Genomic DNA, 56875 nt, shown 5'->3' with positions numbered 1-56875 from the left:
GAGGACGATGTTGAGCGTCTTCTTCTCTTCCTGGCCCATGCTTTCGAAGATGTTTTCCAGCTTGCCGGCGTGGGCGCGGGCCAGCTTGACCTCGCGGAACTTGCCTTGACGGAACAGGGCCACTTCACGGGCCTTCTTCTCGTCAGCCACCACGCTCATCTCGTCGCCAGCGTCCGGGGTTCCGTCCAGGCCGAGGATCTCGACCGGAATGGCCGGGCCCGCTTCCTTGATCGGCTTGCCGTTCTCGTCGAGCATGGCGCGCACGCGGCCATAGTTCGAACCAACCAGCACCATGTCGCCCTGACGCAGGGTACCGTCCTGAACCAGCACGGTAGCCACCGGACCACGACCCTTGTCGAGACGGGACTCGACCACTACGCCACGGCCAGGGGCCGAAGGCATTGCGGTGAGTTCCAATACCTCGGCTTGCAGCAGGACGGCTTCGAGCAGGTCGTCGACGCCAGTACCCATTTTCGCGGAGACCGGTACGAACGGAGTATCGCCACCCCAGTCTTCCGGAGTCACGCCGTGCGCTGCGAGCTCGCTGCGGATACGGTCCAGGTCAGCACCCGGCTTGTCGATCTTGTTCACCGCAACCACTAGCGGAACGCCAGCAGCCTGGGCGTGCTGGACAGCTTCGATGGTCTGCGGCATCACGCCGTCATCCGCCGCGACCACCAGGATCACGATGTCGGTCGCCTTGGCACCACGGGCACGCATTGCGGTAAACGCGGCGTGACCAGGAGTGTCGAGGAAGGTGACCATGCCACGCTCGGTTTCCACGTGGTAGGCACCGATGTGCTGGGTAATGCCACCGGCTTCGCCCGCAGCCACCTTGGCGCGGCGGATGTAGTCCAGCAGCGAGGTCTTACCGTGGTCAACGTGGCCCATTACGGTCACGACCGGCGCACGGGAAACCGCTTCACCTTCGAACTTCAGGGACTCGGCCAGGGAATCTTCCAGGGCGGTGTCGCTGATCAGGGTCACCTTGTGGCCCAGTTCCTCGGCAACCAGCTGGGCAGTTTCCTGGTCCAGTACCTGGTTGATGGTGGCTGGGGTACCCAGCTTGAACATGAACTTGATGACTTCAGCAGCCTTCACCGACATCTGCTGGGCCAGTTCGCCCACGGTGATGGTCTCGCCGATCTGCACGTCACGAATCACCGGCCCGGTAGGGTTCTGGAAACCGTGAGCGTTGCGTTTCTTCAGCTTGGCCTTGCCGCGGCCACCACGACGGAAGCCATCGCTTTCTTCGTCGGTGGTACGCGGGGCAACGCGTGGCGCAGGAGCCTTTTCCTTGACCGAGGCACGATGCGGAGCGTTCTTGCGCTCGCCATCGCCACCACGGCGGTTGTCGTCGTTGCGGGACTTGTCCGGACGACGCTGTTCATCCTTCTTGCGAGCATCCGCAACCGGAGCTGGAGCCGCCGCTGGCGCCTCCTGCACAGGCTCGACCGCCACCGGGGCTGGTTCCGCGACAGCTTCGACGACAGGCTCGGCAACCGGAGCAGGCTGACGACGCGCTTCTTCTTCGGCGCGGCGCTTGGCTTCTTCTTCAGCCTTTTGACGGGCAGCATTTTCTACTGCGCGACGTTCTTCCAGTTCACGCTGGCGCTCGGCTTCGATTTCTTCCGGGCTGCGCTGCACGAAGACTTTCTTCTTGCGCACTTCAACGCTGATGCTCTTGCTGCCAGCGACACGCAGGGTGCTGGTGGTCTTGCGCTGCAAAGTGATCTTGCGCGGTTCTTCCACTTTCGCCTTGTGGCTGCTTTTCAGGTGAGTCAGCAGCGATTGTTTCTCGCTGTCGCTCACATGTTCCTCGGCGGCGGTGTGCGGCAGACCTGCCTCACGCATCTGCTGCAGCAGGCGCTCTACCGGTGTTTTGACCTCATCGGCCAGTTGTTTCACCGTGACTTGCGTCATGCACTTCTCTCCTCAGGCCGCGCCTATTACTCGAACCAATGGGCTCGGGCGGCCATGATCAACTTGCCGGCACGATCATCGTCGATGCCGTCGATGTCGAGCAGGTCGTCAATAGACTGCTCGGCCAGGTCTTCGCGGGTAACTACGCCGCGCACCGCCAGTTCCATCGCCAAATCCTTGTCCATACCCTCAAGCGAGAGCAGGTCTTCGGCCGGATGGGCGTCTGCCAGCTTTTCCTCAGTAGCGATGGCTTTAGTCAACAAACGGTCCTTGGCGCGAGCGCGAAGCTCGTTGACGATGTCTTCGTCAAAGCCGTCGATGTTGAGCATTTCTTCCAACGGTACGTAGGCAATCTCTTCCAGGCTGGTGAAGCCTTCATCAACCAGAACCTGCGCCAGCTCTTCATCGACTTCCAGCTCGTCGATGAAATTGCGCAGGATGTCGCCGGTTTCTGCTTGCTGCTTGGCCTGGATGTCCGATTCGGTCATCACATTCAGGGTCCAGCCAGTCAACTGGCTAGCCAGGCGCACGTTCTGACCGCCGCGGCCAATGGCTTGGGCCAAGTTGTCAGCGCCAACGGCGATGTCCATGGCGTGGGCATCTTCGTCGACGATGATGGCCGCTACTTCGGCCGGCGACATGGCGTTGATCACGAACTGCGCCGGGTTCTCGTCCCACAGTACGATGTCTACGCGCTCACCGCCCAATTCGCCGGAAACGGCCTGGACGCGCGAACCGCGCATACCGATGCACGCGCCCTGCGGGTCGATGCGCTTGTCCTTGGAGCGAACGGCGATCTTGGCCCGCGAACCCGGATCACGGGAAGCGGCCATGACTTCGATCAGGCCCTCGGCGATTTCCGGCACTTCGATACGGAACAGCTCGATCAGCATTTCCGGAGCGGTACGCGACAGGATCAGCTGCGGGCCGCGGTTCTCGGTGCGGATTTCCTTGAGCAGCGCGCGCAGGCGCACGCCAACCCGGAAAGTCTCACGGGAGATGATGTCTTCACGAGCCAGCAACGCCTCGGCGTTGTTGCCCAGGTCGACGATCACGTTGTCCCGGGTCACCTTCTTGACGGTGCCGGAGATGATCTCGCCCAGGCGCTCGCGGTAGGCATCCACCACCTGTGCGCGCTCGGCTTCGCGAACCTTCTGCACGATGACCTGCTTGGCGGTCTGGGCAGCGATGCGGCCGAACTCGATGGATTCGATCTTTTCCTCGATCACATCACCGACCTTGGCATCGGGATGAGTCTCGTGGGCCTTGCTCGGCCAGATCTCCACCGCCGGATCATCCAGGTCGGCTTCTTCGACCACAGTCCAGCGACGGAAAGTTTCATAGGAACCGGTGTGGCGGTTGATATCCACACGCAGGTCCACTTCGTCTTCAAAACGCTTCTTGGTAGCAGTGGCCAGGGCCAGCTCCAGCGCTTCAAAAATCACGCTTGCCGGTACACCCTTTTCATTGGATACCGACTCAACAACCAGCAGTACTTCTTTGCTCATCGTACGCCTCGCCTTTCGCAAGCCATTGGATCCGCGGGATCCGCGTCTCAGTCAAAACTGGGAATAATGTTGGCCTTGTCGATCATATCGATCGGCAACAGGAACTCGTGGTTATCTACCTGCACCACGACATCCTGCTCCTCCACCCCGCGGAGAAGGCCCTGGAAATTACGCCGACCTTCGAAGGGCGAGCGCAGCTTGATCTTCACTTGCTCACCGACATACTTGGCAAACTGTTCAAGGGTGAACAGTGGGCGTTCCATGCCAGGAGAGGAAACTTCAAGGGTGTATTCAACGGAAATTGGATCTTCAACGTCCAGGACACCGCTGAGCTGGCGGCTGACGATGGCACAGTCGTCCACCAGCACACCGCCTTCTTTATCGATATAAACGCGCAACAATGAATGGCGGCCCTGAGCCGAAAACTCGATACCCCAGCATTCATAGCCAAGGGCCACGACCACCGGGGCCAACAAGGCCTGCAACTGTTCTAGCTTGCTCGACACCTGAACCCCCTCGTGCATGCTTGTGCAAATAAAAAATGGGCGAAACGCCCATCCCGGAAACGCCGTTGAACAGCGGCGCTATAAAGTGTCCAGCTAACAAAAAGCCCCTGAAAAGGGGCTCTGCTAAAACTGGTTGCGGGGGCCGGATTTGAACCGACGACCTTCGGGTTATGAGCCCGACGAGCTACCAGACTGCTCCACCCCGCGTCAAAGCTGGGGCGGAAGTATACGACTGATCCAATTTTGGGTCAATGTAACCTTCCGCCTACAAGAAAGCCCGCAACAGCGGGCTCTCCTGATAATTGGTACCGAGAAGGGGACTCGAACCCCTACACCCTATGGGCACAACCACCTCAAGGTTGCGTGTCTACCAATTCCACCACCTCGGCATAGACTACGTTACTGCTTGAAACTCTTCTTACTTCTGCTCTGGAGCTGGAGGTACGTCAGTCGCACTATTAGCCGACTTTTGCTCTTGAAGCACCGGGACATCATCAGAAGCCGGCTTTTGCTTTGGTACTTCTAGTACTGCTGGATCCGGTAGACCTGCTTGAGTCAGCTGGTGAGCTTTCTCTTTAGCAAAGTAACCTAACCCCAAGCTGGTTATGAAGAAACCGGCGGCAAGTATAGCAGTAAACTTACTAAGAAAGGTAGAGGAACCTTGGCTTCCGAACACAGTATTTGAAGCACCTGCACCGAAAGACGCGCCAGCTTCCGCACCTTTACCCTGCTGCAGCAAAACCAGAGCGACTACGCCCAAGGCGCCCAGCAGATGAAAAACGACTACGACTGTTTCCAGCATTTTTTCAGTTTCCCGCGGCGCGACAAATCGCACCGAACTCATCTGCATTCAGGGAAGCCCCACCAATGAGCCCCCCATCGATATCCGGCATGCCGAACAGTTCGACCGCATTGGCCGCTTTCACGCTGCCGCCGTATAGAAGCCGCACACCTCGTGCCACTTCAGAATTCTCTGCCGCCAGCTGCGCGCGGATGGCTGCATGCACATCCTGAGCTTGCTGCGGTGTTGCCGTCAGCCCGGTGCCAATGGCCCAGACCGGCTCGTAAGCGATAACAGCATTGGCAAACGCACCAACACCCAACTCTTCGATGATGCTGCCCAGCTGACGCCCGACAACCTCAAGAGTCTTCCCGGCTTCGCGCTGCTCCAGGGTCTCCCCTACACACAGAACCGGCTTCAAACCACAGGCCTGCGCTGCTGCGAACTTGCGATTGAGAGTCACATCACGCTCGCCCATCATCTGACGGCGCTCGGAGTGCCCAACCAATACCAGGGAACAACCTGCATCCACTAATTGACTCGGGGCGATCTCGCCCGTCAACGCACCCTGCATCGGCTCTACCGCGGAGTTCTGCGCGCCGACCATGATCGACTTGCCTTTCAAGCCATCAATCACCTGATTGATGTACAAGCAAGGCGGGAACACCGCAACATCAACACCGCTTGGCAAGGCCAGATGACGAAGGCCATTGATCAGCTCAGCGACGCTGGCGCGGGTACCGTGCATCTTCCAGTTACCAGCTACCATAGGGCGACGCATGCTTTACCTCGTCGGTCAAAGTGGGCGCAGATGTTACCCAACCAAAACACCACTGGCAAGCTGAAATCAGGCAGAAACTTCAGCAACCAGTTTTGCCAGCTCATCGGCATAGGCACGAACCTGGATTTCATCGTCACCTTCGACCATGACCCGCACCAGAGGCTCTGTTCCGGACTTGCGCAGAAGGACCCGTCCACGCCCCGCCATCGCGGCAGTCACTCGCTCACAAGCTTCCTTCACCGCAGGGTGTTCGACGGGGCTATCACCACCACCGAAACGTACGTTGACCAGAACCTGTGGACATTTGCGCAGCCCCTGCCGGCACTGAGCCAGGCTATCGCCACGGGCCTTGAGCGCCATCAGCACCTGCAGTGCAGCGATGATCGCATCGCCCGTGGTGGCATGACGGAAACACACGATGTGCCCGGAGTTCTCGCCACCCACCAGCCAGTTGCGCTCCAGCAACTCAGCAATCACATAGCGGTCACCGACATTGGCACGAACAAAAGGAATACCCAGGTCCGCCAGGGCCAACTCCAGGCCCAGGTTACTCATGAGGGTTCCGACCACCCCTCCATGCAGCTTGCCGCGCTCATGCAGGTCGCGAGCGATGATGAACAGCAATTCGTCGCCGTCGACGATCGCCCCCGTCTGGTCGACCATCAGCACTCGGTCACCGTCACCATCGAAGGCGATACCCAGGTCGGCATGCTCAGCCAGGACCGCAGCCTGCAACTGCGCCATATGGGTCGAGCCGCAGTTCTCGTTAATATTCAAACCATTGGGCTGTGCCGACAGCACGGTGACCTGGGCCCCCAGCTCGCGGAACACGCTCGGCGCGACCTTGTAGGTGGCACCATGGGCGCAGTCGAGAACGATCTTCAGGCCCGCAAAGCTGGTACTGGAGGGAACACTGCTCTTGCAAAATTCGATGTAGCGTCCCGAGGCATCATTGATTCGCGACACCTTGCCGAGCTTGCTGGACTCCACCACGGTCATGGGCGCCTCCAACAGTTCCTCGATCATCAGTTCGACTTCATCAGGCAGCTTGGTGCCCTCTCCCGAGAAGAACTTGATGCCATTGTCGTCGTGGGGGTTATGCGACGCACTGATGACGATGCCCGCTTCCGCGTGGAAAGTACGCGTCAGATAGGCAATCGCCGGGGTCGGCATAGGCCCGAGCAGCATGACATCAGCACCAGCCGCCGACAGCCCGGCCTCCAGAGCCGATTCGAACATGTAGCCGGAAATTCGCGTGTCCTTGCCCACCAGAACCCGGCAAGCGCCCATGCTGCGAAAAGCCATGCCGGCCGCCCATCCGAGCTTGAGCATGAAATCAGGAGTAATTGGGTATTCGCCCACACGGCCACGAATGCCGTCGGTGCCAAAGTATTTTTTAGTCATAGGTACTCCATCATTCTTATTCGGCGGATTCCACAGCCGTAATCATTCGCACTACATCCACGGTCTCGGCGACATCATGGACGCGGATAATTTTCGCTCCCTTGGCCACGGCCAGCGCAGCCAATGCCAGGCTGCCATGTAGCCGTTCGCCTACGGGACGCTCAAGGGCCTGGCCGATCATGCTCTTGCGCGAGACGCCCACCAATAGCGGCCGCCCCAGGGAGTGCAGGGCCTCCATGTGCTTGAACAGACTCAGATTGTGCTGCAGGGTCTTGGCGAAACCAAAACCAGGATCGAGGATGATCTGCTGCGCATCGATTCCTGCGGCCGCACAGGCGCCCATGCGCTCAGCCAGGAATGCTCCCACTTCACGGGTCACATCCTGATAGTGCGGACTGTCCTGCATATCCCCTGGCTCACCGAGCATATGCATCAGGCATACGGGCAAGCCACTGGCGGCGGCGGCATCCAGAGCGCCGTCACGACGAAGCGAGCGCACATCATTAATCAACCCAGCACCAAGCCGCGCGGTCTCCCGCATGACAGCTGGCGTCGAAGTATCAACAGAAATGATCACGTCCAGTTCGCGGCCTATTCGCTCGACCACTGGCGCCACTCGCTCCAACTCTTCCAGCGGCGATACCGCCCGCGCTCCTGGGCGAGTCGACTCTCCGCCTATATCGATCAGCGTAGCACCGGCCGCAACCATAGCTTCGGCATGACGCAAAGCCACATCCAGCTGGTTGAACCGGCCGCCGTCGGAAAAGGAATCGGGAGTGACATTCAAGATACCCATGACATGCGCACGGGCCAAATCAAGAACCCGGTTGCCGCAAGGCAACCGGGTGGAGGAAGAAACAGAAGTCATTTAGAACCTTAGTGATCGGCGGCAGGGCCACCGATAGGTGTTTCCGGACGCTCGTTCTGCACCACTGGAGGCGTAGTACCCGAGCCACCTTCCCAGTCACGAGGTTCACGCGGAGTGCGCCCGGCCATGATGTCGTCGATCTGGTCGGCATCGATGGTCTCGTACTTCATCAAGGCGTCTGCCATGGCATCGAGCTTGTCGCGGTTATCAGTAAGGATTTGCTTGGCAGTGCCATAGCACTGATCGATGATGCTGCGAACTTCGGAGTCGATCAGCTTCGCCGTTTCAGCAGACAGGCTGGCATGCTGGCTAGCCGCGCTACGACCCAGGAACACTTCGCCTTCTTCTTCCGCATACATCAGCGGCCCCAGCTTCTCGGAAAGCCCCCATTTGGTCACCATGTTCCGGGCAATCTGACTGGCCCGCATGATGTCGTTCGAGGCACCGGTGGTCACGCCATCAAAGCCCAGGGTCATCTCCTCGGCGATACGACCACCGTAGAGCGAGCAAATCTGGCTGATCAGGGCGCGCTTGGACAGGCTGTAGCGATCCTCTTCCGGCAGGAACATGGTGACGCCCAGAGCCCGACCACGAGGGATGATCGAGACCTTGTAGACCGGATCATGCTCAGGCACTACTCGACCGACGATGGCATGACCAGCTTCGTGGTAGGCGGTGTTCTGCTTTTCTTTCTCGGACATGACCATCGATTTGCGCTCGGCGCCCATCATGATCTTGTCCTTGGCCAGTTCGAACTCCTTCATCTCGACGATGCGCTTGCCACCACGCGCAGCGAACAACGAAGCCTCGTTGACCAGGTTGGCCAGGTCGGCACCGGAGAAGCCCGGGGTACCGCGCGCGATCACTGCAGGAGCAACGTCGTCACCCATCGGCACCTTGCGCATGTGAACCTTGAGGATCTGCTCACGGCCACGAATGTCCGGCAGGCCGACCACTACCTGGCGGTCGAAACGACCAGGACGCAACAGCGCAGGATCCAGTACATCAGGACGGTTGGTGGCGGCGATCACAATGATGCCGTCATTCATTTCGAAACCATCCATCTCCACCAGCAACTGGTTGAGAGTCTGCTCGCGCTCATCATGACCGCCACCCATGCCGGCACCACGGTGACGACCGACAGCATCGATCTCATCGATGAAGATGATGCAGGGAGCATGTTTCTTGGCCTGTTCGAACATATCGCGAACACGGCTGGCACCCACGCCGACGAACATCTCGACGAAATCGGAACCGGAAATAGTGAAGAACGGCACCTTCGCCTCACCGGCAATAGCCTTGGCCAGCAAAGTCTTACCAGTACCTGGCGGACCGACCATCAGCACGCCGCGAGGAATACGACCACCCAAGCGCTGGAACTTGCCCGGATCACGCAGGAATTCAACCAACTCACCAACTTCTTCCTTGGCCTCATCGCAACCGGCAACGTCAGCCAGGGTAGTTTTCACCTGATCCTCGGACAGCAGGCGAGCCTTGCTCTTGCCGAAGCTCATCGGCCCACCCTTGCCGCCGGCGCCACCTTGCATCTGGCGCATGAAGAACATGAAGACCGCGATGATCACCAGAATTGGGAAGCTGGCCACCAGCAACTGGGTCCAGATGCTCTGCTGCTCAGGCTGCTTGCCTTCGACCACTACATGGTTATCCACCAGGTCGCCGATCAGACCGTTGTCCTGGATCGCGGGACGGATGGTCTTGAAGCTGTCGCCATCGTTGCGCTTGCCGGTGATCACATAACCGTCAACGGCAACTCGCTCGACCTTGCCATCCTTAACTTGTTGAATAAAGTCGGAATAGTTGAGGGTCTGCGGCTCGTTAGGGCTGGAGAAGTTGTTCATCACCGTCACCAGGACAGCCGCGATGATCAACCAAAGGATCAGATTCTTTGCCATGTCGTTCAATTAACTACCCTCTGAAGCAAGCTCCGCTACTGGCGCGCGCTTCGCATGATATTCACCGGCCTAACTTACTACATTACCTACAGCTCTGGCAGGCGCCGTCTGTAACCCTATGTGAAACCTAGACTACACAATATTCGCTTAATCCAACGGGGCGAAATACGAAAATCCTATCACCCCGCCCAAAACCTTCATTTACTCGGCGCGCCCACGAAAGCCACGCCCCAGCAGGTACTGTTCCCTGGAGCGATCACGAGAAGATGTCGGCTTGCGCATCTGCACTTTCTCGAACATCTGCCGGACACTCTTGTGGAACTCATCGAAACCTTCTCCCTGGAAGATCTTGATCAGGAAATCGCCACCCGGACGCAGCACCCGACCGGCAAGATCCAATGCCAGCTCACACAGGAACATCGCTCGCGGCATATCTACGGCTGGTAATCCACTCATATTGGGGGCCATGTCGGAAATCACAAGGTCGACCTCAGAATTTCCTACAGCTTCAAGAATCCGCGCGAATACTTCGTCTTCAGTGAAGTCGCCCTGGATGAAGGTCACATCGGGGATACTGTCCATTTCCAGGATATCGGAAGCGATCAAGCGCCCCTGGCCACCAATCAGACGACTGGTCACCTGCGACCAGCCCCCAGGAGCCGCCCCCAGATCGATAACACTCATGCCCGGACGGATCAGGCGATCCTTTTCCTGGATTTCCAGCAACTTATAGCTGGCGCGGGAACGGTACCCATCTTTTTGCGCCATTTTGACGAATGGGTCGTTGAAATGTTCTTTCAGCCAGTTATGGCTAGTCTTGGAACGGGCCACGGGCCACCTCAAAAATAAAACGCGTCGTGATTAACTGGGCGGTCCCGGACTCGCTCGGGTAAACTGGCCGCCGCTTTTTTCAAGATCAGACGCAGGGGTCAGATTATGCCGCTCACTCAAGAGCAGAAGAAACAGTTCAAATCCATTGGCCACCATCTGAAACCAGTATTGACTGTGGCTGATAACGGTTTGACCGAAGGTGTGCTAGCCGAACTTGAACGCGCCTTGAGCGATCACGAGCTGATCAAGATCAAGCTCAACATCCTCGAGCGCGAGTCGCGCCAGGAAGCCATTACCGAACTGTGCAAGGCCGGCAAGGCGGACCTGGTGCAATCCATCGGTAAAATGGCGTTGATCTACCGCAAGAACGCCAAGGTAAACAAGCAACTGTCGAACGTCCATCGCTTCAACTGACGTCGACCCGGGTCAAGGGTGTGCTTGTCGCACCCTGCCACCCCACCCCGGCACCGGTTGCAAGACCAGCAGCAAACCGGAAAATCCCAGGATCAGATAGCTGAACAGCTGCCAGCGCTGAGACTCAGGCAACAGTATGTGCACAGCGAAATACATCGCACATGCATACGTCGCCATCAATAGCAGTTGCCCCCGAATGTCCCGCCACAAGCTCTGCAACCCCTCGGACTGGATCAACACCAACGTCTGAAGGACCAGGCATACCGCTGAAAAACCCACCAGCAGCGCACTAAGCAGCGTAGAGATCTCCTCGATCAACAACGGCGCAAGGCCAATCTGCCCGAGAACAGGCAGCAGCCCAAGATGCAGTAGCCACAAGCCGCCGACCCACAACATCTGGGTCAGCTGCCAAAGCATGGCGCCCGCATGCAGCGGGCGCCTTCTTTCAGATGTGACGAACTTCGACAATCTCATACTCGATAACGCCACCAGGCGTTGTGACCGCAACCACATCACCCTCTTCCTTGGCGATCAGGGCACGGGCGATTGGCGAAGCAACGGAGATCTTGCCGAGCTTGATATCAGCCTCGTCCTCACCAACGATCTGGTAGGTCACGCTTTCGTCGGTCTCGACGTTGGCGATCTCCACCGTGGTGCCAAAGATCACCTTGCCAGTATGAGCGATGGTCGTGACATCGATGACCACCGAGTTCTGCAGGCGGCCTTCGATATCGCGGATCCGCGCCTCGACCATACCCTGCTGCTCGCGCGCAGCATGGTATTCGGCGTTTTCCTTCAGGTCACCCAGCTCGCGGGCCGTGCCGATGTCCTGGCTAAGCTTCGGACGCACGACCTTGGTCAGGTGAGCATGCTCTTCTTCCAGGGCGCGAGCGCCCTGGACGGTCATAGGGTATTTGTTCATGCCTTCAATCCTGCGTGTAGATCCTGCAAGCGACGCACGGTTTTTTCAGGACCGAACTTCAACGCTTCGCAGATAGCTTCGCCAGCAGCGATCGTAGTGGTGCAGTAGATCTTGTGCTGCAAGGCGTTACGACGAATGGAGTAGGAGTCAGCGATCGATTGACGACCTTCAGTGGTGTTGATGATCAGAGTGACTTCGTCGTTCTTGATCATATCGACCACATGCGGACGACCTTCAGTCACCTTGTTCACACGACGCACTTTCAGACCGGCTGCCTCGATCACCTTGGCAGTGCCCGCAGTGGCCACTACTTCGAAGCCCAAGTTGATCAGATCACGAGCCACGCCTGCAACCAGGGGCTTGTCGTCATCCCGTACGCTGATGAACGCAGTACCGCCGGTAGGCAGAACCTCGCTGGCGCCCATCTGGGCCTTGGCGAAGGCTTCGCCGAAGGTATCGCCCACACCCATCACTTCGCCGGTGGACTTCATTTCCGGGCCGAGGATCGGGTCGACACCCGGGAACTTGGCAAACGGGAACACCGCTTCCTTGACGCTATAGAAGTTCGGAATGATTTCCTGAGTGAAGCCCAGCTCTTTCAGCGACTTACCAGCCATGACACGGGCCGCGATCATCGCCAGAGAGGTGCCGATGCACTTGGAAACGAACGGCACGGTACGCGAGGCGCGCGGGTTGACCTCGATCACGTAGATCTTGTCGCCCTGCAGTGCCAGCTGCACGTTCATCAGGCCGACCACGCCCAGCTCCAGGGCCATCTTCTTGACCTGTACGCGGACTTCGTCCTGCACTTCCTTGCTCAGCGAGTAAGGTGGCAACGAGCAGGCGGAGTCACCGGAGTGAACACCCGCTTGTTCGATGTGCTGCATGATCGCGCCGATTACCACGTCGGTGCCGTCGCAGACCGCATCCACGTCCATCTCGATGGCGCAGTTGAGGAAGTGGTCGAGCAGCACCGGGCTGTCGTTGGACACCTGTACCGCTTCACGCAGGTAGCGCTTGAGCTCGTCCAACTCGTAGACGATCTCCATGGCGCGACCGCCCAGCACGTAGGACGGACGAACCACCAGCGGATAGCCGATGGTACCAGCGGCACGGATGGCCTCGTCTTCGCTGCGCACGGTGGCGTTCGGCGGCTGCAGCAGGTTCAGGCGCTGAACCATCTGCTGGAAGCGCTCGCGATCCTCCGCGCGGTCGATGGCGTCAGGACTGGTGCCGATGATCGGCACGCCGGCCTCTTCCAGGGCACGAGCCAGCTTCAACGGAGTCTGGCCGCCGTAGTGGACGATCACGCCCTTCGGCTTCTCGACCCGCACGACTTCCAGCACGTCTTCCAGGGTCAGTGGCTCGAAATACAGGCGATCGGAGGTGTCGTAGTCAGTGGAAACGGTTTCCGGGTTGCAGTTGACCATGATGGTCTCGTAACCGTCTTCGCGCAGGGCCAGCGCCGCGTGCACACAGCAGTAGTCGAACTCGATGCCCTGGCCGATACGGTTCGGACCGCCGCCCAGGATCATGATCTTGTCGCGGGTCGACGGATTGGCCTCGCACTCTTCCTCGTAGGTCGAGTAAAGGTACGCAGTGTCGGTGGCGAACTCGGCCGCACAGGTGTCGACACGCTTGTAGACCGGGAACACTTCCAGCTTGTGGCGGTGACGACGCAGGTTCTTGTCGGTGATACCCAGCAACTTGGCCAGCCGCTGGTCCGAGAAGCCCTTGCGCTTGAGGCGCAGCATCAGCGCCTTGTCGATGTTGGCCAGGCCCAGGGTCTTGACCTTCTCTTCTTCCTTGATCAGGTCTTCCATCTGCACCAGGAACCAGTGATCGATACCGGTCAGGGCGTAGATTTCGTCGCAGCTCATACCCGAGCGCAGGGCGTCGGCCACATACCAGATACGCTCAGCACCCGGAACGGTCAGTTCGCGCTTGAGGATGGCGGCAGCCTCGGGGCTGGCCAGGTCGACCTTGGGATCCAGGCCGCAAACACCGACTTCCAGGCCACGCAGGGCTTTCTGCAGCGATTCCTGGAAGGTACGGCCGATGGCCATGACTTCACCCACGGATTTCATCTGCGTGGTCAGGCGGGCGTCGGCTTTCGGAAACTTCTCGAAAGCGAATCGCGGCAGCTTGGTTACCACATAGTCGATCGAAGGCTCGAAAGACGCCGGGGTACGACCACCGGTGATGTCGTTCTGCAACTCGTCGAGGGTGTAGCCGACAGCCAGCTTGGCGGCGATCTTGGCGATCGGGAAGCCGGTAGCCTTGGAAGCCAGGGCCGAGGAACGCGATACCCGCGGGTTCATCTCGATCACGACCATGCGGCCAGTGTTCGGGCAGATACCGAACTGCACGTTGGAACCACCGGTCTCGACGCCGATTTCACGCAGCACCGCCAGCGAGGCGTTGCGCATGATCTGGCATTCCTTGTCGGTCAGGGTCTGGGCCGGAGCGACGGTGATCGAGTCGCCGGTGTGCACACCCATCGGATCGAAGTTCTCGATGGAGCAGACGATGATGCAGTTGTCCTTCTTGTCACGGACCACCTCCATCTCGTATTCCTTCCAGCCGATCAGCGATTCGTCGATCAGCAGCTCCTTGGTTGGCGACAAGTCCAGGCCACGGGCGCAGATTTCTTCGAACTCTTCACGGTTGTAGGCAATGCCACCACCGGTGCCGCCCATGGTGAAGGACGGACGAATGATGCAAGGGAAGCCCAGCTTGTCGAGGACCGCATTGGCCTCCTCCATGCTGTGAGCGATACCGGAGCGCGGGCACTCCAGGCCGATGGCCTTCATCGCCTTGTCAAAACGCGAGCGATCTTCGGCCTTGTCGATGGTATCGGCGTTGGCGCCGATCATTTCCACACCGAATTTCTCCAGGACGCCTTCGCGCTCCAGGTCCAGGGCGCAGTTCAGCGCGGTCTGGCCACCCATGGTCGGCAGCAGGGCGTCAGGACGCTCCTTCTCGATGATCTTGGCCACCGATTGCCATTTGATCGGCTCGATGTAGGTGGCATCGGCCATGGCCGGGTCGGTCATGATGGTGGCCGGGTTGGAGTTCACCAGGATGACGCGGAAACCTTCTTCGCGCAGGGCCTTGCAGGCCTGGGCGCCGGAATAGTCGAACTCGCAGGCCTGGCCGATCACGATCGGGCCAGCGCCGAGAATCAGGATGCTTTTAATGTCTGTACGTTTTGGCATGGTTGTCACTCAAATCCGCAGGTCAGTCGGCAAGCCGTCTTGAACATTCTCTGAGGCGCCTGAGGGGACTCCACCGGTTCACCGGGGCCGCCCTCGGGCGCGTCTCGCTACACTTTCAAGGCGAGCGCTTAGCGTCGCTTGGCCATCTCGTTGATGAAGCGGTCGAACAGCGGCGCCACATCGTTCGGGCCAGGGCTGGCCTCAGGGTGGCCCTGGAAGCTGAACGCGCTCTTGTCGGTACGCTCGATACCCTGCAGGGTGCCGTCGAACAGCGACTTGTGGATCGCCCGGACGTTATCCGGCAGGGTAGTTTCGTCCACCGCGAAACCGTGGTTCTGGCTGGTGATCATCACCACGCCGGTATCCAGGTCCTGGACCGGGTGGTTGGCACCGTGGTGACCGTGGCCCATCTTCACGGTCTTGGCACCGGAAGCCAGGGCCAGCAGTTGGTGGCCCAGGCAGATACCGAACACCGGGATCTCGGTCTCCAGGACTTCCTTGATCGCCTTGATCGCGTAGTCGCAAGGCTCGGGATCGCCAGGGCCGTTGGACAGGAACACGCCATCAGGGTTGAGTGCGAGCACGTCGCTCGCCGGCGTCTGGGCCGGCACCACGGTGACGCGGCAACCGCGCTCTACCAGCATGCGCAGGATGTTCAGCTTGACCCCGTAGTCATAGGCAACCACGTGGTAAGGCAGTTCTGAGGCCTCGATAGTGGCATGGCTGTCGGTCTTCAGGTCCCAGACAGTCGAACGCCATTCGTAGCTCTGCTTGGTGCTGACGACTTTCGCCAGGTCCATGCCCTTCAGGCCCGGGAAACCACGCGCTGCGGCGATGGCGGCTTCCTCGGAAATGTTGTCGCCCGCCATGATGCAGCCGTCCTGTGCACCTTTCTCACGCAGGATGCGGGTCAGGCGACGGGTATCGATACCGGCGATTGCCACCACGTTGTTGGCTTTCAGGTAATCGGACAGGGACAGGGTGTTACGCCAGTTGCTGGCCACCAGGGGCAGGTCGCGAATGACCAGGCCGGCCGACCAGACGCGATCGGACTCGGCATCTTCCGGCGTGGTGCCGGTATTGCCGATATGAGGATAGGTCAGGGTAACGATTTGCTGGGCGTAGGAAGGATCGGTAAGGATTTCCTGATAGCCGGTCATTGCGGTGTTAAACACCACCTCACCAACGGTTTGACCGTCGGCTCCAATGGCTTCGCCGCGAAAAATGCTGCCATCAGCAAGGGCGAGTATGGCTGGCTTAGTCAAGAGACCTCCCGTATATAGAGCCTGAAGGGGCGATCGCAGGTTGCAAAAAAGCGGAATGACGTTTGGACACGTCACCCCGCTTCTTCACCGAATTATCTGCGCGCTTTTAGTGGACACACTAAAGCTGTAGCTTACAGAAAAATGCTTTTTCGGTCCACCGCTAATGAGCCTCAAAGGCTGGAGAATGCGACAGGAAATCGCTTGGCGGCCTGGAGCGGAGCCGAACTCGAGGCCCGACACCGCTCCGGATACATCTCAACGCAGGTCCAGCACGTCCTGCATGTCGTACAACCCAGGCTCACGACTATCCAACCACAAGGCCGCACGCACCGCCCCCTTGGCGAAGGTCATCCGACTGGAGGCCTTGTGGGTGATCTCCAGGCGCTCGCCCTCGGTGGCGAACAGCACGGTGTGATCGCCCACCACGTCACCACCGCGCACTGTCGCAAAGCCGATGGTTTCACGCTCGCGAGCCCCGGTGTGACCCTCACGCCCATACACCGCGACCTGCTGCAGATCGCGCCCCAGAGCGCTGGCAATCACCTCACCCATGCGCAGGGCAGTGCCCGACGGCGCATCGATCTTGTGTCGGTGGTGAGCCTCGATGATCTCGATGTCCGCATCATCGCCCAGCACCCGGGCCGCCATGTCCAGCAACTTCAGCGACAGATTCACACCGACGCTGAAGTTGGCTGCGAAGACGATCGGGATTTCCTTGCCCGCTTCCGCCAACAGTTGTTTTTCCTTGACCCCCAAACCCGTGGTGCCGATCACCATGGCCTTGCCGGCCTTGCGGCAAAACGCCAGGTTCTTGAGCATCACCTCGGGCAGGGTGAAGTCGATCAGCACATCGAACTCGTCGACCACCTTGTCCAGGCTGTCGGACATCGGCACACCCAGGCGCCCCAGGGATGCCAACTCACCAGCATCCGCCCCGACCAGCGAACTGCCCGGACGCACGATGGCGGCCGTCAGGCCGGAGAGCGGCGAGCGCAACTGCACGGCCTCGACCAGGGTCTTGCCCATGCGCCCGGCGGCGCCCATCACAGCTATACGTCGCATGCCTTACTCCTTACAGGTCGCCGAAGAAGCGCTTGACGCCCTCGAACCAGCCAGCGGTCTTGGGCGAATGCGAGTTATCGCCTTCCAGCGAGCCGCGCAGCTCTTCCAGCAACTCACGCTGACGACGACTCAGGTTGACCGGGGTTTCCACCGCAACCCGGCACATCAGGTCGCCGGCACCACCACCGCGCACCGGTGCCACGCCCTTACCACGCACCCGGAATTGCTTGCCGGTCTGGGTACCCTCGGGGATCTTCAGCTTGACCCGGCCATCCAGGGTCGGAATCTCCAGCTCGCCACCCAAGGCCGCATCGGCAAAACTGATCGGCACTTCACAGAACAGATGCTTGCCATCACGCTGGAAGATCGCGTGCTCGCGCACATTGATCACCACATACAGATCGCCGGTCGGACCACCCTGGGTCCCGGCTTCGCCCTCACCCGACAGGCGGATACGGTCGCCGGTATCGACACCAGCCGGCACCTTCACCGACAGGGTCTTGTACTCTTCGACCCGACCTTCGCCGTGGCACGACTCGCACGGATCGGAAATGATCTTGCCCTGGCCATGGCAGCGCGGGCAGGTTTGCTGCACCGAGAAGAAGCCCTGCTGCATCCGCACCTGGCCAATACCGCCACAGGTTGGGCAAGTGACCGGCGACGACCCCTTCTTGGCACCCGAACCATCGCACGGCTTGCAATTGACCAGTGTCGGCACACGGATATTGACCGTGGTACCGCGCACCGCTTCCTCCAGATTCAGCTCCAGGGTGTAGCGCAGGTCGCTGCCACGCTGGGCGCCGCCGCGCGAGCTGCCGCGGCCGCCACCGAAGAAGTCGCTGAACACATCGCCGAAGATATCGGAGAAATTCTGCCCGCCGAAACCGGCACCGCCGCCACCCATGCTCGGATCCACACCGGCATGGCCATACTGATCATAGGCTGCGCGCTTGCTGGAGTCGGACAGCACTTCATAGGCCTCATTGGCCTCTTTGAACAGATCTTCCGACGCTTTGTCGCCGGGATTACGGTCCGGGTGGTGCTTCATCGCCAGGCGACGATAAGCCTTCTTCAGCTCCGCTTCGCTGGAGCCACGCTCCACACCCAACACTTCGTAATAGTCACGCTTTGCCATAAGTCTTTGCACTCTTAAGGACGTCCGGCAAACCCCTCCTGAGCTCCGCCAAACTCGCTGAGCCCCTCTACAGGCCCGGACCCAACTCACGTCAATTCAACGATCCTGGTCTTGGAAGCCGACCCGGTTGCGGATCGACCATCGCAGTCATCGCAGCTGGAAAGCAGGAGCTTTCGAAGCTGACCGCCAGCACGCAAACCAGGGTTGCATACCGTTAGAAATTCACTGACTCCAGACACGCCAACGCGGGAGCAAGCTCCCGCGCGGCGACATCCTACCAGTCACCGCCTGAAGGCAGTCAACCGGCCGACCAACAAGCCATTACTTGTTGTCTTTCACTTCTTCGAACTCGGCATCGACCACGTCATCGGCCTTTTCGGCGGACTCGGCGTGCGGGGCCGCGCCTTCAGCAGGCTGAGCCTGTTCGGCGTACATCTTCTGGGCAACCGGAGCCGAAACCTTCGACAGCTCTTCGACCTTGGCTTCGATGGCAGCCTTGTCGTCGCCCTTGACGGCAGCTTCCAGGGCAACCACGGCAGCTTCGATGGCGGTCTTCTCTTCAGCGGTCACCTTGTCACCGGCGTCAGCCACCATCTTGCGAGTCGAATGCACCAGCGCATCGCCCTGGTTACGGGCAGTCGCCAGCTCTTCGAACTTGCGGTCTTCTTCCGAGTTGGCTTCAGCGTCACGGATCATCTGCTGGATTTCTTCATCCGACAGACCCGAGTTGGCCTTGATCACGATCGACTGGGTCTTGCCGGTAGCCTTGTCCTTGGCACCTACGTGCAGGATGCCGTTGGCGTCGATGTCGAAGGTCACTTCGATCTGCGGCACGCCACGTGGAGCCGGTGGAATGTCGGCCAGGTCGAACTTGCCCAGCGACTTGTTCTGCGCGGCTTGCTTGCGCTCGCCCTGCAGCACGTGAATGGTCACCGCGCCCTGGTTGTCATCGGCAGTCGAGAATACCTGGGACTTCTTGGTCGGAATGGTGGTGTTCTTCTCGATCAGCGCGGTCATCACGCCACCCATGGTTTCGATACCCAGGGTCAGCGGGCTGACGTCCAGCAGCAGTACGTCCTTCACGTCACCGGCCAGTACGGCACCCTGGATGGCAGCACCCATGGCGACGGCTTCGTCAGGGTTGACGTCCTTGCGAGCTTCCTTGCCGAAGAAATCGGTCACGGCTTTCTGCACCAGCGGCATACGGGTCTGGCCGCCGACCAGGATCACGTCGTTGATCGAGCCAACGTCGATACCGGCGTCTTTCAGGGCGATACGGCATGGCTCGATGGTGCGCTGAACCAGGTCTTCGACCAGCGACTCCAGCTTGGCGCGGGAGATCTTCACGTTCAGGTGCTTAGGACCGGTGGCATCTGCAGTGATGTACGGCAGGTTGACGTCGGTCTGCTGGCTCGAGGACAGCTCGATCTTGGCCTTCTCGGCAGCTTCCTTCAGGCGCTGCATGGCCAGCGGGTCACCCTTGAGGTTCATGCCGCTTTCTTTCTTGAACTCGTCTACCAGGTAGTCGATCAGGCGGATGTCGAAGTCTTCGCCACCCAGGAAGGTGTCGCCGTTGGTAGCCAACACTTCGAACTGGTGCTCGCCGTCGACTTCAGCGATCTCGATCACCGAAACGTCGAAGGTACCGCCACCCAGGTCGTAGACGATCACGGTATGGTCGCCCTTGGCCTTGTCCATGCCGTAGGCCAGAGCCGCCGCGGTTGGTTCGTTGATGATGCGCTTCACGTCCAGACCGGCGATGCGACCGGCATCCTTGGTGGCCTGGCGCTGGCTGTCGTTGAAGTAGGCCGGAACGGTGATCACCGCTTCGGTCACGGACTCGCCGAGGTAGTCTTCGGCGGTCTTCTTCATTTTCTTCAGGATTTCAGCCGAAATCTGTGGTGGAGCCATCTTCTGGCCGTTCACTTCGACCCAGGCGTCGCTGTTGTCGGCCTTGACGATCTTGTAAGGGACCATCTGGATGTCTTTCTGCACCACTTCTTCATCGAAGCGGCGACCGATCAGACGCTTTACCGCGTACAGGGTGTTGTGCGGGTTGGTTACAGCCTGACGCTTGGCCGACTGACCTACCAGGATTTCGCCATCGTTGGCGTACGCGATGATCGATGGAGTGGTACGCGCGCCTTCGGCGTTCTCGATAACCTTTACGTTGCCGTTTTCAAGAATGGAAACGCACGAGTTGGTGGTCCCCAGGTCGATACCAATGATTTTGCCCATGTTAACTCTCCCGAAACTTTGGATTTGGATGCCGCAGCTGTGGTGGCAAACTGCGGTAGCACTTAAACGCTTGACTGATAAATGGGGGCTCTACAGCCGTTTTCAAGCCTTCTCGTTGATCGAAGGCGAAACCGGTGCTGGAGCCTTGCTGACCACGACCATGGCCGGGCGCAACAGGCGACCGTTGAGCTGGTAACCCTTCTGGAACACCTTGAGAACGCTGTTGGGCTCGACGTCGGCGCTTTCCTGCATGGCCATGGCCTGGTGCTGTTCAGCGTTGAAGGGCTCGCCATGGGGGTCGATGGCTTCCAGCTGGTAGCGCTTGAGGGTGTCGTGGAACATCTTGAGGGTCAGCTCGATGCCTTCGCGCATCGGACGAATGCTCTCGTCATCCGGGCTGGACAGCTCCAGGCCGCGCTCCAGGCTATCGATCACCGGCAGCAGGTCGCCGGCAAACTTCTCTAGAGCGAACTTGTGGGCTTTTTCCACGTCCTGCTCGGCACGGCGGCGGACGTTCTGCAGATCGGCAGCGACGCGCAGAGCCTGGTCCTGCGCGGTAGCCAGCTGCTCTTCGAGCACTTGTACGCGAGCTGCAAGGTCTTCACCCGCAACCTCGGGGGCCTGATTGGTATCCGGGTTTTGCGTGTCCAGGGTCTGTTCGTCAGCCATGAAATTCTCCTTTCAATATCGTCCGTGGGGCGAACCCACTCTTCTGCCCAGCTATATGGGGACGCATTTTCCGGGTTCAAGCCCGCCACCATGGCAAAAGTCGGCACGAACCGACAAATCCACGGCAATCTCATTCCCTAACGCGCTAAAGAGCAACGAAAGCCAAGCGAATCGAGCTAAGGGAAGGCATTGTCAGCCAGAAACAAAACACTGTATAAATAACCAGACATCTAGCTTGGGAGCGGCCTTAATGTTGGTGCACCTGTCCGTACATAATTACGCCATCGTCGAACACCTGGACCTGGAACTGGATCGCGGGATGAGCGTCATCACAGGCGAAACCGGCGCCGGCAAGTCGATCATGCTCGACGCGCTTGGCCTGACCCTGGGTGATCGCGCCGACAGCGGCGTGGTGCGACCGGGCGCGGACAAGGCCGACATCCTCGCCACCTTCGACCTGGGAGACATACCAGAAGCCCGCACCTGGCTGGCCGAGCGCGACCTGGACACCGACGGCCCCTGCATCCTGCGCCGGGTGATCACCGCCGAAGGCCGTTCCCGCGGCTATATCAACGGCACCCCCTGCCCTCTCGGCGACCTCAAGGCCCTGGGCGAGCTGTTGATCGACATCCACAGCCAGCACGAACACCAGTCGCTGCTCAAGACCGATACCCATCGCCGCCTGCTGGATGAATATGCTGGCGCCACCGACCTGGCGCGCCAGGTGCAGCTTGCCGCACAACGCTGGCGCCAGACCCGCCTGGAGCTGGAGCGCCTGTCCAATTCCGGCGACGAACAACGAGCCCGCCACCAACTGCTCAGCTACCAGCTGGAAGAACTCGCAAACCTCGGCCTGGGCGAGAACGAACTCGAGGAACTGGAGCAGGAACACAAGAACCTGACCAACGCCGAAACCCTGCTGGGCATCTGCCGGCAAGTAGTGGAACAGTGCAGCGAAAGCGACTCGGGCAATGTACTCAACGCCCTGACCGTCAGCCTCAACCGCCTGACCAGCATCGGCAGCTCGTCAGGAGCCCTGGCGGAGGCTACCAACCTGCTGGCCAGCGCCCAGATCCAGGTGGAAGAAGCCGTGGGGGAACTGAATCGCTTCGTCGACAACTTCGACGCCGACCCGGCACGCCTGCAGCACCTGGAGGAGCGTCTCGACTCCATCTACACCTTGGCCCGCAAGCATCGCATCCAGCCCTTCGAACTGGCCGCGATGCAACAGACCTTGCTGGACGAGATCGAGACCCTGGACGCCAACGACGAATCCATCGAGCGGCTGGGCGACGAACTGCAGTCTTTCGCGCGGCATTATCACGAGAAGGCCCAGGAGTTGAGCCAACTGCGCCAGCAGGCCGCCACCGGCCTGGCCAACGCAGTGGAGCAGGAGATCCAGCGCCTGGGCATGCCCGGCGGGCGCTTCACCATCGAACTACGAGCCAATGCTGGCGACGAACTGCTGCCACACGGCCTGGAACAGGTCGAGCTGCTGGTCAGTGCCAACCCCGGCCAGCCCCTCAAAGGCCTGGCCAAGGTCGCCTCGGGTGGCGAACTGTCACGCATCAGCCTGGCGATCCAGGTCATCACCGCCCAGACATCACGAGTCCCGACCCTGGTATTCGACGAAGTCGACGTGGGTATTGGCGGGCCGACCGCCGAGATCGTCGGCCAGCTGCTGCGTCGCCTGGGCGAGCGTGGGCAGGTACTGACCGTCACCCACTTGCCACAGGTCGCCGCGCAAGGACACCAGCATCTGTTCGTGCACAAGGTGCGCGGCAGCAACGCGACCCACACCGCGGTATCCAAGCTGGGTAAAAACGAAAGAGTAGAGGAAATCGCCCGGATGCTGGGCGGCATCGACCTGACCAAGGAATCCCTGGCTCATGCCAAAAAGATGGTGGTGACCACCAAGGCCTGAGCCCCGACCCCTTCCTTTATATAAGAGTCTTCATACTAGAAAACACGAAGGCGACCCTAGGGTCGCCTTCGATCGTTTCACGACTATGAAAGTCGCGTAGGAAGCTTATTTCTTCTTGTTGCGCACATACAGCACAAGATTGTGATCTACCAGTTCGAAACCGTGCTTCTCGACAATCGCCTTCTGAAGCTTCTCGATTTCTTCGTCGAAGAACTCGATCACTTCGCCAGACTCCACATTGACCATATGGTCGTGGTGGCCGCCGTCAGCCAGTTCGAATACAGCATGGCCGCCATCGAAGTTATGACGTACCACCAGTCCGGCGGCTTCGAATTGAGTCAGTACACGGTAGACCGTGGCCAACCCGACATCTTCACCAGCCTCCATGAGCGCCTTGTAGACATCTTCAGCGCTCATGTGCCGCTGCTCGGTGGAATCGAGCATTTGTAGAATCTTGACCCGTGGCAGAGTCACTTTAAGGCCGGCTTTACGTAGTTCGCTATTTTCAACCATGGTCAGCTTTCTCGCCGATGCTGCTTCGCAGCTTCTCTTAATGCGGGTATGATCGGGGTTTACGTTGTCCCAGCCAAGATAGTGGAAGTCGCCCACCGATGCAAAACACCAAGCTCTTGCTAACCAGTTTCACCTTCGTGGGACTGCTCGCACTCGCCGGTTGTTCATTCCCCGGGGTTTACAAAATCGACATCCAGCAGGGCAATGTCGTGACGCAGGACATGATAGACCAGTTGCGCCCTGGAATGACCCGGCGGCAAGTACGGTTTATCATGGGCAACCCTCTGCTGACCGACACGTTCCATGCCAATCGCTGGGATTATCTCTACAGCCTGCAACCTGGTGGTGGCGAACGCCAGCAGGAACGCATCAGCCTGATCTTCAATGAAGGCGATCAACTGGTCAGCCTGGCCGGCGACTTCATGCCTGGCGTGAGCCGCGACGAGGCGCTTCTGGGCAAAGAGAACGGCAACACCGTTACCACTCCAGCCGAAAACGCCGAGAAGCCCAAGGCCGAGAAACCGGCCAAGCCTGGCTCCTTGCTGGACCAGATCCAGAAGGACGTGGATGGTGTCGAAACCGTTCCAGTACCTACGCCAGAGCCACTGGACACCTCGCCGCAATAAATCTGCGGCCACTAAAAAGCCCGGGATTACCCGGGCTTTTTTATTGCCTGTCGCAACCTGCAGCTACCCTTCGAGCTTGCGCGCCTGGGCAGCCTTGGCCGCTCGCATGCGCCGCACTTCCTTGGGGTCGGCCAGCAGCGGACGGTAGATCTCGATCCGCTCCCCATCCTGGAGCACATGCCGCTCCGGGTCGTTGACCTGCTTGCCGAAGACCCCGACCGGACAGCTTGCCAAGTCCAGCTCGGGAAAATGCTCGCCCAGGACAGAAGCCAGCAGCGCAACACGCAGGGTCGTACCTTCAGGCACCTGCACCTCGACCAGCAATTGGCGATCTACCGCGGCATGCACCACTTCGATCCGCATCATGGGCTCAGCCATGCAGTTGCTTGGCGCGCTGGCAGAAGGCATCCACCAGGGTATTCGCCGCCTGGTTGAACAACGGCCCCAGGGTGGCGCGAACCAGCGGTCCGGCGTAGTCGAACGACAGGTCGAGACTGATCTTGCAGGCCTTTTCTCCCAGCGGCTTGAATATCCACAAGCCGTGCAGCTGGTTGAACGGCCCCTCCTCCAGATTCATCTCGATCGACTGACCCGGCACCAGGGTGTTGCGAGTGACGAAGTGCTGGCTCAGCCCCCCCTTGGCCACCTCCAGGCTGGCACGCATCTGTTCGGCGCTGCTCTCCAGCACCGTGGACGAAGAACACCAAGGGAGGAACTCCGGATACCGGGCCACATCGTTGACCAGGTCATACAGAAACTGCGCCGGATAGGGCAAAAGGGCCGAACGTTGAATATGGGTCGTCATCTGAGCTTCATTTCCACAACTGGGCGGCAAACACCACAAGAATGCCGACGGGCGCCACATAGCGCATCAAAAACAAGGCCAGGGCGAACAACAAGGGGCTACGCAGCAACAGCTCATCACGCACCGCCTCACGGCCCATCACCCAACCTGCAAATACCACGAAGCACAAACCGCCTAGAGGCAACATGATCCGCGAGGTGAAGAAGTCGATCACGCCGAAGAAGTCCAGGCCGCCAGCCGCCCCCCATTGGTAGAGGTGGAAAGCGCCGCCTTCGTTCACGAAAAACTTGGCCTGCTGCCAGATGTTGAAGGAAAACACCGTTCCCAACCCCACGAACCAGCAGCTGAACGCCAGCCAGAATGTCACCCAGGCGCGGCGGATTTTAGTCCTCTCGACAAGATAAGCCACCATCGGCTCCAGCAGAGAGATGGCCGAACTCCATGCGGCGATGGCCACCAGGATGAAAAACACTACGCCCATGAGCTGGCCGAACGCCACATTTCCGAAGGCGAACGGCAGGCTGATGAACATCAGTCCCGGCCCCTCACTGGGATTCAGGCCCGCCGCGAAGACGATGGGGAACAGCGCCATCCCGGCCAACAGCGAGACAAAGGTGTCCAGCAGCGCCACGCCCACCACCGTTCCGGCCAGGGACGAATGCTTGGGCATGTAGGCGCCGTAGATCATGATCGACCCAACCCCCACGCTCAGGGAGAAGAAGGCATGGCCCATGGCCGGCAACAGGCCATCCAGCAGGCGCTCCAGGCTGAAGTCGAACATGAAGTGCAGGCCCTGCATGAAGTGCCCAGTAGTCATGCTGTAGCCCAGCAGCACCAGCAACATGACGAACAGCAGCGGCATCATGACCCGCAGGCTACGCTCGAGCCCGGCGACCACGCCCTTGGCGATCACCAGCGCCGACAGCGCCATGAACAGGGTATGCCAGAGGGTCAGGCGCCAAGGATCGGCGGTCACCGAAGCGAAGTAGGCGCTGACCTGGTCGGCCGTGACGCCGCTGAAATCACCGCGACCCATGTCGATGATGTAGTCCAGCGACCAACCACCGACCACGCTATAGAAGGAAAGGATCAGCAACGCCGTGATCATTCCGGCGAAGGCACCCCAGGACCACTTGGCCGAATGCCCGGCCTCTTGGGCCAAGACTTTCAAGGCGTTGGCCGGACTCTGCCGAGCCCGGCGCCCGATCAGGGTTTCGGCCAGCATCACCGGCAAGCCAATCAGGGCGATACACGCCAGGAACACCAGGACAAAAGCACCGCCACCATAGACACCGACCATATAGGGGAATTTCCAGATGCTCCCCAGGCCCACGGCCGAACCAGTTGCTGCGAGTATAAAGACCCAGCGGCTTGCCCAGCCGCCGTGGACAGAGACCCTGTCTGTCGACATCGTTAACGCGCCCAACCGAAAAAAAGAGCGCGCATTGTCCGGGATTCAATCAACCTGCTCAAGCACGCTGCATCACCGTAGCGGGCGACCGCGCAACTCCCTATAATGCCGCCCCTATGGCTAAACAGAAGAAACACCCAACAGGGACCATCGCGCAAAACAAAAAGGCGCGTCACGATTACTTCATCGAACATCGTTTCGAGGCTGGACTGGTCCTGGCCGGCTGGGAAGTAAAGAGCCTGCGGGCGGGCAAAGCACAACTGGTAGACAGTTACGTGCTGCTCAAGGATGGCGAGGCCTGGCTGTTCGGCAGCCATTTCACCCCGCTGACCACCGCCAGCACCCACGTCATCGCCGACCCGACGCGCACGCGCAAGCTGCTGCTCAACCAGCGCGAGCTGGAAAAGCTGTTCGCCGCGGTGCAGCAGAAGGGTTATGCCTGCGTCTGCCTTTCGCTCTACTGGAGCAAGCACCTGGTCAAGTGCGAGATCGCACTGGGCAAGGGCAAGAAGGAATATGACAAGCGGCACACCGAGCGCGAGCGCGATTCCGACCGGGAATTGCAGCGCGCCGTGCGGACCAAGGGCAAGGAAGACTGACCGTCCTACCCTGAAGCCGTCATCGCCGGCACTGCGGTTTCTGCACCATCGATGCAGGAACCGCAGTACCGGCGATTTGCATCAGATACCCTTGCGCCGCTCGGCCCGGGCCACCCGCTGTACTTCCTGACGCACCTCCTCGAGCACCTCCTGCACATAGAGAATGTGCCGACTGGAGACTTCGCGCGCGTCCTGCGCACGCCCTTCGATAATCGCCAGGTACAGGTCACGGTGCTGGCTGATCAGCATCTCGCGGGTTTCCGTGCGCTGCTTGTACATACCGCCGATATTGGTCACCACGTTGCGCTTGAGCAGATCGAACAGCCCGCGAATGGTGTGCAACAGCACAGCGTTATGGCTAGCCTCGGCAATCGCCAGATGGAACCGGGCATCCGCCGCCCCCTCCTGGCTGCGGCTGTCGTCATTGGCATGGGCATAGCAATCCTGCAGTTCCTCGAAGGCCTGGGTCAGGCGCTCGCGATCCACCGGGGTCGCCCGCAGCGCCGCGTAGTAGGCGCAGGACGCTTCGAGGGTATGGCGGAACTCCAATAGATCACGCTGGGCCTCGGGATTGTTTTCCAGAAGATGCAGCAGTGGATCGCTGAAGGTCGAGCCCAGGGTTTCCACCACATAATTGCCGCCGCCCTGGCGGCTCATCAGCAACCCCTTGGCGGTCAACTTCTGGATCGCTTCACGCAGCGATGGACGTGAAACCCCGAACTGCTCGGCCAGGGCACGCTCGGCCGGCAAGCGTTCACCCGCCTTCAAGGTACCTTCGAGAATCATCGCTTCCAGGCGCTCGACTATGTCGTCGGACAAACGGCGCTGGCGTATCTGGTCAAACCCCATCACTCACTCCCCAGCCTCCGACCCATCGTCGGGGGGCTCTATTCTGGCCTATTCACGCCGCGCCAACACCTGGCAGAAGGCAGACATTTCCAGCGATCAGATGCGCTCCCGCGCCCGCTTTCGACAAAAGTTCCAGGGCGGCAAATTGACACACCGAGCATCGGGCTTTTACCCTAGCCAACAGCGATTGTAAATTGGTCTTACCAATTAACCAAGTCGCTAGCAGTGCCTGACCAACAACAATTAGGGGCCACCCCACTATGCAAACCTGGCAACAGCTCTATAGCCCGCTTGGCAGCCTCGGCCTGTCCGCTCTCGCCGCTGTCATCCCGATCGTGTTCTTCTTCCTGGCTCTGGCCGTGTTCCGCCTCAAGGGACATGTCGCCGGGAGCATCACTCTGGCCTTGTCGATCCTGGTGGCGATCTTCGCCTTCCAGATGCCCGCCGACATGGCCCTGGCTGCCGCTGGCTATGGATTTGCCTACGGTCTTTGGCCCATCGCCTGGATCATCGTCGCCGCCGTATTCCTCTACAAGCTGACCGTGAAGAGCGGCCAGTTCGAGATCATCCGCAGCTCGGTGCTGTCGATCACCGACGACCAGCGCCTGCAGGTACTGCTGATCGGCTTCTGCTTCGGCGCCTTCCTCGAAGGTGCCGCAGGCTTCGGCGCGCCAGTGGCGATCACCGCCGCCCTGCTGGTGGGCCTGGGCTTCAACCCGCTGTACGCCGCGGGCCTGTGCCTGATCGCCAACACCGCGCCAGTGGCCTTCGGCGCCCTGGGCATCCCGATCATCGTCGCCGGCCAGGTGACCGGTATCGACGCCTTCAAGATCGGCGCCATGACCGGCCGCCAACTGCCCCTGCTGTCGCTGTTCGTGCCGTTCTGGCTGGTGTTCATGATGGATGGCCTGCGCGGCGTCAGGGAGACCTGGCCAGCGGCACTGGTGGCCGGCCTGAGCTTCGCCGTGACACAGTACTTCACCTCGAACTTCATCGGCCCGGAGCTGCCGGACATCACCTCGGCCCTGGCCAGCCTGGTCGCCCTGACGCTGTTCCTGAAGATCTGGCAGCCCAAGCGCAGCGCCGGCGCGCGCATTCCCGGAGTCAGCGCCGACATCGCCATCACCGCCAGCGCCGGCGGCTTCGGCCAGCCACGCAGCACCCTGGCCTCGCCCTACAGCCTGGGCCAGATCTTCAAGGCCTGGTCGCCCTTCCTGATCCTCACCGTGCTGGTCACCATCTGGACCCTCAAGCCGTTCAAGGCGATGTTCGCCGCCGGCGGCGCGATGTACGCCTGGGTGTTCAACTTCGCCATCCCGCACCTGGATCAGCTGGTGATCAAGGTGGCGCCGATCGTCACCACGCCCACAGCCATTCCTGCGGTGTTCAAGTTCGACCCGATCTCGGCCACCGGCACCGCGATCTTCTTCTCGGCACTGCTGTCCATGCTGGTACTGAAGATCGACTTTAAAACTGGTCTGACCACTTTAAAGGAAACCTTCTACGAGCTGCGCTGGCCGATCCTGTCCATCGGCATGGTGCTGGCCTTCGCCTTCGTCACCAACTACTCGGGCATGTCTTCGACCATGGCCCTGGTCCTGGCGGCCACCGGCGCGGCCTTCCCGTTCTTCTCGCCGTTCCTGGGTTGGCTGGGGGTGTTCCTCACCGGTTCCGATACTTCGTCCAACGCCCTGTTCAGTTCGCTGCAGGCCACCACCGCGCATCAACTGGGGGTCAACGACACCCTGCTGGTGGCGGCCAACACCAGCGGTGGCGTGACCGGCAAGATGATCTCGCCGCAGTCGATCGCCGTGGCCTGCGCCGCCACCGGCCTGGTGGGCAAGGAGTCCGATCTGTTCCGCTTCACCCTCAAGCACAGCCTGTTCTTTGCCACTATCGTCGGCCTGATCACCCTGGCCCAGGCCTACTGGTTCACCGGCATGCTGGTGCACTAGGCAATACTGATGGCGCCGCAAGGAATCGCGGCGCCAGTCATTCACCACCCGGTCTGCAAGGCTGCTGAAAGCTTGCTGGTTTATCTTTCAGCCGCCGCGACAGACGAATAACCGGGACCACCCGGAGACACGCCTGATGAGCGAGCTTTTCTACAACGCCGTGCCCAATGCGACCCGTGTCGCGCCACCCTTGGCCGAGCCCCGGCAGTACCCTGGCGCCAAGCCGGCGCGGGTCTACCTGTTCGGCACTTGTGTGGTCGATCTGTTCTATCCCGAAGCCGGGATGGATGCGATCCACCTGCTGGAGCGCGAAGGCATCCGCGTGGAATACCCACAGGGGCAAAGCTGCTGCGGACAACCGGCCTACACCAGCGGTTACACCGAGCAGGCTCGCACCGTGGCCCGCGCACAACTGGCGTTGTTCGCCGGGGACTATCCGGTGGTGGTGCCCTCGGGCTCCTGCGCCGGGATGATTCGCGAGCACTACGCGGACTTGTTCAAGGACGAGCCCGAGACCCTGGCACAGGTCCAGGCCCTGGCCGCACGCACCTACGAGCTGGCCGAGTTCCTCCTGCATGTGTGCAAGGTGCAACTCAAGGACAGCGGTGAGCCGATCAAGGTGGCCTTGCACACTTCCTGCTCGGCGCGCCGGGAAATGAACACCCACCTGCACGGGCGTGAGCTGCTGTCACAACTGGGCAACGTGGAACGGGTAGAACACAGCCACGAAAGCGAGTGCTGTGGCTTTGGCGGGACTTTCAGCGTCCGAATGCCGGATATCTCTGGCGCCATGGTCGCGGACAAGACCCGCGCACTGAAGGACTCCGGCGCGCACCATGTGGTCAGTGCCGACTGCGGCTGCTTGATGAACATCAACGGCGCCCTGGAAAAACAAAGAGAGGCATTGCGCGGCCAGCACCTGGCGAGCTTCCTCTGGCAGCGTACCGGAGGTGCCCAATGAGCACTCCCGAGCTGATTCCGACCACGACGGTGACGGACGATTTTCGCACCCGGGCCCACCAGGCCCTGGGCGACCAGCAACTGCGCAACAACTTTCGCAGCGCCATGGATTCACTCATGGCCAAGCGTGCGGCCTCGTTCAGCGATGCCTTTGAGCGCGAACACCTGCGCGCCCTGGGCAATGCGATTCGCGCCCGGGCGTTGTCCAAGCTGCCCGACCTGCTCGAGCGCCTGGAACAGAACCTGACCCGCAACGGTGTGACAGTGCACTGGGCGGAAACGGTGGACGAGGCCAATGGCATCGTTCTTTCGATCATCCGTGCTCACGAGGCACGGCAAGTGATCAAGGGCAAATCGATGGTCAGCGAGGAAATGGAAATGAACCATGTCCTCGCTGAACAAGGCATTGAATGCCTTGAGTCGGACATGGGCGAGTTCATCGTCCAGCTCGACCACGAGAAGCCTTCACACATCATCATGCCGGCGATCCACAAGAATGCCGGTCAGGTCGCGTCCTTGTTCCACGACAAACTTGGCGTGGAGTACACCAAGGACGTCGACCAACTCATCCAGATCGGTCGCAGGGTCCTGCGGCAGAAATTCTTCGAAGCCGACATCGGCGTCTCCGGCGTCAACTTCGCCGTGGCCGAGACCGGCACCCTGCTGCTGGTGGAAAACGAAGGCAACGGGCGCATGTCCACCACCGTGCCGCCGGTGCACATCGCCGTCACCGGGATCGAGAAAGTGGTCGAGAACCTGCGCGACGTGGTACCGCTATTGTCGCTGCTGACCCGCTCGGCCCTGGGCCAGCCCATCACCACCTACGTCAACATGATCTCCGGCCCACGCAAAGAGCATGAGCTCGACGGCCCCCGGGAAGTGCACCTGGTGTTGCTGGACAACGGCCGCAGCCAGGCGTTTGCCGACAGCGAACTGCGCCAGACCCTGAACTGCATCCGCTGCGGCGCCTGCATGAACCACTGCCCGGTGTACACGAGGGTCGGCGGCCACACCTATGGCGAGGTCTACCCGGGGCCGATCGGCAAGATCATCACCCCGCACATGGTGGGCCTGGCCAAGGTCCCGGATCACCCCAGCGCTTCGTCGCTGTGCGGTGCCTGCGGCGAAGTCTGCCCGGTGAAGATCCCGATCCCCACGTTGCTGCGGCGCCTGCGCGAAGAGAACGTCAAGGCCCCGGACAGCCCGCACCCGGTAATGCGCGGCCAGGGCAGCAAGTTCTCGCGCAAGGAGCGTTTCATCTGGAACGCCTGGGCACGGCTGAACAGCTCGCCCACCCTGTATCGCCTGTTCACCCTGGCGGCCACCCGGTTGCGGGCGCTGGCCCCGAGCAACGTCGGCCCCTGGACCCAGAACCACAGTGCGCCAAAACCCGCCGCCCGGTCGCTGCACGACCTGGCCCGCGAGCACCTGGCCAAGCAGGAAGATCGCTGATGAGCGCCAAGCACAACATCCTCGCCAAGCTGCGTAACAGCCTGAGCGGCACCACGCCTATTGTGGATAACTTCGACGAGGCGCTGGTCACCGAGCCCTATACCTACACCGCCGAGCAACGCATCCCGCAGTTGCGCAAGCAGATGGAAGCGGTGCACACCGAAATCCACCTGAGCCGCGCGGCCGAGTGGCCCGGATTGCTCGCCCGCCTGCTCCAGGAGCGCCAGCTGCGCAGCCTGCTGATCGCCCCGGGCACCGCCCATGGCCAGCAGGTGCAGCAGCACTGGGCCGAACATCCCGAGCTGCCCGAGCTCAAGACCTACGATCGGCCAGTGGAAGAATGGAAGGCCGAGCTGTTCAACGACACCCCGGCCAGCCTCACCGGCACCCTGGGCGCCATCGCCGCCACCGGCAGCCTGATCCTCTGGCCGACCCGCGAGGAACCGCGGCTGATGAGCCTGGTGCCACCGGTGCATTTCGCCCTGCTCAAGGCCAGCGAGATCCGCGACAACTTCTACCAGGTGCAGCAACAGATGAACTGGGCCGCCGGCATGCCGACCAACGCGCTGCTGGTTTCCGGCCCGTCGAAAACCGCTGATATCGAGCAAGTCCTGGCTTACGGCGCCCACGGCCCGAAAGACCTGGTGGTGCTGATCCTGGAGGACCAATGAGCCTGCCGGCCGCTTTTCTGCGTGATGCCCAGCGCCTGATTCCCCAGGAACGGCGCTTCGACGACCCGCTCTCGACCCTGGCCTTCGGCACCGACGCCAGCTTCTACCGGCTGATCCCCAAGCTGGTGATCCGCGTCGAATCCGAGGACGAAGTGGTCGCCCTGCTGCAACTGGCCCAGCGCGACCAGGTACCGGTGACCTTCCGCGCCGCCGGCACCAGCCTTTCCGGCCAGGCCATCAGCGACTCGGTGCTGATCGTCCTCGGGGATAACTGGAACGCCCGGGAGATCCGCGAACAGGGCGCGCAGATCCGCCTGCAACCCGGGGTCATCGGTGCCCAGGCCAACGCCTGGCTGGCGCCGTTCGGACGCAAGATCGGCCCCGACCCGGCCTCGATCAACGCCTGCAAGATCGGCGGCATAGTCGCCAACAACGCCAGCGGCATGTGCTGCGGCACGGCCCAGAACAGCTACCACACCCTGGCCGGCATCCGCGTGGTCTTGGCCGATGGCACCCGCCTGGACACCGAGGACGCCGCCAGCGTCGCCGCCTTTCGCCACAGCCACGCTGCGCTGCTGCAACGCCTGGCGGAACTGGGCCGCGCCACCCGCGCCAACAGCGAGCTGGCCAGCCGCATCCGCCACAAGTATCGGCTGAAGAACACCACCGGCCTGTCCCTCAATGCACTGGTGGACTTCGACGAGCCGCTGGAGATCCTCAGCCACCTGCTGGTGGGCTCCGAGGGCACCCTGGGGTTCATCAGCGCGGTGACCTACGACACCGTGGTCGACCATCCGCACAAGGCCTCGGCCCTGATCGTCTTTCCCGATGTGGAGACCTGCTGCAACGCGGTGACCGTGCTCAAGAGCCAGCCGGTGTCGGCGGTGGAGCTGCTGGACCGTCGCAGCCTGCGCTCGGTGCAGGACAAGCCCGGCATGCCGGCCTTCGTCCGCCAACTCTCGGCCAACGCCTGCGCCCTGCTGATCGAGTCCCGCGCGGCCTCCTCGTCGCTGCTGCATGAGCAACTGGCGCAGATCATGGATTCCCTGGCCGCCTTCGCGGTGGAAAAACAGGTGGACTTCAGCGAGGACCCGCAGGAAAACGCCAAGCTCTGGGCGATCCGCAAGGACACCTTCCCGGCCGTCGGCGCAGTGCGCAAGACCGGCACCACGGTGATCATCGAGGACGTGACCTTCCCGGTCGAACAACTGGCCATCGGTGTCAATCGCCTGATCGAGCTGTTCGACAAGCACCGCTACGACGAGGCGATCCTGTTCGGCCATGCCCTGGAAGGCAACCTGCATTTCGTCTTCACCCAAGGCTTCAACAGCACTGAGGAAGTGCAGCGCTACCAGGCCTTCATGGATGACGTGGCACAACTGGTGGCCGTGGAGTTCGGTGGTTCGCTCAAGGCCGAGCACGGCACCGGGCGCAACATGGCGCCCTTCGTCGAGCTGGAGTGGGGCAGCGATGCCTACCAGCTGATGTGGCAGCTCAAGCGCCTGCTGGACCCCAATGGCATCCTCAACCCCGACGTAGTGCTCAGCGAGGATCCGCAGATCCACCTCAAGCACCTCAAGCCGCTACCGGCGGCCGACGAGATCGTGGACAAGTGCATCGAGTGCGGCTTCTGCGAGCCGGTGTGCCCGTCCAAGGGGCTGACCCTGAGCCCACGCCAGCGCATCGTGATCTGGCGCGATATCCAGGCCCGCAAGCGCGCCGGCATCGACACCACGGAGCTGGAGGCGGCCTACCAGTACCAGGGCGTCGACACCTGCGCCGCCACCGGCCTGTGCGCCCAGCGCTGCCCGGTGGGCATCAACACCGGCGAGCTGGTGAAGAAACTGCGCAGCGAGCAAGCCAGCCACGCCGGCGCCGCCGACTGGCTCAGCACCCACTTCGCCAGCACCTTGCAAGGCGCCCGCTTTACGTTGCACGTGGCCAATGGTGCGCGCCTGCTGCTGGGCGCACCGCGCCTGAGCAAGCTGTCGGCGGGCCTGACCCGACTGTCCAAAGGGCGGGTGCCGCAATGGACCAACGCCATGCCACAACCGGAGAAAGCCATTCGCTTCAGCCCGGCCGCGCAGGATTCACGCCCAAAGGTCGTGTACCTGGCGGCCTGCGTGTCGCGGGTCATGGGGCCGGCGGCAGGCGACAAGGAGCAAGGCTCGCTGTACGAGAAAACCCGCGGCCTGCTGGAGAAGGCCGGCTACCAGGTGGTGCTGCCGGACAACCTGGACAACCTCTGCTGCGGCCAGCCGTTCGCTTCCAAGGGTTATGCGACCCAGGCCGAGGACAAGCGCCAGGAACTGATCGGCGCCCTGCTCCACGCCAGCCGTGGCGGCCTCGACCCGATCTACTGCGATACCAGCCCCTGCACCCTGCGCCTGGTGCAGGACCTGGGCGACGTGCGCCTGGACCTCTACGATCCGGTGCGCTTCATCCGCACCCACCTGCTGGATCGCCTGGAGTTCACCCCCCAGGAAGCACCGATCGCCGTGCACGTCACCTGCAGCACCCAGCACCTGGGGGAAAGCCAGGCGCTGATCGAACTGGCCCGGCGTTGCAGCAACAACGTGGTGATCCCCGAAGGCATCCACTGCTGCGGTTTCGCTGGCGACAAGGGCTTCACCACCCCGGAGCTCAATGCCCATTCGCTGCGCAGCCTCAAGGACGCGGTGCAGTACTGCAGCGAAGGCATCTCCACCAGCCGCACCTGTGAAATCGGCCTCAGCCAGCATGGCGGGATCGACTATCACGGGCTGGTCTACCTGGTGGACCGGGTCACCCGCGCCAAGTCCGCCTGAGGCCCAGGGTGCCCGGCGACGGGCGCCCGCTCCGGCCTTTTCGTACAAAAAACGAACCCCGGCCCACGGGCGCAGTCCACTCTCCAGGCCCACGATAAAAGTGGGCCTTCCCCCTGTGATCCAAGGAGACGACCATGAAGCGCTCTGCACTGGCTGGACTGTTCATCACTGCTGCAATGTTGGCCTCACCGGCGTTCGCCGCCGGGCAAGAAGACCTGTGCCAGATCAACCTGCAAAAGATCCGCGACGCCAAGGTCAGCACCGAAGCCATGAGCTCGACCCTGAGCAGCGACATCGACTCCAAGGTCCAGCAAGCCACCGCCGAGCAGGCCAAGGGCACCGAGCAGGGCACCAAGAACTGCATCTCCCTGACCACCCAGGCGATCCAGATGTTGCAGAACAACACCAAGGGCGATCAGTAGCGCACCACCAAGGCCAACCTTCGGGTTGGCCTTCTGACGACGATTAGCGTAGAATCCGCCAACCTGTTGTCGATGCATGACAGGCTCGGGGCCGTTTTGGATTCGACGCCGGTTGCGAAACTTTAGGTGCATGCCGAGTTGGTAACAGAACTCGTAAATCCACTGTTGCAACTTCCTATAGTTGCCAATGACGAAACCTACGGGGATTACGCTCTCGCTGCGTAAGCGGCGCTAGCCCTTCCCCCCTGGTACCTTCGGGTCCAGCAATCATCAGGGGATGTCTGTAAACCCGAAATGATTGTCATATAGAACAGAATCGCCGTGCAGTACGTTGTGGACGAAGCGGCTAAAACTTACACAACTCGCCCAAAGCACCCTGCCCGTCGGGTCGCTGAGGGTTAACTCAATAGACACGGCTAAGCATGTAGGACCGACAGCGGAGTACTGGCGGACGGGGGTTCAAATCCCCCCGGCTCCACCAAATAAGCTATACAAATCAAGCACTTAGCGCATGCCGCAAGTGCTTTTTTTGTGCCCGAATGGCTGGTTTTGGCTCCGGAATGACAGTTTGATGACAGCCTCTCCGGAAGCCTGCCGCAAGGAAGGAAGCCCAATGTCCAACGCTCAATACATGCAACATAAGATTTGGTTCTAATGAGCGATGAAGACCGTCGGTGACTACGCCAGGAAATGGCAGTGCACATTGCTGAAACACTGCATGAGTGGATGCTGGCCCAACGAGAACTTGTCCCAGAGGGCTCGGCTACGGCCAAGGCCCTGTACTACAGGCTTAAACGCTGGGTAGTGCTGCCGCGCTACCTGGAAAATAATGCTGTGCCCATCGACAAAAACCAGATCGGGAGCTTGATCCGGCCATGGGCGCTTGGGCGGTCGAACTGGTTGTTCGCGGGGTCGCTGCGCAGCGGCAAGCAGGCGGTAGCGAACGCGAGCCTGCTCCTGTCGACGCGATTAAACGGGCATGACCCGTATGCTTATCTGAAGGATGTGCTGACGAGGTTGCCGACGCAGCGAGCCAGTGAGATCGAGGAACTGCCTCCGCATCGGTGGGCACCTGACCGATCTGAGCAAAGTGCGTTTACTTTAAGAGGGGCATTTTGACTCGTCTGACTATGCAGCGGGTGAGCGAAATCGAATGACTCCAGCCACAAGAAGGGGGCTTCCTCCACGACCCAACGCGCGTCTGTCAACCTTAGCTACGACGCAGACTTGATTGCGCCCATTGCTCTGCACTAGTCACCGGTAACCCATGTATTGCGTTGAATGTCACCGCTACATCCCATGCCACACCACGGCCCATAGCAAAAACTGCCCGGTATTTTCGTAAGTTATCGTCAGGTTTTTCTGCAAGGTCTGCTAGCAACTGCTGCACGCTAAGCGCTCGGCGCTCGACTTTCCGTTCGATGACTCGCTCAACCAAATCAGCCAAAGCGCCGTAGGTGAGGGTGTCACCAGCGGTGTAAACGACCTGATTAATAAGGCGCGGGCTGTGCAGGACAATGGCGGCGGTGAGCATGCCGATGTCTTCCGGCGTTGTCACCGTAACCATAGTTTCAAAGCTGCCCAACGCATTAACCTGTCCGGCGGTTAGGTCAACGACCCCGAAAGCTGGATCGAATAGGAAGCTGGTGAACATGCCAGTGGAAATAATCACCCATTCAGTCCGAGATTGGCCGCGTAACAGGTCACGAACATCCAGTTGCTCGTCGAACAAGTCTTGAGGGCTGCCACGACCAATCAAGTCGTAGTCAACGCCGAACTGCCATGGAATATAACGTTTCACTCCCGATATGAGCGCGGCTTCGGTCAACTTAAGCTGAGTACCCCGGCCCGCAGCAAACCCTACGCAACTGATCACCGTGTCGAAGCGTCCCAGCACCGCTGCAAGCTCTTCGACGGAGGCATTGGTGATGTCGGCTGTCTCAATAGCAACCCCTAGCCTCCTGATGGCTTGAATATCCTGTTGTTTTTCCCTCGACGAGTTCTGCACAGTGGCTGGACGCAGCAGCACGGTAACGTTGGTCGATTCGGTTGATCGGCCGGCCAGCCCCTGCAATACGGCAAGTCCCAGTTCGCCTGCCCCCAATACCAGAATACGTTGTTTGACGTTTGAAATAGCAGCCTGCATGGTGAGCCCCTGTCTGACGTACTTAATTTGAAGCTAGGAATCTTGTCATGGACATCGATGCGCAAAAAGTAGGTACATCGGTGATACCGAGCGGCCTGGATGCTCAGGAAATCGTGCGCCTTTCACAGAATGCCTGTCGCGAACTAAGCGAGGACGAGGATGGTCTCAAGCGCGATATCCTTAGTCATTCTGGCAACCGATGGTCACTAGGCGTGGTGCATGCGCTGGGTGTGAGTAGCCCCTTGCGCCACGCGGAATTACGTCGTCGATTGCACGGCGTCACTCAACGCATGCTCACTCACACACTGCGTCAGCTGGAGCGCGACGGCCTGATCTCTCGACGCGATTTTGGCGAAAAGCCCTTGCGTGTCGAATATTCTCTAACCGAGCTTGGAATGGGATTATTGGTGCAGATGATTCCGCTATGGACGTGGGTGATCGAGCAGGCAGAGCGGTTTAATGAGGCTCGTAAGCGTTACGACGAGCGGTAAGGGTGGAATAATGCATTGCATCATAAGGATGATGACTGCACAGGCCATCATCGGATTTAGCCCGCCCCAGCAGATTCTTTAGTTTCCAGCAAGGATTGCTCGCGCTCAATCGCGGCCACCAGCCAATCTCCAGCCTGCTGGATCTGAGCATGCCACTCGCTGCGGCCAACGCGCCCCATTCGCAACATTTCATTGGCGGTAGAAATCAGGTGAAAGTAGCGTGCGTCGATGCATTCATCGGCGGCCTCTTGTTCCGCCAACAGATACTGCCATTCAACCATAGCCTCATCAATCATGGGTCTGACCTCTCAAAGTAGCACTCTACGCTTAAGGTATAGCGACACTGGTGGCTCAGTGATCGCAGCATTAGGCAAGCAACTGATGCCACGCGACGGTTGCTAGAGCAACGCCACAAACCCAGAGCGCCAAAGCGGAACAAGCCTGGAGTTCTCTCATTAGCTTTTCCTTCTGCACAACATCTCCTAGTCCAGCTGTACGCCGACGGCATCATGATATTTTTGTGACATACCGCTAACGAGCAGGGTTCACTCTTTCAGTCCAGCGATTGGCTGCTAACTCGCCAAGCTCTCGTAGGCCTGCTCACATGTCATTCCCCTTGCCCGGCTTTGATCAGCATCTGCTGCCAGGTCTCCCGCTCGCGCGTCAGTGCGCTTGAACAGCTCGGCAAACCCCAGGGCTGTGCGGGTTGCTGCCGCGCTTGCGGCGGCAGTGCAGGAATTGCTGCGGGTCGTACGCTTGAGACGCTCGGTGAGATCGTCGACGGCCCGCTGCAGGCTGTCAGCAGTAGAGCGAGCGACAACAGCATCAGCGATCGCGTATCGATTTTTCGTTGCCCGTCCCTGCTCCTGCACCGCCTTGTTGATTGAGTTCTGCCGGGCCTGCTTTTGTCGCGCTCGGCACGCTCATCGATGGCCCAGGCCTGTTTGTCGCCGGCGTCAAGGGCGCTCCAGCGTAGGGCAGCAAACAGCTAGAAAGAGTCCCTCGACAGCATTGCCATCAGTCGCTAGCCTCAGCTGCCTCTGAGATTCAGATGCCGCACAAACAGCCAAGCCAGGAGACGATATACCTATGGCCTACGAAATCCATATTGTCAGATCGACGGAAATAGCTCTTGAAGAATGGCAATTACTTTGCACAAGTGATCCATCACTGAGGCTAGAAAATGAGTTGGCTCGCAAAAATCCCGTCACCGGTGAAACCATCGTTTCCAGCGGGAAAAATTCAGCAACTTGGACAGATCCACTCACACAGCAACAGTATATCTTCGATTATCGCAGGAGACAGATTTCCTTCGCCTACAGTAATGAGGCGATCATAAAGGCCAAGGAAATTGCGACGGCACTCGCAGCCAGCATTGAAGGTGACGAAGGCGAGGCATATTGAAAATATGCCTGGTGACGGATTCTCGATTCTCTAGCTTTCTATTAGCGAATCACACCCGCTAGTTGTTGGCATTCCGCTATCGCCCCAAGCTACTCTTGGCGTGGGCAGCTTGCAGTAAAATCCTCATTATCCTACAAAGAGGTTTTGACGCTGGAAGTTCCATATTTTTTTGCAACTGAGCCAAACGTCTTTTCCATTATTGTCCGATCGTAATTCAGCAGATATTTATGATGCGCATTGTAAAGATTACGAAGGGCCACTGTGTTGGGGCCAACGACATCCATGCCTCTATCATCATAGGGAAATGCCACGATGCCTTTTCTCAAATTGAATAAATATAAATCGCAGTAAGGATAGGTACCTAAGTCCAGATCTTTTACCAGCGCACAAGTCAGTAGAGCATCAAGCGACCCAGCAGAAGCCTCAAAGGCAAGGTACAACCAGTAATCCGGCTCTGACTCATCACACCAATCATCCTTATCCCTTTCCTCGCTCCATAACCATCGCTCAGCAGGAATGTTAATGCCTGCATGCTTGAGCGCGAGAATGCTTCTCCGATGGAGGAAGCGATTATTGTCGGAGTAGATGCGTAGGCAAGCGGCTATAGGATGGTCGTCGACAAAGATATCCTTACAAATCACTTTGGACTTACGAAGCGCCACCCTTAACTGCTCGGTCGCGCTTCCCCCTTCAGAAAGTTCAAAGCGCAGGCCGCCAGGGTATGAATAGAAAAGTGGTCTGTTGAAGATCGTGGGGCCGAAAATTTGCCAGATCTTGTCTCTAATGCTCACAATAAATTCCCTAAAATCCTGGAAAGCGGTCATCGTCAGCACAGGGGATGATGTTGTCCGTAAGCCAATGTATCAAATTCAAGCCGGCTAACTTCCACCTCAGGTCACAGTTTGTGTATTTTTCGAAGGGCAGCTTTGGGGCGAAAGGAAATAACCATACGCCGATTGTGCTCGGGTATTAATGTAAAAAGCCCTACAGCCCCGATCAACAAGGGCAGTAGGGCTTTTTTGACAAAGCGAGATAGAGCGCTGCCTGGTATTAAATGGCGTTGATTGGCGTACAGATTGTCCCCTTTTAATCGCCAAATACGCTTAGCTTTTCCGACTAAGCCGACCCATGAGAGGCAAGCTTATCGGACAGTGCTTGCAGTGAAAGAGGATTAGCAAAGAAATGACAGCTTTATGGCAGTTTTTCCCCTGGAGACCTTGAAAATCAAGGGCGATCCCAAACGGCACCGCCCCCTCCAGGCGATCATGCTGGGACAACGCTGAGCGCTCTCCCTGCATCGTCCATCACCCTCAGTTCTTCACCGTCTCCTCCAACGAGAGACGGCCCAGCGGGCTCTGCTGGAAGTGTTCGATGTTCTTGCGCGAGATGTTGATGTACGGGCTGTAGTAGAGGTCGATCCAGTGGGTGTCCTGCTTGGCGATGGCCTGCAGCTCGGTGTACATCTGCTGGCGCTTGGCCGGGTCGGCCTCGACCCGGGCATCGGCTACCAGGGCCTTGACCTTGTCGTTCTTGTAGCGGGTCATGTAGTTCATGTTGGTGTCGTGCCCGAGGACGAAGGTGCTCTTCTGGTCGGGGTCGAGGATGTCGTTGGTCCAGTACATCACCGACAGGTCGTAGTCGCCGTCCACCAGCATCTGCCAGCTCTGGGTCGGGTCGACTTTCTGCAGGTTGGCGGTCACGCCCACGGCAGCCAGTTGCTGCTGGACCAGGACGGCGATCTGCTCGTCGGCCTCGTTGCCGGCATTGACCACGTAGTTGAGCTTCAGGCCCGAGGCCCCGGCATCCTTCAACAGTTGCTTGGCCTTGACCGGGTCATAGGGGCGCTGCGGGTTGTTGGCGTTGTGATACAGCGCGCCCTTGGGGATGTAGGAATAGGCCACCTGGCCCAGGCCGAAGGTCACGGTGTCGACCAGGGATTTCTTGTCGATCGCCATGTCCAGGGCCTGGCGCACTTCGGGTTTGCCCAGCAGGCCGTGATCGTGGTTGATCAACAAGTGATCTTCACGGGTGGAAGGGTCCATGTGGATCACCAGGTTCGGGTCTTTCTTCAGGGTCTCGACCCGGGAGAACGGCACGAAGATCGCCGAGTCCAGCTCGCCGGCCTGGACCTTCAGCATGCGGGTGTTGTCGTCCGGGATGGAGATCCACTCCACGCCATCCAGGCTCACCTTGTCGGCCTGCCAGAAGTGCGGGTTCTTCTCCAGCACCACGCGCTCGCCGCGCAGCCATTCCTTGACGATGAAGGCACCCGAGGCCACGGGCTCCTGGGCATAGGCGTCCTCGCCGAGTTTCTCCATGGCCTTCTGCGACAGGATCGAGACGTTGGGCGTGGCCAGTTGCGCGAGGAAAGGCACGGACGGTGCCTTGAGGGTCACCACCAGGGTCTGCGGGTCGGTGGCTTGGGCCTTGTCGATGATCTTGTAGGAATCGCTCCACAGCGAGCCCTTGTTGTCGCGAATCCGCAGCAGGCTGAACGCGGCATCGCCAGCAGTGATCGGCGAGCCGTCGGAGAACTTGGCCGGCCGCAGCTTGAAGGTGTAGGTCAGGCCGTCGGCAGACACCTGCCAGCTTTGTGCCAGGCCTGGCAGCAGCTTGGTGCCGGTGTTGTCGACCCGCACCAGCACGTCGTAGACGTTGGCGAAGACCCAGCTGTCGCGGTTCTGCGCGCTCTTGATGGGGTCGAAGGTAGTGCTTTCCTCGCGGCAGCCAATGGTCAGCACCCCCGCCGCCTGGGCGATACCGGCGGCCAACGAACAGAGGGTCAATGTGGCGGCGGTCAACAACCGCAGGTGTTTCGAACGCATGGTCAAACTCCTTTTTGATGAACGTATTTCAAAGCACGGGTTCGGCGAGCACACAACGGTAGCTGTGCCCACCCAGGTCTCGATGGGGTGGCGGTGTTGCGGCGCAGGTGGATCGGGCCTGCCGGCAGCGCGGGTGGAAGGCACAGCCGCCTGGCAGTGCCAACGGGCTGGGTGGCTCACCCGGCAAGGGTTCGCTCGCCAAAGGCCGATGGGGGTCGATATGCGGGATCGACTGGATCAACGCAGCGGTATAGGGATGGCGTGGGGCACCGAACACCGCATCGGTAGGCCCTTGCTCGACGATCTGCCCCAGATACATCACCGCCACCCGGCTGCACAGGCGCTGGACGATCGCCAGGTCGTGGGCGATGAACAGGATCGCCAGGTTCATGCGCTCGCGCAGCTCCAGCAGCAGGTTGATGATCTGCCCCTGGATGGACACGTCCAACGCCGCCACGCATTCATCGGCGACGATCAAGCGCGGTTCCACTGCCAGCGCCCGGGCGATCCCCACACGCTGGCACTGGCCGCCACTGAGCTCGCCCGGCTTGCGCCCGGCCAGTTCCGGGCGCAGCCCGACCAGGGTCAGCAACTCGTCGACCCGGCGCGCAATCAACGGCGCCGCGATCACGCCCTGTACCCGCAGCACTTCGGCGATGGCCTGGCCGATGCTCAGGCGTGGGTTGAGCGCGGCATAGGGGTCCTGGAAGATCATCGCGGTCTGCCGGCGCAAGTGCTGGATATCCAGCTTGCGGCCGCGTGTCACGTCCACGCCATCGAACAGCACCTGGCCTGCGTGGATGTCATTCAGGCGCAGGATGGCGCGGCCCAAGGTGCTCTTGCCACTGCCCGACTCGCCCACCAGCCCCAGGATTTCCCCGGGGGCAAGGTGCAGCGACACCCCGTTGACCGCTTGCAGCCACTGAGGCTTGAAACCGAACAAACCCGTGCCGGGAGCGGCGAAGCGCACCTCTAGGTCCTTCACTTGCAGCAGATTCATGACGGGTTTCCAGCCAGCAACGGGTAATGACAGGCCACCCGCGTGCCCTGCCCCAGGGCTTGCATGTCCGGCAGCGCCTGCGCGCAACGGCTGCCCGGCTGGAGGCAGCGGGGATTGAAACGGCAACCCGCCGGCAGGGCATCGAGCAACGGCGGCTGGCCGGCGATGGTACGCAGCCGGGCTTCACCGGCGCCATGGGTCGGCTGGCAACCGATCAGCGCCGCGGTATAGGGATGTCGTGGATGGGCCAGCAGCGCCTGCTTGTCGCCGTGTTCGCAGAGCCGGCCGGCGTACATCACCGCGATGGCATCGCAAGTCTGGGCGACCACGCCCAGGTCGTGGGTGATCATGATGATCGACAGCCCATGCCGGTCGCGCAGGTCCAGAAGCAGGCGCAGAATCTGCGCCTGCACGGTGACGTCCAGGGCCGTGGTCGGCTCGTCGGCGATCAGCACCTGGGGATTGCAGCCCAGGGCCACGGCGATCATCGCCCGCTGGCGCATGCCGCCGGAAAACTCGTGGGGGTAGCTGTCGATCCGCCGCTGCGGGTCGGGAATGCCTACCTGGCGCAGCACATCGATGGCCTTGGCCCGCGCCTCGCGCCTGGAGGCGCCCTGGTGCAGGCGGATACCCTCGGATATCTGCTCGCCGATGCGCATCAGCGGGTCGAGATGACTGCTGGGGTTCTGGAAGATCATCCCCAGGCGCCGACCGCGCACACTGCGCATACCGGCCTCATCCAGTTGCAGCAAGTCCTGGCCGGCCAGTTGCACGGCCTTGCCCTGGGCCCGCAGGTTGGTCGCCGGCAACAGGCGCATCAGCGCCCGGCAGGCCATGGTCTTGCCCGAGCCGCTCTCGCCCACCAGGCCAAGGATCTCGCCCTCGGCCAGGTCGAATGACAAGCGATCCACCAGGGTGACCTCACGGCCATCGTTTTGGGCTATCACGCTGAGTTCTTCGACACGCAATACCGGCGAGGTCATGGGCGCCCACCGAAGTGCTCGGCGATGCCGTCGGCCAACAGGCTGAAGCCCATGGCCAGGGTGACGATGGCCAATCCCGGGAAAGTGCAGAGCCACCAGGCCGAGGTGATGAAGCTCTGGCCCTCGGCGACCATGGTGCCCCACTCCGCGGTAGGTGGCTGCACGCCAAGGCCCAGGTAGCTGACCGCTGCGCCATTGAGCAGCACCAGCACCGCGTCGGACATGGAGAACACGATCGAGCCGAACAGCGCATTGGGCAGCAAATGGCGGAACAGGATGCGCCCATGGCCGAACCCCAGGCTCTTGGCCGCCAGGACGAAATCGCTGTGCTTGAGCACCAGGATCTGCGAGCGGATCAGCCGCGCGTAGGACACCCAGCCCACCAGGGCCATGGCGATGTAGAAGTTGCTCAGGCCCGGCCCGAGGATGGCCATGATCGCCAGCATCAGCACCAGGAACGGGAAGGCCAGGATCACATCGATCAAGCGCATGCACACCGTGTCGAAACGCCCGCCGATGTAACCGGCCAAGGCGCCGATGCAAGTGCCGATGAGGAACGGGAACAACACGCCGATCACCGCCAATTGCAAGTCGATGCGCGCCCCCCAGATCACCCGGGAGAGGATGTCGCGCCCGAAGTTGTCGGTGCCAAAGGGATGGGCCAGGCTCGGCGCCAACAGGCGGATATCGGTGTTCTGCGCGATCGGATCGAAAGGCGCGACCCACGGCGCGCAGAGCGCCAGCAGCAACCAGCCGCCGACGATGGCCAGGCCCAGCACCATGGCCAACCGGCCATTGCGCAAGCCCAGGCCCAGGCGCCCGGCGGGGATCGAGGCCTGGACGCTCATCGCATGTTCACCCGGGGATCGATCGCCACCGTCACCACGTCGGCGAGGAAGTTGACCAGCACCGTGGCGCAGGCCAGCACCATGGCCACGCCCTGCACCACCATGTAGTCACGGGTGAAGATGCCACGCACCAGCAACTGGCCGATGCCGGGAATGGCGAACAGGCTTTCGATGACCACCGTGCCGCTGATCAGCCAGCCGATGTTCACCGCCAGCAGGTTGACCGCCGGCACCAGCGAGTTGGGCAAGACATGCCGGCGAAAGATCGCCCCTTCGGACAAGCCTCGGGCCCGGGCAGCAGTGGCGTGGTCGGCCTGCAGCTCCATGAGCATGCTGGCCCGCAGGTTGCGCACCAGTACCGCCGATAGCGCCAGGGCAATGGTCAGGCACGGCAAGACCATGTGGTGCAGCTTGTCGGCCAGGGTGCGGCCATAACCCGAGACCGGGAACAGCCCCAACTGCACGCTCAACAGCAGGATCAGCATGATCCCCAGCCAGAACGCCGGCATGCCCAGGCCAGCGGTGGTGAACAGGCGGATCAGGTGGTCGCTCCAGCCGCCCTTGTTGCGCGCCGCCAGCGTGGCCAGGGGAATGGCGATCAACAGCGCCAGCAACACGCTGCCGGACACCAGCAACAGCGTCGGCTCGATGCGGCTGGCAATCAGCTTGAGGGCATCGACCTTGTACAGCAGCGACTGGCCGAGATCGCCCTTGAGCAGGTTCTTGAGGAAATAGAAGTACTGCAGCCACAACGGCTGGTCCAGGCCGTACTGGGCACGGATCTTGATCAACGCATCCGGGGTGCTGCGCGAGCCCAGCAACGCCCGTGCCGGGTCGCCGGGAATGGAGCGCACCAGCACGAAGGTGATCAGGCTGATGCCGAACAACACCGGCAACAGCTGCAGCGGGCGCGACAGGATGAAGCGATAACGCGCCAGGTTCATGCACTAGCTCCGGTGGCGCTGCAGAAAGTCCAGCAACACCGGGAAGTAGGCCTGGGGTTCTTCGTAGAATGGCATATGGCTGCTGTTGGGGAAGACATGCAACTGGGCATCCTTGAGCGCCATCTTCATGCGCATGGCGCAGGCCGGGGTCAGCTCGTCGTGCTGGCCGGTGGTGATCAGCACCGGCATCTGGAAGCTGGCCATCTCCTGGATGCGGTTCCAGTCCTTGAGATTACCGGTATAGAGGAATTCGTTGGGGCCCTGCATGGTGACGTACGGCCCCATGTTCCAGTCGCCCAGGGAACGGTTCACCGGTGCCGGCCATTGCTCCAGGCGGCACACGTGCCGGTAGTTGAGCAGGGTGACCGCGGCCTGGTACTGGGGATGATCCAGGGTGCCCATGGCCTCGTGGCGCTGCATCATGGCCACGGTCTCGCTACCCAGGGCGCTGCGCAGGCGCTCCAGTTCCAGGGACAGGTGCGGCAGGTCGCCGGCGGTGTTCTCCAGGATCAGGGTCTTGAGGGCCTGGGGATGATGGATAGCGTATTCGATCCCCAGCCAGCCACCCCAGGAATGCCCCAGCAGGTGGACCTGGCCCAGCTCCAGGGTCTGGCGCACGGTCTCTACCTCGGCCACGTAGCGGCCGATATCCCACAGCGCCGGATCGGTGGGCCGGTCCGAGGCGCCGGTGCCCAGCTGGTCGAAGGCAATCACCCGCAACCCATGCTCCTTGAGCCAGCCATGGCTATCGCGCAGGTAATCGCAGGGCAGGCCCGGGCCGCCGTTCAGGCACAACAGCACCTCATCGCCTTCGCCAAAGCCATAGGCCACCAGTTTGTGACCATCGACTTGCACTTCGTATCGCTGGTCTGGCTCGACTTCACGCCACATCCTTGTTCTCCATCTGGTCAATGCCCTTTTGGCGAAACCTTACCGAGGAAGCCGTACGTCCATAACCTAGTATTTCCTATAGGTTTGGTCTGGCAGTCCTTTGTCCGGGCGTGGCATTCTACCGGCCCGATTTCAGGATTGAAATTGCCAAGGGAGCTGAATGGATGCAGACCAAGCTGTCTGATTTCAATGCCCGTCTCGTGTCCGGCAGGAGCCTGGACGAACAGATGGACAACGTATTGCGCATGGCCCAGGCGCTGGGCTTCGATGCCCTGGTCTACGACTACAGTCCGGTACCGCTGGACCACGAGGGAATATTGCTCACCCCTTCGGTGGTCAGGCTGCGCAACACCCCCGATGACTGGCAGTCGCTCTGGTGCCAGGAAGGCTTCTACCAGATCGATCCCGTCCAGCACGTGGCGGTCGATGCCGTTTCCCCTTTTGCCTGGTCCTATCGCCCGGAAGACGAGACGGTGCTGCAGCGGTTCATGGACCGCAACCATGCGCCCGTGATCAGCTACCTGCATGATTCGCAGATGACTTGCGGGGTCACGGTGCCGATCCATCTGCCCAAGGGCGGTTTCGCCACCCTGACGGGGCTGCGCTCGGACACCAGCGCCAGTTCCCTCGCCGATGCCCGCCAGGCCCTGGGGGATTTCACCCTGATCTCCCACGCCCTGCAGGAGGCGGCCTTCCCGCTGCTGGCCAAGGAGTCCCCGGCCTGCCGGATCCACCTGACCAAACGCGAGCGCGAGTGCCTGAAACTCGCGGCCGACGGGCTGACAGCGGCCGAAATCGCCAGCCGCCTGAACCGCTCGCTGGCCACCATCACCCTGCACCTGACCTCGGCGATGCACAAGCTGGGTGCCAAGAACCGGGTCCAGGCCGTGGTCAGGGCGACCCACTACCGCCTCCTGGATAGCTGAGCCGGCAAAAACCTATCTGTTTCTCTAGTTATCCCGGTGACCGCCTCCCGGTATCTTGTGTTGCAGGGTTTTTCACAGAGCGGCATGAAATGGAATTTCTCGCAACACGCGAAGGCTTTGCATCTTTTGGTCCCTACCAGACCTGGTATCGCATCACCGGCGACCTGGACAGCGGCTACACGCCGCTGGTGATCATCCATGGCGGCCCGGGCTGCACGCATGACTACCTCGACGCCTTCAGCGACATCGCCAGCAGCGGGCGCCCAGTGATCCACTACGACCAACTGGGCAACGGCCACTCGACCCACCTGCCGGAAAAAGACCCTGCGTTCTGGAACCTGCAACTGTTCCTCGAGGAACTGGACAACCTGCTCGACCACCTGCGTATCAGCAACGACTACGCGCTGCTGGGGCAGTCCTGGGGCGGCATGCTGGCCAGTGCCCATGCGGCCCGGCAGCCGGCCGGCCTGCGCGCGCTGATCGTCGCCAACTCCCCGGCGGACATGCGCACCTGGGTCGAGGAGGCCAATCGCCTGCGCCAGCTCCTGCCAGAGGATGTGCAGCAGACGCTGCTCGAGCACGAGCGGGTCGGTAACTACGGGGCCGCCGAATACCTCGCCGCATCACGGGTGTTCTACGACCGCCATGTGTGCCGGATCAGCCCCTGGCCGGACGAAGTGGCGCGCACCTTCGCCCAGGTCGATGCCGACCCGACCGTCTACCACGCCATGACCGGCCCCAACGAATTCCACATCATCGGCAACACCAGGGACCTGTCCATCGTCGATGGCCTGCACCGGATCAAGGTGCCGACCCTGTTGATTTCCGGGCGCCACGACGAAGCCACGCCAACCGTGGTCAAGCCGTTCCTGGATCTCGTGCCGGATATTCGCTGGGCGCTGTTCGAAGCCTCCAGCCACATGCCCCACATCGAGGAGCGCATGGCCTGCATGGGCACCGTGGTGAAATTCCTCGACGAATCCCTGGCCCGCTGATCTCCCCCTCGCCCCAGGCCTCCCGCGGCCTGGGCTGGCAGGCGCCGGGCTCAGCGCTCGGACATCACCACCATCACCTCGGCGTCTTCCACGCCTTCGGTCAGGTAGATATGGCCGATGCTGCTGTTGAAGTAGGCGGTTTCCTGCGGCCCGATGCTCACCTGCTCCCCCGTCTCGAACTGGATGCGCACCCGCCCGGACAGCACCAGGGCGAACTCCTGCCCAGGATGACGGATGTAGTCCTCGAACTGCTGCAGCTCACGGGCGAAGATCCGCGCATACATGGGCGTCATGTTGCGCCCGGGAAAGTCGCCGGCCATGGGGTGGTAGTCATAGTTGCCGGTGCTGTAGCCCGGGGCATCGGCGATGGTGGTACTGACCACCGTGGGCTGCACCGCCCGGCTGGCCATGGCCGACGGGGCGAACAGCTGGGCGATGTCCACACCCAGGGCCCGGGCCGCCGCCGCGAGCTTTTCATAACTCACCGAAACCTGGGCCAGCTCCATTTTCGACAAGGTCGACAGCGCCACGCCGGAACGTTCCGAGAGCTGCTTGAGGGTCAATTTCTGCGCCTTGCGGATGCTGCGCAGGCGCGCGCCGACCTGGGTCCGGTCGGTCAGTGGATGGGCGGGGGAGCACGAGGCGGGCTGGGCTCGGTCGGCACTCATGGAGGCTCTCTGTCAGGCGGATAAGGACTGCCGCGACAGGAGCCGGGGCCAATGGCGAAATATTACCCCATGATCTCCGGTTGACTGGAAAATTCTCATATCTTAGATTTCTCGTATGCGAGAATTTATCTCGCAACCCTTTTCCGGACAATGAAGGTAGTTCGCCATGCACGACACCCAATGCTTCGATTTCGTCATCATCGGCGGCGGTATCGCCGGAGCCTCCCTGGCCTACCGCCTGGCCGGCCAGGCCAGCGTGCTGGTGCTGGAACGCGAATCGCAGCCGGGCTATCACGCCACCGGGCGCTCGGCGGCGATGTTCATGGAGGCCTACGGCACCCCGCAGATCCAGGCCCTGACCCGCGCCAGCCGGGCCTTCTATCAACGGCCTCCGGAAGGCTTCAGCGAGCACCCGCTGCTCGAACCCCGGGGTTGCCTGTACGTCGCCAACCACGAACAGCTGGATCAATTGCAGCAGACCTACGAGGAAACCCGCGCCCGCTCGGCCAATGTGCGCCTGATCGACGCCGACCAGGCCCAGGCGCTGGTGCCCTGCCTGCGTCCCGAGGCCATCGCTGGCGCCATGCTGGAAACCGCTGCCCAGGACCTGGACGTGCACGCCCTGCACCAGGGCTTCCTGCGGGCCATGCGCCGGGCCGGCGGGGTCTTGCAGTGCGACGCGCAGATGGTCGAGGCCACCCGCGAAGACCGCCATTGGCTCCTCAGGCTCAAGAATGGCCGGCAGGTGCAGGCCCGCAGCCTGGTGAACGCCGCCGGCGCCTGGGCCGACGAGGTGGCCCGGTTGTGCGGCGTGGCGCCCGTGGGCCTGCAACCTTGCCGGCGCAGCGCCTTCATCTTCGAAGGTCCACAAGACACCGACTTCAGCCGCTGGCCGGCAGTGATCGGCATCGACGAAAGCTTCTACTTCAAGCCCGATGCCGGCCAGTTGCTCGGCTCCCCGGCCAACGCCGACCCGGTACCGCCCCAGGACGTGATGCCCGAGGAGCTGGACATCGCCACCGGCATCTACCACATCCAGAACGCCACCTCGCTGAACATCCGCCGTCCGCGCCACAGCTGGGCCGGCCTGCGCTCCTTCGTCGCCGATGGCGACCTGGTGGTGGGCTGGGACGACGACCGCGAAGGCTTCTTCTGGCTCGCGGCCCAGGGCGGCTACGGCATCCAGTCGGCCGCCGGTGTCTCGCAACTGGCCTGTGCCCTGTTGCTCGGCCAACCGGTCCCCGAAGAACTGCTGGGCCAGGGCGTCGACCCGCAGCGCCTGGCCCCGGCACGCTTGCGTTAATCCAAACCCCGTCCACGAGGAATACTCCATGTCCAACGAAATCCAGCGTTACCCCAGCTCCCTGCCCCTGCCCTTCTCCAGGGCGATCCGGGTCGGCGGCTTCCTGTTTCTCTCCGGGCAGATCCCCATGAGCGCCGAAGGCGAAGTGGTACGTGGCGATATTCGCGTCCAGACCGACGCGGCCATGCAGCGCATCGGCGACACCCTGGCCGAGTGCGGCGCGAGCTTCGACCAGGTGGTGAAAAGCACCGTCTGGATCACCGACATGCAGCACTTCGCCGGCTTCAACGAGGTGTACCAGGGCTACTTCAAGAACGGTTTCCCGGTGCGCTCCACGGTCGCTGCGCAACTGGCGCTGGGCGTGGACGTAGAGATCGAAGTCCAGGTCTGGGTCGGGGACAACTGAGCCACCCGCCCAACCTTCAAGTGCGATGCCCAGGATGACCACGGCCCTCCAGCGCCGTGGCGTCCTCCTTACATAACAAGAACAATCCGAGGCCAATCGTCATGAAAGAAAGTCTGAAGATCGCCGGCGCCTTCGTCGGTGTGATTGTCGGGGCGGGGTTCGCCTCCGGCCGGGAGCTGCTGCTGATGTTCGTCGATTTCGGTGTCTGGGGCCTGCTCGGGGCCGTGGTCAGCGCCGCGCTGTTCACCTTCCTCGGCATGGCCCTGGCCAGCCTGGGCAGCCGCTTGCGGGCTGCCTCGCACAAGGACGTGGTGCATGCCTTGTGCGGCCGGCACCTGGGCGCCCTGGTGGACCTGATGATCACCTTCTTCATGTTCGCCGTGACCGTGGTCATGCTCGCCGGTGGCGGCGCCCTGCTGGAGCAGCAGTTCGGCATCCCGGCCATCACCGGCAGCGTGCTGGTGACCCTGGTGGTGGTGGCCATCGTCTGCCTGGACGTACACAAGGTGATCGGCATGATCGGCGCGGTGACCCCGTTCCTCATCATCACCGCCGTGGGCATCGCCCTGTACGGCGCCGCGACCCGCCACCTGGACTTCGAGCAACTCGACCACCTGGCCAGCCAGCAACAGGCCGGGGCCAGCCACTGGCTGCTGGGCGCCCTGCTCTACGTCTCCTACAACATCGTCGCCGGGGTGCCGATCCTGGCGATCATGGGTGGTGCGGCCAAGGGTGAGAAACAGGCGATGTGGGGCGGCATCCTTGGTGGCGCCTTGCTGGGCGTCTTGATGCTGGTGATGAGCCTGGGCCTGCTGTCGCGCCTGGACAGCGTGGCGCAGTTGCCGATGCCGATGCTGTCGATCGCCAGCGAAGTCTCGCCGACCCTGGGCCTGCTGATGGCGCTGATCATCTTCTGCATGATCCTCAACACCGCCGTCGGCACCCTGTACTCCTTCTCCGCCCGCCTGCTGCCCGCCGGCACCCGGCAGTTCCGCATCGGCTCGATCCTGGCCGGGGCCCTGGCCTTCGTCGGCAGCCTGGTGGGCTTCATCAGCCTGGTGGGCCAGGTCTACCCGTTCTTCGGCTACCTGGGTTTCCTGCTGATCGCCGCCGTGATCATCGGCTGGCTGCGCCCACGGCGGCTGGCGCTGGCGTAAGGCACCAGCTCGGATAGGCTCGGTACAAGCCACAAAAGCCCGGCCTGAACCGACAGCGGGTGCCCGAAGGCACCCGCTGTCTCGTTGCGCCAGGCAGCCCTACGGCTGAACCGGCTCGGCCTGCGCCAGGGCATGCACCGAGCCACCGGCCAGCTTGCGCAGGGTCACGTAGAACACCGGGGTCAGGAACAAGCCCAGGAGCGTCACCCCGAGCATGCCGAAGAACACCGTGATCCCGGTGGCAGCGCGGATCTCGCTACCGGCGCCCGTACCGATCAGCAACGGCACCGCCCCGGCGATGAAGGCCACCGAAGTCATGACGATCGGCCGCAGACGCAGGCGGCAGGCCTCCAGCGCCGCGTCGACGATACCCCAGCCCTGGGCTTCCAGCTCCCGGGCGAACTCGACGATGAGGATCGCGTTCTTGCAGGCCAGGCCCATCAGCACCACCAGCCCGACCTGGACGAACACGTTGTTGTCGCCACCGCTGAGCCATACCCCGCTCAGCGCCGCCAGCATGCACACCGGCACGATCAGGATCACCGCCAGGGGCAGGGTCCAGCTTTCATAGAGCGCCGCCAGCACCAGAAACACCAGCATCACCGCAAGGGGGAAGACCACCAGCGCCGCATGGCTCTGGGTCACCTGTTGATAACTCAGGTCGGTCCACGCAAGGACGATGCCCTTGGGCAGCACCTGGTCGGCGATCTCCTGCAACTTGACCAGGACCTGGGCCGAGGAGAGCTGCTTGGGGTTGGCATCGCCGATCATCCCCGCCGCCGGGTAGCCGTTGTAGCGCACCACCGGGTCCGGGCCGAAGGTGTGGGTGACGGTGATCATCGCCGCCAGCGGCACCATCTCGCCCCGGTCGTTGCGTACCCGCAGCGCGCCGATGTCCTCGGCGCTCTGGCGATAACGGGCGTCGGCCTGGGCCATCACCCGGTACACCCGCCCGAACAGGTTGAAGTCGTTGACGTAGGCCGAGCCCAGGTAGACCTGCAAGGTGTTGAACACATCGCTCAGGGCCACGCCCTGGGCCTTGGCCTTGACCCGGTCGACCTGCACTTCCAGCTGGGGAATGTTGGCCTGGTAGGAACTCACCGGGAAGCTCATGCCCGGGGTCCGGGCCACGGCCGCCTGGAAGGCGCTCATGGCCCCTTGCAGGGCGCCGTAGCCCAGGCCCTCGCGATCCTCCAGGTACAAGGCGTAGCCCGAGCCGTTGCCCAGGCCCTGGATCGGCGGCGGCAACAGCGCATAGGCGAAGCCTTCATGCAGTTGCGACAGCTTGGCGTTGAGCTCGGCGTTGATCTGAGCGGCGCTGCGGGTGCGCTGGTCGAACGGCTTGAGGATGATGTACGCCGCCATCACGTTGGGCGTATTCACCCCCTGCAAGGCATTCAGACCACTGAAGGCCGGCGCCATGTCCACGCCTTCCACGCTCAGGGCGGTCTCGATGACCTTGCGCGTCAGCTCGTCGGTACGCGACAGCGACGACCCCTCGGGCAGCTTGGTGCCGGCGAACAGGTAGAGCTTGTCCTGGGTCGGGATGAAACCGCCGGGCACGATCTGGAACAGCCAGACCGTGGCCACCAGCAACAGGCCGTAGATCGCGAAGACACTGCCGCGATGACGCAGGATCCCGGTGACCGATCCCTGGTAGCGCTCGGAGCTGCGATTGAAGAAGCGGTTGAAGACCTTGAAGAAGCCGCCCAGCAGGCGCTGGATCAAGCGTTCCAGGGGGTCCTTGGGGGCATCGTGGGGCTTGAGCAGCTTGGCCGCCAGCGCCGGCGACAGGGTCAGCGAGTTGATCGCCGAGATCACCGTGGAGATGGCGATGGTCACCGCGAACTGCTTGTAGAACTGCCCGGTGACGCCCGAGAGGAAGGCCATGGGCACGAACACCGCGCACAGCACCAGGGCGATGGCGACGATCGGCCCGGAGACCTCCTTCATCGCCCGGTGCGCGGCCTCCCGCGGGCGCAGGCCCTGGGCGATGAAGCGCTCGACGTTCTCCACCACCACGATGGCGTCGTCCACCACGATGCCGATGGCCAGCACCATGCCGAACAGCGTCAGGGTGTTGATCGAGTACCCCAGCAGATAGAGCCAGGCGAAGGTGCCGATGATCGACACTGGCACCGCCAGCAGCGGGATGATCGAAGCCCGCCAGGTCTGCAGGAACACGATCACCACCAGCACCACCAGGATCACCGCCTCGATCAGGGTGTGCTGCACCGCGGCGATGGACTCGCGGACGAACACCGTCGGGTCCCAGATCGCCTTGTAGGCCACGTCCTCGGGGAAGGTCTGCGCCAGCTCGTCGAACTTGGCATAGACCGCATCGGCCACCTGCAGGGCGTTGGCCCCCGGCAGCAGGAAGATGCCCACGGTGGCCTGCTCCTTGCCATCCAGGGAGGCACGCAGGGTGTAGTCGCCAGCTCCCAGCTCGATGCGCGCCACGTCGGACAACCGCACCACCTGGCCGTCCCTGCCGGACTTGAGCACGATATCGCCGAACTCCTGCTCGCTGCGCAGGCGTCCGCGAACGTTGATCGACAACAGGAAATCGGCCTTCTGCGGCGATGGTTCGGCCCCCAGCTGGCCCGCCGAGACCTGCACGTTCTGCTCGCGCACGGCGCTCAGCACGTCGGCCGCCGTCAACCCGCGAGACGCCAGGGCATCGGGGTCCAGCCACAGGCGCATGGCGTAGTCACCGGAGCCATAGACCCCGACATCACCGATGCCGGGCAGGCGCGACAGCGCATCCTTGACGTGCAGGGTGAGGTAGTTGCGCAAGTACAGCGAGTCGTAGTGGCCTTCCTTGGAATACAGGCTGACGTACATCAGCGGGGTCGGCGACTGCTTCTGGGTGGTGACGCCGTATTGCCGCACCTCCTCCGGCAAGCGTGACAACGCCTGGCTGACGCGGTTCTGCACCCGCACTGCGGCGGCGTCCGGATCGATGCCGGGGCTGAAGGTCACGGTCAGGGCCAGGGTGCCGTTGGAGCCGGCCACCGACTTCATGTACATGATGCCTTCGACGCCGTTGATCGCCTCCTCCAGGGGCACCGCCACCGACTCGGCGATTTCCTTGGGGTTGGCGCCAGGATAAGTGGCGCGGACCATGACGCTGGGCGGCACCACCTCGGGGTATTCCCCGGAGGGCAGCAGCGGGATCGAGATCAGCCCCAGGGCGAAAATGATGATCGACAAGACAATGGCGAAAATCGGCCGGTCGATGAAGAACTTCGAGAAATCCATGTTCCGTCTCCGTCAGTGGGCCGACAACGCCGGGGCATCAGGGCTCAACGACGGCTTCGCGACGGGCGGCGCCACCTCCTTGGGGCGGATCGGCATGCCGGGGTAGAAGATCTTCTGCGCGCCGCTGACCACCACCTGGTCGCCTGGGGCCAGGCCCGACTCGATCACCCGCAAGCCATCGAGCAAGCGCCCGAG

At 61.4% G+C, this 56875-nt stretch carries 52 protein-coding genes, 2 tRNA genes, 1 other RNA gene and 1 pseudogene (2 of these 56 running past the window's edge); 19 read left to right on the top strand and 37 right to left on the bottom strand.

Annotation, left to right across the window (positions count from 1 at the left end):
• From infB to rlmE, 11 genes are all read right to left on the bottom strand, one after another.
• Nucleotides 1–1923 carry the 5' portion of a translation initiation factor IF-2 gene (gene infB / locus CAG11_RS26800; RefSeq protein WP_085599012.1) on the bottom strand. Its footprint begins 591 nt before the window's first position, so only the first 1923 of its 2514 coding nucleotides appear in the window; its start codon is at nt 1921–1923; its stop codon lies off the left edge, out of view.
• Between the two features lie 26 nt (nt 1924–1949).
• Nucleotides 1950–3431: a transcription termination factor NusA gene (nusA, locus tag CAG11_RS26795; RefSeq protein WP_085599010.1), complete on the bottom strand. Its 1482-nt coding sequence runs from the start codon at nt 3429–3431 to the stop codon at nt 1950–1952.
• A gap of 47 nt (nt 3432–3478) precedes the next feature.
• Nucleotides 3479–3937, bottom strand: coding sequence for a ribosome maturation factor RimP (gene rimP / locus CAG11_RS26790; RefSeq protein WP_053137000.1), 459 nt, complete (start codon nt 3935–3937; stop codon nt 3479–3481).
• 130 nt (nt 3938–4067) lie between these two features.
• Nucleotides 4068–4144 (bottom strand) — tRNA-Met (locus tag CAG11_RS26785).
• A 96-nt stretch (nt 4145–4240) separates the two neighbouring features.
• Nucleotides 4241–4326, bottom strand: a tRNA-Leu gene (locus CAG11_RS26780).
• Nucleotides 4327–4355: 29 nt separating this feature from the next.
• A complete protein-coding gene (gene secG / locus CAG11_RS26775; RefSeq protein WP_085066035.1) occupies nt 4356–4739 on the bottom strand; it encodes a preprotein translocase subunit SecG in 384 nt (127 codons plus the stop codon).
• A 4-nt stretch (nt 4740–4743) separates the two neighbouring features.
• Nucleotides 4744–5499 (bottom strand): triose-phosphate isomerase, encoded by a 756-nt coding sequence (gene tpiA, locus CAG11_RS26770; protein ID WP_085599008.1) that lies wholly within the window; start codon nt 5497–5499, stop codon nt 4744–4746.
• Between the two features lie 66 nt (nt 5500–5565).
• A complete protein-coding gene (gene glmM / locus CAG11_RS26765; protein ID WP_085599006.1) occupies nt 5566–6903 on the bottom strand; it encodes a phosphoglucosamine mutase in 1338 nt (445 codons plus the stop codon).
• Between the two features lie 16 nt (nt 6904–6919).
• Nucleotides 6920–7771 carry a dihydropteroate synthase gene (gene folP, locus CAG11_RS26760; RefSeq protein WP_085599004.1) on the bottom strand — a complete coding sequence of 284 codons (852 nt, stop codon included), beginning with the start codon at nt 7769–7771 and terminating at the stop codon, nt 6920–6922.
• 8 nt (nt 7772–7779) lie between these two features.
• Entirely contained in the window at nt 7780–9684 is a 1905-nt protein-coding gene (gene ftsH, locus CAG11_RS26755; protein ID WP_053136931.1) for an ATP-dependent zinc metalloprotease FtsH, read from the bottom strand.
• 201 nt (nt 9685–9885) lie between these two features.
• Nucleotides 9886–10515, bottom strand: a complete 630-nt coding sequence (rlmE, locus tag CAG11_RS26750; RefSeq protein WP_031320836.1) for a 23S rRNA (uridine(2552)-2'-O)-methyltransferase RlmE — start codon at nt 10513–10515, stop codon at nt 9886–9888.
• Between the two features lie 105 nt (nt 10516–10620).
• Between rlmE and CAG11_RS26745 the strand changes: the two genes are divergently transcribed.
• Nucleotides 10621–10929 (top strand): YhbY family RNA-binding protein, encoded by a 309-nt coding sequence (locus CAG11_RS26745; RefSeq protein WP_022642160.1) that lies wholly within the window; start codon nt 10621–10623, stop codon nt 10927–10929.
• A 12-nt stretch (nt 10930–10941) separates the two neighbouring features.
• Here CAG11_RS26745 and CAG11_RS26740 read toward each other — a convergent pair whose 3' ends face one another.
• The 8 genes from CAG11_RS26740 to grpE form a co-directional block, all read right to left on the bottom strand.
• Complete coding sequence (locus CAG11_RS26740) at nt 10942–11346, bottom strand: hypothetical protein (protein ID WP_031320835.1); 405 nt, start codon at nt 11344–11346, stop codon at nt 10942–10944.
• Nucleotides 11347–11374: 28 nt separating this feature from the next.
• A complete protein-coding gene (gene greA, locus CAG11_RS26735) occupies nt 11375–11851 on the bottom strand; it encodes a transcription elongation factor GreA (RefSeq protein WP_053136925.1) in 477 nt (158 codons plus the stop codon).
• On the bottom strand, nt 11848–15069 hold the full coding sequence (gene carB / locus CAG11_RS26730; RefSeq protein WP_085599002.1) for a carbamoyl-phosphate synthase large subunit: 3222 nt from the start codon (nt 15067–15069) through the stop codon (nt 11848–11850). The genes greA and carB overlap by 4 nt, the downstream gene beginning before the upstream one ends.
• A 128-nt stretch (nt 15070–15197) precedes the next feature.
• On the bottom strand, nt 15198–16334 hold the full coding sequence (gene carA, locus CAG11_RS26725; protein WP_085599000.1) for a glutamine-hydrolyzing carbamoyl-phosphate synthase small subunit: 1137 nt from the start codon (nt 16332–16334) through the stop codon (nt 15198–15200).
• 255 nt (nt 16335–16589) lie between these two features.
• A complete protein-coding gene (gene dapB / locus CAG11_RS26720) occupies nt 16590–17396 on the bottom strand; it encodes a 4-hydroxy-tetrahydrodipicolinate reductase (protein ID WP_085598998.1) in 807 nt (268 codons plus the stop codon).
• Between the two features lie 10 nt (nt 17397–17406).
• On the bottom strand, nt 17407–18531 hold the full coding sequence (gene dnaJ / locus CAG11_RS26715; RefSeq protein WP_022642154.1) for a molecular chaperone DnaJ: 1125 nt from the start codon (nt 18529–18531) through the stop codon (nt 17407–17409).
• Between the two features lie 321 nt (nt 18532–18852).
• Complete coding sequence (dnaK, locus tag CAG11_RS26710) at nt 18853–20769, bottom strand: molecular chaperone DnaK (RefSeq protein ID WP_022642153.1); 1917 nt, start codon at nt 20767–20769, stop codon at nt 18853–18855.
• A 102-nt stretch (nt 20770–20871) separates the two neighbouring features.
• The gene (grpE, locus tag CAG11_RS26705) at nt 20872–21438 is read right to left on the bottom strand and encodes a nucleotide exchange factor GrpE (protein WP_022642152.1); all 567 of its coding nucleotides are present in this window, start codon (nt 21436–21438) and stop codon (nt 20872–20874) included.
• Between the two features lie 250 nt (nt 21439–21688).
• Between grpE and recN the strand changes: the two genes are divergently transcribed.
• Nucleotides 21689–23362, top strand: a complete 1674-nt coding sequence (recN, locus tag CAG11_RS26700) for a DNA repair protein RecN (protein WP_085598996.1) — start codon at nt 21689–21691, stop codon at nt 23360–23362.
• A 105-nt stretch (nt 23363–23467) separates the two neighbouring features.
• Here the strand turns inward: recN and fur are convergent, their stop codons facing one another.
• Complete coding sequence (gene fur, locus CAG11_RS26695) at nt 23468–23875, bottom strand: ferric iron uptake transcriptional regulator (RefSeq protein ID WP_031320826.1); 408 nt, start codon at nt 23873–23875, stop codon at nt 23468–23470.
• A 98-nt stretch (nt 23876–23973) separates the two neighbouring features.
• On the opposite strand from fur, the gene CAG11_RS26690 reads away from it, so the two are divergent.
• Nucleotides 23974–24501, top strand: a complete 528-nt coding sequence (locus CAG11_RS26690) for an outer membrane protein assembly factor BamE (RefSeq protein ID WP_022642149.1) — start codon at nt 23974–23976, stop codon at nt 24499–24501.
• 63 nt (nt 24502–24564) lie between these two features.
• On the opposite strand, the gene CAG11_RS26685 is transcribed toward CAG11_RS26690, so the two are convergent.
• The 3 genes from CAG11_RS26685 to CAG11_RS26675 are packed head-to-tail and all read right to left on the bottom strand — an operon-like array spanning nt 24565 to nt 26717.
• On the bottom strand, nt 24565–24879 hold the full coding sequence (locus CAG11_RS26685; protein ID WP_085598994.1) for an RnfH family protein: 315 nt from the start codon (nt 24877–24879) through the stop codon (nt 24565–24567).
• Complete coding sequence (locus tag CAG11_RS26680; protein ID WP_022642147.1) at nt 24872–25306, bottom strand: type II toxin-antitoxin system RatA family toxin; 435 nt, start codon at nt 25304–25306, stop codon at nt 24872–24874. Before CAG11_RS26680 ends, CAG11_RS26685 begins: the two co-directional genes overlap by 8 nt.
• 7 nt (nt 25307–25313) lie before the next feature.
• Nucleotides 25314–26717: a sodium-dependent transporter gene (locus tag CAG11_RS26675; RefSeq protein WP_085598993.1), complete on the bottom strand. Its 1404-nt coding sequence runs from the start codon at nt 26715–26717 to the stop codon at nt 25314–25316.
• Between the two features lie 116 nt (nt 26718–26833).
• Between CAG11_RS26675 and smpB the strand changes: the two genes are divergently transcribed.
• A complete protein-coding gene (gene smpB / locus CAG11_RS26670; protein WP_022642145.1) occupies nt 26834–27316 on the top strand; it encodes an SsrA-binding protein SmpB in 483 nt (160 codons plus the stop codon).
• Nucleotides 27317–27397: 81 nt separating this feature from the next.
• On the opposite strand, the gene CAG11_RS26665 is transcribed toward smpB, so the two are convergent.
• Nucleotides 27398–28165 (bottom strand): GntR family transcriptional regulator, encoded by a 768-nt coding sequence (locus CAG11_RS26665; RefSeq protein ID WP_085598991.1) that lies wholly within the window; start codon nt 28163–28165, stop codon nt 27398–27400.
• Nucleotides 28166–28425: 260 nt separating this feature from the next.
• On the opposite strand from CAG11_RS26665, the gene CAG11_RS26660 reads away from it, so the two are divergent.
• The 8 genes and pseudogenes from CAG11_RS26660 to CAG11_RS26625 all read left to right on the top strand — a co-directional run.
• Nucleotides 28426–30120 (top strand): lactate permease LctP family transporter, encoded by a 1695-nt coding sequence (locus CAG11_RS26660; RefSeq protein WP_085598989.1) that lies wholly within the window; start codon nt 28426–28428, stop codon nt 30118–30120.
• 136 nt (nt 30121–30256) lie between these two features.
• Nucleotides 30257–31081, top strand: coding sequence for a (Fe-S)-binding protein (locus CAG11_RS26655; protein ID WP_085598987.1), 825 nt, complete (start codon nt 30257–30259; stop codon nt 31079–31081).
• Nucleotides 31078–32532, top strand: a complete 1455-nt coding sequence (locus CAG11_RS26650) for a LutB/LldF family L-lactate oxidation iron-sulfur protein (RefSeq protein ID WP_085598985.1) — start codon at nt 31078–31080, stop codon at nt 32530–32532. Before CAG11_RS26655 ends, CAG11_RS26650 begins: the two co-directional genes overlap by 4 nt.
• Nucleotides 32532–33203, top strand: coding sequence for a lactate utilization protein (locus CAG11_RS26645; RefSeq protein ID WP_085598983.1), 672 nt, complete (start codon nt 32532–32534; stop codon nt 33201–33203). Before CAG11_RS26650 ends, CAG11_RS26645 begins: the two co-directional genes overlap by 1 nt.
• Entirely contained in the window at nt 33200–36010 is a 2811-nt protein-coding gene (locus CAG11_RS26640) for an FAD-binding and (Fe-S)-binding domain-containing protein (RefSeq protein WP_085598981.1), read from the top strand. Before CAG11_RS26645 ends, CAG11_RS26640 begins: the two co-directional genes overlap by 4 nt.
• 134 nt (nt 36011–36144) lie before the next feature.
• Nucleotides 36145–36432 (top strand): hypothetical protein, encoded by a 288-nt coding sequence (locus CAG11_RS26635; RefSeq protein ID WP_022642139.1) that lies wholly within the window; start codon nt 36145–36147, stop codon nt 36430–36432.
• Nucleotides 36433–36519: 87 nt separating this feature from the next.
• Nucleotides 36520–36913: a transfer-messenger RNA gene (gene ssrA, locus CAG11_RS26630) on the top strand.
• A 197-nt stretch (nt 36914–37110) separates the two neighbouring features.
• Nucleotides 37111–37551 (top strand): annotated as a pseudogene (locus tag CAG11_RS26625) (transposase); the annotation flags it as partial.
• 91 nt (nt 37552–37642) lie between these two features.
• Here the strand turns inward: CAG11_RS26625 and CAG11_RS26620 are convergent.
• On the bottom strand, nt 37643–38578 hold the full coding sequence (locus CAG11_RS26620; RefSeq protein ID WP_085598979.1) for an aromatic alcohol reductase: 936 nt from the start codon (nt 38576–38578) through the stop codon (nt 37643–37645).
• Between the two features lie 47 nt (nt 38579–38625).
• On the opposite strand from CAG11_RS26620, the gene CAG11_RS26615 reads away from it, so the two are divergent.
• Entirely contained in the window at nt 38626–39069 is a 444-nt protein-coding gene (locus CAG11_RS26615) for a helix-turn-helix domain-containing protein (protein ID WP_085598977.1), read from the top strand.
• 56 nt (nt 39070–39125) lie between these two features.
• On the opposite strand, the gene CAG11_RS26610 is transcribed toward CAG11_RS26615, so the two are convergent.
• Together CAG11_RS26610 and CAG11_RS26605 are read right to left on the bottom strand one after the other, a co-directional pair.
• Entirely contained in the window at nt 39126–39365 is a 240-nt protein-coding gene (locus tag CAG11_RS26610) for a hypothetical protein (protein ID WP_085598975.1), read from the bottom strand.
• A gap of 276 nt (nt 39366–39641) precedes the next feature.
• Nucleotides 39642–39941 carry a DUF2514 family protein gene (locus CAG11_RS26605; RefSeq protein WP_256578739.1) on the bottom strand — a complete coding sequence of 100 codons (300 nt, stop codon included), beginning with the start codon at nt 39939–39941 and terminating at the stop codon, nt 39642–39644.
• A gap of 217 nt (nt 39942–40158) precedes the next feature.
• Between CAG11_RS26605 and CAG11_RS26600 the strand changes: the two genes are divergently transcribed.
• Nucleotides 40159–40473, top strand: coding sequence for a hypothetical protein (locus CAG11_RS26600; RefSeq protein ID WP_085598973.1), 315 nt, complete (start codon nt 40159–40161; stop codon nt 40471–40473).
• A 131-nt stretch (nt 40474–40604) separates the two neighbouring features.
• Here the strand turns inward: CAG11_RS26600 and CAG11_RS26595 are convergent, their stop codons facing one another.
• The 7 genes from CAG11_RS26595 to CAG11_RS26565 form a co-directional block, all read right to left on the bottom strand.
• A complete protein-coding gene (locus CAG11_RS26595) occupies nt 40605–41264 on the bottom strand; it encodes a DUF3885 domain-containing protein (RefSeq protein WP_158091442.1) in 660 nt (219 codons plus the stop codon).
• Between the two features lie 519 nt (nt 41265–41783).
• Nucleotides 41784–43298: an ABC transporter substrate-binding protein gene (locus CAG11_RS26590; protein ID WP_022638996.1), complete on the bottom strand. Its 1515-nt coding sequence runs from the start codon at nt 43296–43298 to the stop codon at nt 41784–41786.
• A gap of 28 nt (nt 43299–43326) precedes the next feature.
• A complete protein-coding gene (locus CAG11_RS26585) occupies nt 43327–44298 on the bottom strand; it encodes an ABC transporter ATP-binding protein (RefSeq protein ID WP_085598969.1) in 972 nt (323 codons plus the stop codon).
• Entirely contained in the window at nt 44295–45281 is a 987-nt protein-coding gene (locus tag CAG11_RS26580) for an ABC transporter ATP-binding protein (protein ID WP_085598966.1), read from the bottom strand. Before CAG11_RS26580 ends, CAG11_RS26585 begins: the two co-directional genes overlap by 4 nt.
• The gene (locus tag CAG11_RS26575; RefSeq protein WP_085598964.1) at nt 45278–46129 is read right to left on the bottom strand and encodes an ABC transporter permease; all 852 of its coding nucleotides are present in this window, start codon (nt 46127–46129) and stop codon (nt 45278–45280) included. The genes CAG11_RS26580 and CAG11_RS26575 overlap by 4 nt, the downstream gene beginning before the upstream one ends.
• The gene (locus CAG11_RS26570; RefSeq protein WP_022638992.1) at nt 46126–47073 is read right to left on the bottom strand and encodes an ABC transporter permease; all 948 of its coding nucleotides are present in this window, start codon (nt 47071–47073) and stop codon (nt 46126–46128) included. Before CAG11_RS26570 ends, CAG11_RS26575 begins: the two co-directional genes overlap by 4 nt.
• Nucleotides 47074–47076: 3 nt before the next feature.
• The gene (locus CAG11_RS26565) at nt 47077–47964 is read right to left on the bottom strand and encodes a proline iminopeptidase-family hydrolase (RefSeq protein ID WP_085598962.1); all 888 of its coding nucleotides are present in this window, start codon (nt 47962–47964) and stop codon (nt 47077–47079) included.
• 164 nt (nt 47965–48128) lie between these two features.
• On the opposite strand from CAG11_RS26565, the gene CAG11_RS26560 reads away from it, so the two are divergent.
• Both CAG11_RS26560 and CAG11_RS26555 read left to right on the top strand, forming a co-directional pair.
• Nucleotides 48129–48890, top strand: coding sequence for a LuxR family transcriptional regulator (locus CAG11_RS26560; protein ID WP_022638990.1), 762 nt, complete (start codon nt 48129–48131; stop codon nt 48888–48890).
• Between the two features lie 89 nt (nt 48891–48979).
• Nucleotides 48980–49885, top strand: a complete 906-nt coding sequence (locus tag CAG11_RS26555; protein ID WP_085598960.1) for a proline iminopeptidase-family hydrolase — start codon at nt 48980–48982, stop codon at nt 49883–49885.
• A 50-nt stretch (nt 49886–49935) separates the two neighbouring features.
• On the opposite strand, the gene CAG11_RS26550 is transcribed toward CAG11_RS26555, so the two are convergent.
• On the bottom strand, nt 49936–50553 hold the full coding sequence (locus CAG11_RS26550) for a helix-turn-helix domain-containing protein (protein WP_085598958.1): 618 nt from the start codon (nt 50551–50553) through the stop codon (nt 49936–49938).
• 166 nt (nt 50554–50719) lie between these two features.
• On the opposite strand from CAG11_RS26550, the gene CAG11_RS26545 reads away from it, so the two are divergent.
• The 3 genes from CAG11_RS26545 to CAG11_RS26535 all read left to right on the top strand — a co-directional run bounded on the left by CAG11_RS26545 (nt 50720) and on the right by CAG11_RS26535 (nt 53419).
• On the top strand, nt 50720–51856 hold the full coding sequence (locus tag CAG11_RS26545; protein WP_085598956.1) for an FAD-binding oxidoreductase: 1137 nt from the start codon (nt 50720–50722) through the stop codon (nt 51854–51856).
• A gap of 28 nt (nt 51857–51884) precedes the next feature.
• Nucleotides 51885–52262: a RidA family protein gene (locus CAG11_RS26540; protein WP_022638986.1), complete on the top strand. Its 378-nt coding sequence runs from the start codon at nt 51885–51887 to the stop codon at nt 52260–52262.
• A gap of 101 nt (nt 52263–52363) precedes the next feature.
• Nucleotides 52364–53419 (top strand): hypothetical protein, encoded by a 1056-nt coding sequence (locus CAG11_RS26535; RefSeq protein ID WP_085598954.1) that lies wholly within the window; start codon nt 52364–52366, stop codon nt 53417–53419.
• Between the two features lie 99 nt (nt 53420–53518).
• Here the strand turns inward: CAG11_RS26535 and CAG11_RS26530 are convergent, their stop codons facing one another.
• The gene (locus CAG11_RS26530) at nt 53519–56680 is read right to left on the bottom strand and encodes an efflux RND transporter permease subunit (RefSeq protein ID WP_085598952.1); all 3162 of its coding nucleotides are present in this window, start codon (nt 56678–56680) and stop codon (nt 53519–53521) included.
• A 12-nt stretch (nt 56681–56692) separates the two neighbouring features.
• A protein-coding gene (locus CAG11_RS26525; protein ID WP_256578740.1) for an efflux RND transporter periplasmic adaptor subunit crosses the window boundary here: on the bottom strand, nt 56693–56875 show its 3' end. Its footprint extends 1017 nt past the window's final position; 183 of the gene's 1200 nt are visible here — the last part of the coding sequence; its start codon lies off the right edge, out of view; its stop codon occupies nt 56693–56695.

The sequence above is a fragment of the Pseudomonas sp. B6(2017) genome, from assembly GCF_002112765.1.
Classification (GTDB): Bacteria; Pseudomonadota; Gammaproteobacteria; order Pseudomonadales; family Pseudomonadaceae; genus Aquipseudomonas; species Aquipseudomonas piscis.
The sequence above is the reverse complement of the archived record's forward strand: the minus strand, read 5'-3'. Positions and strand labels throughout refer to the sequence as shown.

Excerpts from the sequence above, each read along its gene's own strand:
- nusA (WP_085599010.1), bottom strand. The coding sequence starts at position 3,431 with ATGAGCAAAGAAGTACTGCTGGTTGTTGAGTCGGTATCCAATGAAAAG.
- secG (WP_085066035.1), bottom strand. The coding sequence starts at position 4,739 with ATGCTGGAAACAGTCGTAGTCGTTTTTCATCTGCTGGGCGCCTTGGGC.
- tpiA (WP_085599008.1), bottom strand. The coding sequence starts at position 5,499 with ATGCGTCGCCCTATGGTAGCTGGTAACTGGAAGATGCACGGTACCCGC.
- glmM (WP_085599006.1), bottom strand. The coding sequence starts at position 6,903 with ATGACTAAAAAATACTTTGGCACCGACGGCATTCGTGGCCGTGTGGGC.
- folP (WP_085599004.1), bottom strand. The coding sequence starts at position 7,771 with ATGACTTCTGTTTCTTCCTCCACCCGGTTGCCTTGCGGCAACCGGGTT.
- ftsH (WP_053136931.1), bottom strand. The coding sequence starts at position 9,684 with ATGGCAAAGAATCTGATCCTTTGGTTGATCATCGCGGCTGTCCTGGTG.
- CAG11_RS26745 (WP_022642160.1), top strand. The coding sequence starts at position 10,621 with ATGCCGCTCACTCAAGAGCAGAAGAAACAGTTCAAATCCATTGGCCAC.
- CAG11_RS26740 (WP_031320835.1), bottom strand. The coding sequence starts at position 11,346 with ATGCTTTGGCAGCTGACCCAGATGTTGTGGGTCGGCGGCTTGTGGCTA.
- greA (WP_053136925.1), bottom strand. The coding sequence starts at position 11,851 with ATGAACAAATACCCTATGACCGTCCAGGGCGCTCGCGCCCTGGAAGAA.
- carB (WP_085599002.1), bottom strand. The coding sequence starts at position 15,069 with ATGCCAAAACGTACAGACATTAAAAGCATCCTGATTCTCGGCGCTGGC.
- dapB (WP_085598998.1), bottom strand. The coding sequence starts at position 17,396 with ATGCGACGTATAGCTGTGATGGGCGCCGCCGGGCGCATGGGCAAGACC.
- dnaJ (WP_022642154.1), bottom strand. The coding sequence starts at position 18,531 with ATGGCAAAGCGTGACTATTACGAAGTGTTGGGTGTGGAGCGTGGCTCC.
- dnaK (WP_022642153.1), bottom strand. The coding sequence starts at position 20,769 with ATGGGCAAAATCATTGGTATCGACCTGGGGACCACCAACTCGTGCGTT.
- grpE (WP_022642152.1), bottom strand. The coding sequence starts at position 21,438 with ATGGCTGACGAACAGACCCTGGACACGCAAAACCCGGATACCAATCAG.
- recN (WP_085598996.1), top strand. The coding sequence starts at position 21,689 with ATGTTGGTGCACCTGTCCGTACATAATTACGCCATCGTCGAACACCTG.
- fur (WP_031320826.1), bottom strand. The coding sequence starts at position 23,875 with ATGGTTGAAAATAGCGAACTACGTAAAGCCGGCCTTAAAGTGACTCTG.
- CAG11_RS26690 (WP_022642149.1), top strand. The coding sequence starts at position 23,974 with ATGCAAAACACCAAGCTCTTGCTAACCAGTTTCACCTTCGTGGGACTG.
- CAG11_RS26685 (WP_085598994.1), bottom strand. The coding sequence starts at position 24,879 with ATGGCTGAGCCCATGATGCGGATCGAAGTGGTGCATGCCGCGGTAGAT.
- CAG11_RS26680 (WP_022642147.1), bottom strand. The coding sequence starts at position 25,306 with ATGACGACCCATATTCAACGTTCGGCCCTTTTGCCCTATCCGGCGCAG.
- CAG11_RS26675 (WP_085598993.1), bottom strand. The coding sequence starts at position 26,717 with ATGTCGACAGACAGGGTCTCTGTCCACGGCGGCTGGGCAAGCCGCTGG.
- smpB (WP_022642145.1), top strand. The coding sequence starts at position 26,834 with ATGGCTAAACAGAAGAAACACCCAACAGGGACCATCGCGCAAAACAAA.
- CAG11_RS26665 (WP_085598991.1), bottom strand. The coding sequence starts at position 28,165 with ATGGGGTTTGACCAGATACGCCAGCGCCGTTTGTCCGACGACATAGTC.
- CAG11_RS26660 (WP_085598989.1), top strand. The coding sequence starts at position 28,426 with ATGCAAACCTGGCAACAGCTCTATAGCCCGCTTGGCAGCCTCGGCCTG.
- CAG11_RS26655 (WP_085598987.1), top strand. The coding sequence starts at position 30,257 with ATGAGCGAGCTTTTCTACAACGCCGTGCCCAATGCGACCCGTGTCGCG.
- CAG11_RS26650 (WP_085598985.1), top strand. The coding sequence starts at position 31,078 with ATGAGCACTCCCGAGCTGATTCCGACCACGACGGTGACGGACGATTTT.
- CAG11_RS26645 (WP_085598983.1), top strand. The coding sequence starts at position 32,532 with ATGAGCGCCAAGCACAACATCCTCGCCAAGCTGCGTAACAGCCTGAGC.
- CAG11_RS26640 (WP_085598981.1), top strand. The coding sequence starts at position 33,200 with ATGAGCCTGCCGGCCGCTTTTCTGCGTGATGCCCAGCGCCTGATTCCC.
- CAG11_RS26635 (WP_022642139.1), top strand. The coding sequence starts at position 36,145 with ATGAAGCGCTCTGCACTGGCTGGACTGTTCATCACTGCTGCAATGTTG.
- CAG11_RS26620 (WP_085598979.1), bottom strand. The coding sequence starts at position 38,578 with ATGCAGGCTGCTATTTCAAACGTCAAACAACGTATTCTGGTATTGGGG.
- CAG11_RS26615 (WP_085598977.1), top strand. The coding sequence starts at position 38,626 with ATGGACATCGATGCGCAAAAAGTAGGTACATCGGTGATACCGAGCGGC.
- CAG11_RS26610 (WP_085598975.1), bottom strand. The coding sequence starts at position 39,365 with ATGATTGATGAGGCTATGGTTGAATGGCAGTATCTGTTGGCGGAACAA.
- CAG11_RS26600 (WP_085598973.1), top strand. The coding sequence starts at position 40,159 with ATGGCCTACGAAATCCATATTGTCAGATCGACGGAAATAGCTCTTGAA.
- CAG11_RS26590 (WP_022638996.1), bottom strand. The coding sequence starts at position 43,298 with ATGCGTTCGAAACACCTGCGGTTGTTGACCGCCGCCACATTGACCCTC.
- CAG11_RS26585 (WP_085598969.1), bottom strand. The coding sequence starts at position 44,298 with ATGAATCTGCTGCAAGTGAAGGACCTAGAGGTGCGCTTCGCCGCTCCC.
- CAG11_RS26580 (WP_085598966.1), bottom strand. The coding sequence starts at position 45,281 with ATGACCTCGCCGGTATTGCGTGTCGAAGAACTCAGCGTGATAGCCCAA.
- CAG11_RS26575 (WP_085598964.1), bottom strand. The coding sequence starts at position 46,129 with ATGAGCGTCCAGGCCTCGATCCCCGCCGGGCGCCTGGGCCTGGGCTTG.
- CAG11_RS26570 (WP_022638992.1), bottom strand. The coding sequence starts at position 47,073 with ATGAACCTGGCGCGTTATCGCTTCATCCTGTCGCGCCCGCTGCAGCTG.
- CAG11_RS26565 (WP_085598962.1), bottom strand. The coding sequence starts at position 47,964 with ATGTGGCGTGAAGTCGAGCCAGACCAGCGATACGAAGTGCAAGTCGAT.
- CAG11_RS26560 (WP_022638990.1), top strand. The coding sequence starts at position 48,129 with ATGCAGACCAAGCTGTCTGATTTCAATGCCCGTCTCGTGTCCGGCAGG.
- CAG11_RS26555 (WP_085598960.1), top strand. The coding sequence starts at position 48,980 with ATGGAATTTCTCGCAACACGCGAAGGCTTTGCATCTTTTGGTCCCTAC.
- CAG11_RS26550 (WP_085598958.1), bottom strand. The coding sequence starts at position 50,553 with ATGAGTGCCGACCGAGCCCAGCCCGCCTCGTGCTCCCCCGCCCATCCA.
- CAG11_RS26545 (WP_085598956.1), top strand. The coding sequence starts at position 50,720 with ATGCACGACACCCAATGCTTCGATTTCGTCATCATCGGCGGCGGTATC.
- CAG11_RS26540 (WP_022638986.1), top strand. The coding sequence starts at position 51,885 with ATGTCCAACGAAATCCAGCGTTACCCCAGCTCCCTGCCCCTGCCCTTC.
- CAG11_RS26535 (WP_085598954.1), top strand. The coding sequence starts at position 52,364 with ATGAAAGAAAGTCTGAAGATCGCCGGCGCCTTCGTCGGTGTGATTGTC.
- CAG11_RS26530 (WP_085598952.1), bottom strand. The coding sequence starts at position 56,680 with ATGGATTTCTCGAAGTTCTTCATCGACCGGCCGATTTTCGCCATTGTC.